This is a genomic window from Flavobacterium aquiphilum (genome assembly GCF_027111335.1).
Taxonomy (GTDB): domain Bacteria; phylum Bacteroidota; class Bacteroidia; order Flavobacteriales; family Flavobacteriaceae; genus Flavobacterium; species Flavobacterium aquiphilum.
In genome coordinates this window covers 2,364,120-2,421,790 of the sequence record NZ_CP114288.1, presented here as the reverse complement: position 1 = coordinate 2,421,790, position 57,671 = coordinate 2,364,120, and the positions used below count along the sequence as shown (strand labels likewise).

General features: G+C 34.8%; 42 protein-coding genes and 1 other RNA gene (2 of these 43 cut by a window edge). 9 read left to right on the top strand and 34 right to left on the bottom strand.

Features of this window, described 5'->3' with window-relative positions; all coding sequences use genetic code 11:
* The 6 genes from OZP12_RS10075 to OZP12_RS10050 all read right to left on the bottom strand — a co-directional run.
* Positions 1–669 carry the 5' portion of an SDR family NAD(P)-dependent oxidoreductase gene (locus OZP12_RS10075; RefSeq protein WP_281228961.1) on the bottom strand. Its footprint begins 102 nt before the window's first position, so 669 of the gene's 771 nt are visible here — the first part of the coding sequence; it begins with the start codon at positions 667–669; its stop codon lies beyond the left edge, outside the window.
* A gap of 18 nt (positions 670–687) precedes the next feature.
* A complete protein-coding gene (locus tag OZP12_RS10070; RefSeq protein ID WP_281228960.1) occupies positions 688–1,131 on the bottom strand; it encodes an L-rhamnose mutarotase in 444 nt (147 codons plus the stop codon).
* A 17-nt stretch (positions 1,132–1,148) separates the two neighbouring features.
* On the bottom strand, positions 1,149–2,801 hold the full coding sequence (locus tag OZP12_RS10065; RefSeq protein WP_281228959.1) for a sodium:solute symporter: 1,653 nt from the start codon (positions 2,799–2,801) through the stop codon (positions 1,149–1,151).
* A gap of 11 nt (positions 2,802–2,812) precedes the next feature.
* Entirely contained in the window at positions 2,813–4,069 is a 1,257-nt protein-coding gene (locus tag OZP12_RS10060; RefSeq protein WP_281228958.1) for an enolase C-terminal domain-like protein, read from the bottom strand.
* A gap of 11 nt (positions 4,070–4,080) precedes the next feature.
* Positions 4,081–4,260 carry a hypothetical protein gene (locus OZP12_RS10055; RefSeq protein WP_281228957.1) on the bottom strand — a complete coding sequence of 60 codons (180 nt, stop codon included), beginning with the start codon at positions 4,258–4,260 and terminating at the stop codon, positions 4,081–4,083.
* Between the two features lie 128 nt (positions 4,261–4,388).
* On the bottom strand, positions 4,389–5,405 hold the full coding sequence (locus tag OZP12_RS10050; protein ID WP_281228956.1) for an alpha-L-fucosidase: 1,017 nt from the start codon (positions 5,403–5,405) through the stop codon (positions 4,389–4,391).
* Positions 5,406–5,860: 455 nt separating this feature from the next.
* Here OZP12_RS10050 and OZP12_RS10045 point away from each other — a divergent pair, with 455 nt between their 5' ends.
* Positions 5,861–6,775, top strand: a complete 915-nt coding sequence (locus tag OZP12_RS10045; protein ID WP_281228955.1) for an AraC family transcriptional regulator — start codon at positions 5,861–5,863, stop codon at positions 6,773–6,775.
* Positions 6,776–6,879: 104 nt separating this feature from the next.
* Here OZP12_RS10045 and OZP12_RS10040 read toward each other — a convergent pair whose 3' ends face one another.
* The 6 genes from OZP12_RS10040 to OZP12_RS10015 form a co-directional block, all read right to left on the bottom strand.
* A complete protein-coding gene (locus OZP12_RS10040) occupies positions 6,880–8,802 on the bottom strand; it encodes a RagB/SusD family nutrient uptake outer membrane protein (RefSeq protein ID WP_281228954.1) in 1,923 nt (640 codons plus the stop codon).
* Positions 8,803–8,822: 20 nt separating this feature from the next.
* The gene (locus OZP12_RS10035) at positions 8,823–12,173 is read right to left on the bottom strand and encodes a SusC/RagA family TonB-linked outer membrane protein (protein WP_281228953.1); all 3,351 of its coding nucleotides are present in this window, start codon (positions 12,171–12,173) and stop codon (positions 8,823–8,825) included.
* A gap of 1,069 nt (positions 12,174–13,242) precedes the next feature.
* Positions 13,243–15,321 carry a beta-N-acetylhexosaminidase gene (locus OZP12_RS10030; RefSeq protein ID WP_281228952.1) on the bottom strand — a complete coding sequence of 693 codons (2,079 nt, stop codon included), beginning with the start codon at positions 15,319–15,321 and terminating at the stop codon, positions 13,243–13,245.
* 120 nt (positions 15,322–15,441) lie between these two features.
* Positions 15,442–17,379, bottom strand: coding sequence for a glucosamine-6-phosphate deaminase (gene nagB / locus OZP12_RS10025; protein WP_281228951.1), 1,938 nt, complete (start codon positions 17,377–17,379; stop codon positions 15,442–15,444).
* Positions 17,380–17,730: 351 nt separating this feature from the next.
* Complete coding sequence (locus OZP12_RS10020) at positions 17,731–19,311, bottom strand: RagB/SusD family nutrient uptake outer membrane protein (protein WP_281228950.1); 1,581 nt, start codon at positions 19,309–19,311, stop codon at positions 17,731–17,733.
* Between the two features lie 12 nt (positions 19,312–19,323).
* Positions 19,324–22,356: a SusC/RagA family TonB-linked outer membrane protein gene (locus tag OZP12_RS10015; protein ID WP_281228949.1), complete on the bottom strand. Its 3,033-nt coding sequence runs from the start codon at positions 22,354–22,356 to the stop codon at positions 19,324–19,326.
* A 275-nt stretch (positions 22,357–22,631) separates the two neighbouring features.
* Here OZP12_RS10015 and OZP12_RS10010 point away from each other — a divergent pair, with 275 nt between their 5' ends.
* The 3 genes from OZP12_RS10010 to OZP12_RS10000 all read left to right on the top strand — a co-directional run bounded on the left by OZP12_RS10010 (position 22,632) and on the right by OZP12_RS10000 (position 26,135).
* Positions 22,632–23,672 carry a sensor histidine kinase gene (locus tag OZP12_RS10010; RefSeq protein WP_281228948.1) on the top strand — a complete coding sequence of 347 codons (1,041 nt, stop codon included), beginning with the start codon at positions 22,632–22,634 and terminating at the stop codon, positions 23,670–23,672.
* On the top strand, positions 23,662–24,363 hold the full coding sequence (locus OZP12_RS10005) for a LytR/AlgR family response regulator transcription factor (RefSeq protein WP_281228947.1): 702 nt from the start codon (positions 23,662–23,664) through the stop codon (positions 24,361–24,363). The genes OZP12_RS10010 and OZP12_RS10005 overlap by 11 nt, the downstream gene beginning before the upstream one ends.
* Positions 24,364–24,695: 332 nt before the next feature.
* Positions 24,696–26,135: an MFS transporter gene (locus tag OZP12_RS10000; RefSeq protein WP_281228946.1), complete on the top strand. Its 1,440-nt coding sequence runs from the start codon at positions 24,696–24,698 to the stop codon at positions 26,133–26,135.
* A gap of 460 nt (positions 26,136–26,595) precedes the next feature.
* On the opposite strand, the gene fsa is transcribed toward OZP12_RS10000, so the two are convergent.
* The 3 genes from fsa to ffs all read right to left on the bottom strand — a co-directional run bounded on the left by fsa (position 26,596) and on the right by ffs (position 28,445).
* Complete coding sequence (gene fsa / locus OZP12_RS09995) at positions 26,596–27,252, bottom strand: fructose-6-phosphate aldolase (protein ID WP_281228945.1); 657 nt, start codon at positions 27,250–27,252, stop codon at positions 26,596–26,598.
* Positions 27,253–27,385: 133 nt separating this feature from the next.
* Positions 27,386–28,189, bottom strand: a complete 804-nt coding sequence (locus OZP12_RS09990; RefSeq protein ID WP_281228944.1) for an SDR family oxidoreductase — start codon at positions 28,187–28,189, stop codon at positions 27,386–27,388.
* Between the two features lie 158 nt (positions 28,190–28,347).
* Positions 28,348–28,445: signal recognition particle sRNA small type (gene ffs / locus OZP12_RS09985), an RNA gene on the bottom strand.
* Positions 28,446–28,533: 88 nt separating this feature from the next.
* On the opposite strand from ffs, the gene OZP12_RS09980 reads away from it, so the two are divergent.
* Entirely contained in the window at positions 28,534–29,586 is a 1,053-nt protein-coding gene (locus OZP12_RS09980; RefSeq protein ID WP_281228943.1) for a glutaminyl-peptide cyclotransferase, read from the top strand.
* Between the two features lie 9 nt (positions 29,587–29,595).
* Positions 29,596–30,834, top strand: coding sequence for an imidazolonepropionase (gene hutI / locus OZP12_RS09975; RefSeq protein ID WP_281228942.1), 1,239 nt, complete (start codon positions 29,596–29,598; stop codon positions 30,832–30,834).
* A 74-nt stretch (positions 30,835–30,908) separates the two neighbouring features.
* Here hutI and OZP12_RS09970 read toward each other — a convergent pair whose 3' ends face one another.
* Positions 30,909–31,784, bottom strand: a complete 876-nt coding sequence (locus OZP12_RS09970) for a DUF8428 domain-containing protein (RefSeq protein ID WP_281228941.1) — start codon at positions 31,782–31,784, stop codon at positions 30,909–30,911.
* An 88-nt stretch (positions 31,785–31,872) separates the two neighbouring features.
* On the opposite strand from OZP12_RS09970, the gene OZP12_RS09965 reads away from it, so the two are divergent.
* From OZP12_RS09965 to OZP12_RS09955, 3 genes are all read left to right on the top strand, one after another.
* Positions 31,873–32,913: a formimidoylglutamase gene (locus OZP12_RS09965; RefSeq protein WP_281228940.1), complete on the top strand. Its 1,041-nt coding sequence runs from the start codon at positions 31,873–31,875 to the stop codon at positions 32,911–32,913.
* Positions 32,914–33,090: 177 nt separating this feature from the next.
* Positions 33,091–34,341 carry a DEAD/DEAH box helicase gene (locus OZP12_RS09960; protein WP_281228939.1) on the top strand — a complete coding sequence of 417 codons (1,251 nt, stop codon included), beginning with the start codon at positions 33,091–33,093 and terminating at the stop codon, positions 34,339–34,341.
* A gap of 174 nt (positions 34,342–34,515) precedes the next feature.
* Entirely contained in the window at positions 34,516–34,980 is a 465-nt protein-coding gene (locus tag OZP12_RS09955) for an Hsp20/alpha crystallin family protein (RefSeq protein WP_281228938.1), read from the top strand.
* 34 nt (positions 34,981–35,014) lie between these two features.
* On the opposite strand, the gene OZP12_RS09950 is transcribed toward OZP12_RS09955, so the two are convergent.
* The 18 genes from OZP12_RS09950 to OZP12_RS09865 form a co-directional block, all read right to left on the bottom strand.
* Complete coding sequence (locus OZP12_RS09950) at positions 35,015–37,213, bottom strand: tetratricopeptide repeat-containing hybrid sensor histidine kinase/response regulator (protein ID WP_281228937.1); 2,199 nt, start codon at positions 37,211–37,213, stop codon at positions 35,015–35,017.
* Positions 37,214–37,394: 181 nt separating this feature from the next.
* Positions 37,395–38,657 carry a dicarboxylate/amino acid:cation symporter gene (locus OZP12_RS09945; RefSeq protein WP_281228936.1) on the bottom strand — a complete coding sequence of 421 codons (1,263 nt, stop codon included), beginning with the start codon at positions 38,655–38,657 and terminating at the stop codon, positions 37,395–37,397.
* A 66-nt stretch (positions 38,658–38,723) separates the two neighbouring features.
* Positions 38,724–39,782: a chorismate synthase gene (gene aroC / locus OZP12_RS09940; RefSeq protein ID WP_281228935.1), complete on the bottom strand. Its 1,059-nt coding sequence runs from the start codon at positions 39,780–39,782 to the stop codon at positions 38,724–38,726.
* A 411-nt stretch (positions 39,783–40,193) separates the two neighbouring features.
* Positions 40,194–41,327: an N-acetyl-alpha-D-glucosaminyl L-malate synthase BshA gene (gene bshA, locus OZP12_RS09935; protein ID WP_281228934.1), complete on the bottom strand. Its 1,134-nt coding sequence runs from the start codon at positions 41,325–41,327 to the stop codon at positions 40,194–40,196.
* Between the two features lie 444 nt (positions 41,328–41,771).
* Positions 41,772–43,022, bottom strand: coding sequence for a hypothetical protein (locus OZP12_RS09930; protein ID WP_281228933.1), 1,251 nt, complete (start codon positions 43,020–43,022; stop codon positions 41,772–41,774).
* 206 nt (positions 43,023–43,228) lie between these two features.
* Positions 43,229–43,705 (bottom strand): DUF3659 domain-containing protein, encoded by a 477-nt coding sequence (locus OZP12_RS09925; protein ID WP_281228932.1) that lies wholly within the window; start codon positions 43,703–43,705, stop codon positions 43,229–43,231.
* Between the two features lie 81 nt (positions 43,706–43,786).
* A complete protein-coding gene (locus OZP12_RS09920) occupies positions 43,787–45,004 on the bottom strand; it encodes an efflux RND transporter periplasmic adaptor subunit (protein ID WP_281228931.1) in 1,218 nt (405 codons plus the stop codon).
* Positions 45,004–46,254 carry a heavy metal-binding domain-containing protein gene (locus OZP12_RS09915; protein WP_281228930.1) on the bottom strand — a complete coding sequence of 417 codons (1,251 nt, stop codon included), beginning with the start codon at positions 46,252–46,254 and terminating at the stop codon, positions 45,004–45,006. The genes OZP12_RS09920 and OZP12_RS09915 overlap by 1 nt, the downstream gene beginning before the upstream one ends.
* The gene (locus OZP12_RS09910; RefSeq protein ID WP_281228929.1) at positions 46,251–47,510 is read right to left on the bottom strand and encodes a TolC family protein; all 1,260 of its coding nucleotides are present in this window, start codon (positions 47,508–47,510) and stop codon (positions 46,251–46,253) included. Before OZP12_RS09910 ends, OZP12_RS09915 begins: the two co-directional genes overlap by 4 nt.
* Positions 47,497–49,434, bottom strand: coding sequence for an efflux RND transporter permease subunit (locus OZP12_RS09905; RefSeq protein WP_281228928.1), 1,938 nt, complete (start codon positions 49,432–49,434; stop codon positions 47,497–47,499). Before OZP12_RS09905 ends, OZP12_RS09910 begins: the two co-directional genes overlap by 14 nt.
* A gap of 13 nt (positions 49,435–49,447) precedes the next feature.
* Entirely contained in the window at positions 49,448–50,725 is a 1,278-nt protein-coding gene (locus OZP12_RS09900) for an efflux RND transporter permease subunit (RefSeq protein ID WP_281228927.1), read from the bottom strand.
* Between the two features lie 5 nt (positions 50,726–50,730).
* Positions 50,731–51,201: a heme-binding domain-containing protein gene (locus OZP12_RS09895; protein WP_281228926.1), complete on the bottom strand. Its 471-nt coding sequence runs from the start codon at positions 51,199–51,201 to the stop codon at positions 50,731–50,733.
* 1 nt (position 51,202) lies between these two features.
* Positions 51,203–51,766 (bottom strand): DUF3347 domain-containing protein, encoded by a 564-nt coding sequence (locus OZP12_RS09890; RefSeq protein WP_281228925.1) that lies wholly within the window; start codon positions 51,764–51,766, stop codon positions 51,203–51,205.
* 223 nt (positions 51,767–51,989) lie between these two features.
* The gene (locus OZP12_RS09885; protein ID WP_281228924.1) at positions 51,990–52,358 is read right to left on the bottom strand and encodes a hypothetical protein; all 369 of its coding nucleotides are present in this window, start codon (positions 52,356–52,358) and stop codon (positions 51,990–51,992) included.
* A 143-nt stretch (positions 52,359–52,501) separates the two neighbouring features.
* The gene (locus OZP12_RS09880) at positions 52,502–53,725 is read right to left on the bottom strand and encodes an efflux RND transporter periplasmic adaptor subunit (protein WP_281228923.1); all 1,224 of its coding nucleotides are present in this window, start codon (positions 53,723–53,725) and stop codon (positions 52,502–52,504) included.
* An 83-nt stretch (positions 53,726–53,808) separates the two neighbouring features.
* Positions 53,809–55,008: a TolC family protein gene (locus OZP12_RS09875; RefSeq protein WP_281228922.1), complete on the bottom strand. Its 1,200-nt coding sequence runs from the start codon at positions 55,006–55,008 to the stop codon at positions 53,809–53,811.
* A 36-nt stretch (positions 55,009–55,044) separates the two neighbouring features.
* A complete protein-coding gene (locus OZP12_RS09870) occupies positions 55,045–55,410 on the bottom strand; it encodes a four helix bundle protein (protein WP_281228921.1) in 366 nt (121 codons plus the stop codon).
* A 29-nt stretch (positions 55,411–55,439) separates the two neighbouring features.
* Positions 55,440–57,671, bottom strand: the 3' portion of a protein-coding gene (locus tag OZP12_RS09865) for an efflux RND transporter permease subunit (RefSeq protein ID WP_281228920.1). 909 nt of this gene lie beyond the right edge of the window; only the last 2,232 of its 3,141 coding nucleotides appear in the window; the start codon falls outside the window, past its right edge — the gene reads right to left on this strand; the stop codon is at positions 55,440–55,442.

Sequence of the window (57,671 nt, the reverse complement as noted above, 5' to 3'; positions counted from 1 at the left end):
GGCGATAACATCTCCTTCAGGACAATAACCCAAAACATGGATATCATCCAAATACTTTTCGATTTTAGCCGAATCCTTTTGCTCTTTCCCCCACTCTCTCAGCATAGGTGTCCATACTCCGGCTGGTGCGACAGCATTGACTCTTATTTTATATTTGGCATAATCCAAAGCCATCGACTTAGTCAATGAATTCAATGCTCCTTTTGTCGCTGAATAAGCAGCGTGATTTTCCTGACCTATTTCTCCAACAATACTACTAGTGTTTAAAATACAACCTTGAGTTTGCTTCAAAGCTTCCAAGCCAAATCGCGTAGTGAAAAATACTCCTTTAAGATTGATATCAAAAAGTTTATCCCATTCGTATTCATCGGTTTCATCCAATGGTTTTGATGGGCATGCAATACCGGCATTATTGTGAATCACATCGATTTTACCATATTGTTTTAAAGTAAATTCAATAGCTTTTTCCACTTCGGATGAATTAGAAATATCACCAAAAAAAGAGCTATGTCCTTCCCCTAATATTTTCATAGATTCAATCAATGAAGGTTCATGATTGGCCATAATCATTACTTTGGCTCCTGCTTCGGCATATTTTTTGGCACATTCCAAACCAATCCCCATTGATCCTCCAGTTAGAAATATAATTTTATTAGCTAGTAGTTGCATAAATATTCTTTTTAACTTTTAATTTGTATGGAAAACTTCTTCCATATCAGTCCATACTTGTTTTTTGCTTGCTGCTTCCGGCAACGGAATTTGGGTGGGATCAGTCTCTTTCCACCAGCGTTGCGTAGTTTTATCCGCAGCCATTTTTTTCATGTCTTTGTCAAAATCAGAGCCGGTATATTCGAAATAACTGAACAAAAAATACTTGTCCTCAATTTTTTGAATGTATATGGAGTAATTTTTAATGTTAACTTCTCTTAATTTCTTTAAAACACCAGGCCAGGCTTTTGCATGCAACTGTTTATAATATTCAATTTTGTCAGGCTTTATTCCGGTAACCATTCCCATTCGGCTAATTTCCTTAGATAGCCCTACTTTCCCTTCATTTGTACAATTATTAAAAAACAGAAAAAAACTTGCCGTTATCATAACAATCACCAAAGCGATTATGATAGAATACATTTTTTTCATATTTTTTTCTATCTAAAAATCCAAAATAGCCCTACCATCAAAAGCAACAATAAGGCCGATAGTGTTTTATAATTTCCGATTCCGTTCCATCCTTTGCTTTGCAATGGTTCCAAAAATGATTTCCAATACAATTTCTCGCTTTGCGCAGTATGTTGAACCGGATACACATAAGAGAAAACAACCTGCATAGCAAAACAGGCCATAAAAAGATAGAAAGCCATCATCATGAACGGAATCTGTGCCAAAGCTGTACCTACATATATTTTATTTACCGTAAACACAATGGCTCCCAATGCCGACCCAATCCAAAGCGTCAATTTAGCCGATTGAGCTGAGGCTTTTTTCCAAAAAACCCCTAAAAGAAAAACACAGGTAATTGGAGGTGCGATGTGTGCAATAATGTCGTTCAATCCGTTGAAAATACTTTCGTATTTATTAAGCAAAGGCAACAACATCAAAGAAAAAACCAAAGCAACTCCAGCCGCTATTTTACCCACACCAACCAATTTTACATCACTTGTATTTGGACGATAGCGTTTGTAAATGTCATATCCAAACATAGTTGAAATAGAATTCAAAGCTCCTGAAACCTGACTCATCAATCCTGATAACAATGCAGCCACCAAAATTCCAACCAATCCGGTAGGCAACAATTGGGTTATCATCAAAGTATAAATTCCTTTACTGTTAACGATTGTTTTTCCGGTTTCGTCAATAGATTGCAAAGCACTGATATCCAATTTGCCTGAGTGAGCCAATGTATAAGCAAATAACCCCGGAAGAATAAAAATAAAAACGGGCAAAATTTTTATAAACCCACAAAACAAAGGCCCTACTCTGGCATGATTTTCATCCTTTGCCCCAAGCACTCGTTGAACAATTGTCTGATCGGCACACCAATACCATATTCCAAGTATCGGGTAACCCAACATAACGGCATACCAAGGCATCCCGCTAGGATCACCATGTGGGCGAAGCATGGAGAGTTTATTCATTCCGTTTGTAGATTGCAATACATCAACCATTGGTTGCCAACCTCCCATTTTGAAATAAGCCGCAAAACTTATGATTGTCGCTCCCGTTATCAATACTACCGTTTGAATAGATTCTGTTATAACAACAGCTTTCAAACCTCCAACAATTGTATATATTGCCGTAATTACAGAGATTACTATAACACTTGTGTAAAGATCTACATTGAACAAAGTCTTTAATACAATCCCACCTGCAAGCATCGAAAACGCAATATGTATAATAATCGCCGATACTATTGAAACAATGACTAACCAGTCACGACTGGAACGGTCATACCTGCGTTCCAAGAAATCAGGTAAAGTGGCAACACCCGATTTAATGTAAAAAGGAGTGAAAAACAAAGCCAGCAATATCAGTGTAAAGGCGGCCATCCATTCAAAATTACCATTGAGCAAACCAGAATCAAAACCACTTTGAGCCAAACTCACCAAATGCACCGTAGAAATATTTGTAGCAAAAAGAGCCAAACCTATAGAAGGCCATTTTAGCGATTTTCCTGCCAAAAAATACTCTCTTGCCGCATTCTCTTTGCTTTTTCTCTTATGATAAATGCCGTATGACAACCCAATAATAAGGATTCCAATAACGTAACAAACGCTGATAATGAGATCTGTGGTTCCAATCATTGGTTAGTTAATTAAATTATGACTTGCGTTTTCTTTTGTGTTGAAAATTCTTTTAAATCACAGCTGCTTCCTGCTTCCATTGGCGTTTTATACACACCACCTTTGATATCCACCGGATTTACAAAATGTTTTTGAAGATGAGGAATATGCTCTAAAAATAAGGCTTCGTGCCCCATCGAAATATGGTTAAACAAAACCAAATGCTGATGCAATTGCCCCATATCACCTACGTGAGGAACTACAGGGATGCCATATTTTTTACATAATAAACTTACTGAAATAAATTCACTTACACCACCAACTCTCACAGCATCTACCTGCATAAATCCTGCACTCTTAGTTTGAAGGTAGTTCTTGAAAATAATTCGGTTAGGAACGTGTTCTCCCAATGCCAGTTTTGTTGGAGCAATCGCATCGGCTAAAGTTTTATGTCCTAACACATCATCAGGATGCGTTGGTTCTTCAATCCAATACGGGTTCATCAACAAGAATTGAGGACAAATTTCCAATGCCTGCGGCAATGTCCATTGCTGATTAGCATCCAGCATAATCGTTGCACTATCTCCTGCAGCTTCCCTTACAATGTGCGAACGACGAATATCACGTTCAAACTCTTTGGAACCTACTTTCAATTTCATGGCTGTAAATCCTTCGGCCATTGCTTTATGAACATTTTCCCTTACTTTCTCGTCGCTGTAATTAAACCAGCCTATCGAAGTATCATATCCCGGATATCCTTTTTCTATAATTTTGGAACGCTCTTCTTTCCCGCTTACATTCGATTGCAATAATTCGATTGCCTGTTCTTGGGTCATTTCATCTTCCAAATAAGAAAGATCCAAAGTGTTTACAATTTCTTCTGGTTTTAAATCAATCAATAATTTCCAAAGTGGTACTCCTCTTTTCTTTGCCCATAAATCATAACAAGCATTGGTTACCGAAGCCAATCCTAAGTGAGCCACACCTTTATGTGGACCCAACCAGCGAAACTGTTGCTCATTAGAAAGTTCATTAAAAACTCTTCCGAAATCAGACATTAATTCTTCTATGTCCCTTCCTTTTAATTGATCGGCAAAAAACTGCGCAGCTTTACAAACCAAATCATTTCCTTCACCTAGTGTAAAGGCAAATCCGGTTCCTGTATGCCCGCTATCGTCATACAAATGGGTAACGGCATAAGAATAAATTGGATTTCTGTGAATGGCATCACTTCCCGCTCCACTTCCTAGAGGATAACGGGCATCAGCTGTTGAAGTCTTGAAAATCATTTAAAATTCGGTTAATTATTTATAATATTTAATTTTTCGGCATTTTTATCCAACTCTAATACAATTACTGAACTTACTGCATCTGGTAAAATCTTTGGCAAATTAATCAGTACTCCAAAATCTTTGCTTTGCGCAAAAGAAACCGCATCACCATTGAAAAAATGAACTTTTTTAATTTTGGCATCAGCCAAAGGCGGAAGGATTAGCTTATCTGCATTTCTCTCAAAAATGTGCAGATAGATTACATTTCCTTTTCTGGTTGTTGCGTAGGTATTGTTCGGTTTATATGGCCCGCCTTTGGTTCCGTAAATAGTTGTTTCTATTTATTTAACCAAATCCCCATCTCTTTCAGTCGTTCTATTTGTCTGGTCTCTATTCGTCCATCCATCATTGGCCCGACATTCAGCAATAAATTTCCGTTTCCACCAGCGGTTTTTACTAAAGTCTGGATGCATTCTTTCAGTGATTTCATTTTATCGTTGGGTTTCCAAGCCCATTGATTGCAAATAGTGATACAACTTTCCCAAGGATTAATCATATTCAACTCCCCAATCTTTTGCTCGGGAGTCAAATAATCACCAACTAAAGCAGATGAAAAAGCAGTATGCTCTCCTTTTCCTAATCTATTATTGACAATTACATCTTTGTCAACACTTTTAATGTATTGGTAAATGGTCGCCCCATATTCTTGCTTCCATTGCTTTTCCCAATTCCCGTCAAACCACAACATATAGGGCTTATATCGTATAATTACCTCTTTCAATTCGTTTTTCATTGTCAAAACAAACTGATCCATATTACCGGGTTTATCTTCAGAATAATTAGGATCATGCCAATCGGCAACAGTAAAATAAATGCAAAAAGCCAAGCCTTGTTTTTTACAAGCCGTCGACAACTCTTGAACAATATCCCTTTTGAAAGGAGAGTTCATTATATTATAATCTGAAAAAGCCGTAGGCCAAAGACAAAATCCGTCATGGTGCTTTGCAGTAATCACAAGGTATTTCATCCCGGCATCTTTGGCTGTTTTTACCCACTCATCGGCATTAAACAAAGCTGGGTTAAATTCTTTGTATAAATTATCATATTCCACTGTCGGCACTTCTTTGCCTCGACTCCAGCCAATTTCGGTTCCCCGAAGACTTACCGGACCAAAATGAATAAACATTCCAAAACGCTTATCCATAAAATCATCAATCACCATTTTTGGTGTGGTGATGCCTGCGCCCAACTGCCTTGTACCCCCCGTACCTGACAGCTGGGCATATACAGACACGCAACCTATCAAAACAAAAAAACTGAGCAAACTAATTTTGTAAAGCAATTCGAAGTCCAATTTGAACCATGTAAAACACCTGATTGATGCTTTTTCTTTAACGTAATGGCGTTTATCATTTTTTCCGAACTTTAATGCTTTACAGAAAACAAATTTATCGGGTTCAATCTTGAAAATAAATAGCGCATTCAACTATTATAATGGACAATCTTATTATTATATATTAAAAAAAGGACTAAATAGCTTGCAGAATTATCTTTAAAGGATATCACTATGAAATACAGTATATTTTTACTGTTTCAATGACAGCTATTTGCAAATAAAAAACAAAAACATCTTTGGCATAATCATTGATTACATTAAAATTAATACTTTAAATTTCAACACATTGTAACTAAAAAAGTTTTAAAAATGACATCCAAAATTCATTTTAGATAATGATTGACAAATCCTTTAAAAATATAGGTTAAAAAAAAATTTAAAATTGTATTTTAGCACTAAATGCTTTTTTATATATGCAAAAGAACATGAAGAGTTTCAAACAACGTGACGGGTTTCAAGGAGAAAAATTAATATCATTGCCAGACAACATTTGGCAGAAAGCAATAAAAGAAAATCCAATCCTAAGTCATTTATACATAACCCATATAGGCTACTTCCCAAAGGCGGCCTATCATTTCAGAAAACGAAAAAACGGATGTGCAGATAATATTTTTATTTATTGCATGCGAGGCAAAGGTTGGTATACCATTAACGACAAACGTTTTGAAGTTAGACCCAATGAGTTCTTTATCATTCCTGCAACCAAAGAGCCGTTGACTTATGGCGCAGATGAAAATGATCCTTGGACAATCTATTGGATTCACTTTAGTGGTAATGATATGGACACTTTCAATAAAAGTTTTGATATCGGCTTATTAGATGGACCTCAACAAATTGCTTACAACGAAAAAGGATTGGATCTTTGGCACTCGATGTACCAAAACCTTGAAATGGGTTATGGTAAAGAAAATATCACCAAAGCAAATCTATGTTTATATCATTTTATCTCCTCTTTTCTATATCCTGATATAAATATTAATGAAAAAAAACAGGTCGAAAAAGACTCTATAACCAACACAATTAACTATATGAGAAGTAAATTGGCCGAAAAACTTACATTGGAAGATTTGGCTCTGATGAATGATTTATCGCCTTCCCATTTCTCGTTACTTTTCAAGAAGAGCACCGGTATGGCTCCATTGGATTACTTTATCCATTTAAAATTACAACAAGCCTGCCTGCAATTACTGACCTCGGAGGTTAAAGTAAAAAATATCGCCGCCGATTTAGGATACGATGACCCATATTATTTTTCACGCTTATTCAAAAAGTACATAAAAATGTCACCTTTACAATATCGTTTCTCACCACCTTCCAAATCGTCGTAAAGATTAAGCACTTTATTTATTTTTATAAACGAAAAACTCCTGTCTGAAACATCACTAAGAATGCTTCAAACAGGAGATTATTTTTATATCAAATCAAAATTAAACTACCACCCCGGGTTTTGTTTAATATTTGGATTAAGTACAATTTGATTGGTTGGAATCCATTCCAAATAGTATTTATCCAACCATCCTTTACCAATTTTGGTAGGATCATCAAAACGTTTTACATATCCTGCCGCTAAGTTAGTTCCAGTAAAATCTCTGTTAACCAATGGAAGAACTGAAGCATTCCATTTAGCACTTTGAGTGGCAAGAACATTACCATTAGCATCTAGATTTCTCCAGTTGGCTCTTGTAACATAAACACCTAAATTAGGTTGGTTGATGTAATAAGGTCCTTTTTTCCAACGACGAACATCTTGGAATCCAAATCCCATACCGATCAACTCAGACATACGTTCACGACGGATTTCCCACAATACAGGGGCAACAGTTTGATCACGGTTAGTATCCCATCCGGCATCAATATTGGCAACTATCATATTGGCAACACCAGCTCTTGGACGCAATTTATTGATGGTAATATCAGCAATTGACTGGGTAAATTGACCTCTTTCAAAACTCGCTTCAGCTAAGTTAAGCAATGTTTCTTCGATCCAGAAAACTGGCTTATCAGAAACATTTCCATTAACATCATCATCCCAAGTATGATAATGTCTCCATAAAGTATAACCGGTCCATGAACCAAATTGAGGTGCTCCAACATCGGCAATATTAGGAGAGTTAAAACTAGTCGATGCTCCACCAAACCAAAGCACAGGAAGATTCTTACTAGTACCCGGGAAAGCATTTTTCACTACATTAGCAAACTCCATATTGTCAGTAACATCAGGATCTCCTGCATAATATCCTACAGAATTGTATACTGTACCATCTGCATAACTTGGATTTGGCGACCCTCCAACAATACTAAGCTTTCTACTATAAGGAGGAACAACAGTCCCTATCAAACGCAAATCACGATTACGGAATTCTTTGAACATTGTTTTATCTCCCTGATAAAGAGGTGAAGTCGAAATTGGTCGACCATCTTTACATAAATAATTTTCTACTGTACATTTTGGCATGTCATAACTCAAAGCAGTAGTTTTTTCATAACGGCTGCTAAAATGCGTAAAAGATCCCACCTCAAATTGCTTGTACAAGATAATCCCCGGGTAAGTTGATAAATCAGCAGAGTTCAACAAAGCATCATAACTGTTGGCAACAGTAGGATATTTGGCTGCTAATAATTTAGACACACGGATACACTCATCTAAATATACATCTGAATCTCCAAGCCCGTGATATTTTCTCCAAGTTCCTTCAAAAAGGAAGAAACGGGACATCAAGGCTTGCACGCAAGCGGTATTGATCGTGTTTGGTCCATCTCCTAATGGTCTGATATGTGTTTCTGCCCATTGCAAATCAGCCAATAAATGATCAGCCACTTCTTTACGAGGGGTGCGTGGACCATAAATAAGATCATCATCACCTTCCTGAATCACTTTATCAATCCAAGGCACATCTCCAAAACGGGAAATTAACTCATAATACGAATACGCTCTCCAAAACAACCCTACCGAACGGTAATGATCTTTGTCGGCTTGAGACATTTTACTCCCATCAATATTTTGAAGCATCAGATTAGCACGCTTAATTTGTACAAAATTCCAACCGTTTCCTGCTGCACCGGCAACTTTCAATTGGGTACGCATCTGGTTACCATCAACCGTTTTATTTTTCCAGGTAAGCCATCCCGCAAGCATATCTCCATTATAAGTATCTTGATTGGCATCCATACCACGGTAAAAATTATTTGTATCGGTAAATACCCCATAATAGCCCCAGGCAAAAGTCTTGAAATTATCTGCCGTTACAAAAGCCGTTTTTTCAGAAAGCGCATCTTTTGGATACTTTTCCAAATAATCATCGTTACAACCTGCCAAAGCAAGTCCTGCAACAATACCTAATATATATTTTTTCATAATCATAGTTTCTTTCATTATTAAAATGCCATGTTCAGACCAAATGATGTTGTTTTGTAAAATGGATAACCCCAGCCTAAGCTTTCTGGATCTCTTCCCTTTTCAAGATGTGACCAAGTGTATGGATTCTCTACAGAACAGAAAAACTTAACTGTTTTAAATCCAATTTTTTTCACTGCTTGAGAAGGCAAAGTGTAACCTAGTGTAATATTTTTCAAACGCAAATAAGCCGCATTCACCAAATACCTGTCTTGTATTCTTGTGTTACTACCAACATTATTATTTTCATTATAAAGACGGGGATAGGCTGGATTAGGATTTACCGGTTGCCAGTTTCCATTAGCCGCGTCTATTGGTTGCCAATAATCCAATTCATGTGAATATACGGTTGAGAAGTTTCTATCAAGAAGTGGGAAATGCAACATATCCGATACCCAAGCATCTCTTTGTCCAACTCCATTCATAATAAAAGAAAAATCAAATCCTGCATAATTTACACCACCATTGATACCGTAAGAATAACGAGCTGCGTTGTTCCCAATTACCTCTCTATCACCAGGTTTAGAAGTTGTAATAGAACCACTAGGAGAATCAATTTGATTTGCGTTTGGAGCTGACCCATTATCTGACAAGTTTTTATACTTCACATCTCCCGGGCGTGGTGAGAATCCAGCTAAAGAAGTTACACCATCTTTCAGTGCCCAAGTTGTTGTATCTTTAAAATCTTCAACTGTATAGTATCCATCATTTCTATACCCCCAAATTTCACCAATTTTTTGACCAACGTAGTAAGTTGTATTATTACCAGATTCATTAATCGACAACAAACCTGCATTATTACTATTATATTTTGTAATCACAGATTGTGAATCATACAAATTGAATCCAACATAATAACCTACTTTTCCAATTTTATCTCTCCAACTTACCGTTGCTTCCCATCCTTTGTTTTCCATGTCAGCTGTATTTTGAAGTGGAGCAGATGCTCCCACAACTGCTGGATAATCCATACCCGGCGCCAACATTCCGCTAGTTTTACGAATATAGTAATCACCTGTCATATTCAAACGTCTGTTGAACATTGAAAAATCAGCACCAAAATCAGTAGTTGCAACTACTTCCCAACCATAATCCTGACGTACCAAAGGAGGCATACCAAGCGTTGTAGGTTGCGTTGTCCCTACAATCCAAGGCGCTCTGCTAGAATCCATTTTTGGAGAATAACCATAAACAACTTCTTCCCATTGCTTTGTAGTTGTGTTATACAGCATAATATTCTGGTTTCCAATTTGTCCCCAAGAAGCACGAAGCTTAAATTCGTCTAACCAGTCTTTGCTCCAACCCATGAAATCTTCTTTAGCAACCTGCCATCCTCCAGAAAATGAAGGAAAGAATCCAAATCTTGTTAATTTTGGAAATTTAGAAGAACCATCATAACGACCATTAGCTTCTAAAAGATATTTGTCCTTATAGTTATAATTTGCTCTGTAAAAAGCACTTCGTATCGTTTTATCAATAAAGGCATCATCAGCAATTGTCTCTCCGGCCGCAGTACTTATAGAAGGCAAATCAGCGTTAATAACTTCTTTACGGTTAACATTCAATGCTTCATAATAATTTCTTTCCTGAGAGAAACCTTGCATGATTTTAAATCGGTGATCCCCACTCGGACTGGTAAAATTATAAGACGCATAGGCATTCAAAGAACGGTATTGAGAATTACTTTTGTTATTGAAATATACCGGCACTTTCTCATCAGTAAATGAAGAAGATGGACTTACAACCATATTGGTTTCTATATAATCAGTGCTTTTTGTGAATTTTTTAGTATCATTAAAAATATCATCCATCGTATATTCAACAATTCCTTCAAATCCTTTGAAAGGCGTTAAAACAGAACGAGAGAAAATCCTAGTCTCTTTTCTAACATAATTATCAGGATTTCCATATTTAATATAATTCTGAGGAGCTGAGAAAATATATCTTGGCCCATTCAAATCAGTAGATTTTGGGACATCAGTATCGACTGGAGTAAAATTAGGTAATTGTCTGTAAATAGGACCTAAAGAAACAAGTGACCTGTTAGATGTATTATATTTAAAATCCAAAGAGGTATTAAACCATTTGGCCAAATCTGCACCCACGTACGAACCTAAGTTGTATCTTTCATATTTATCCTTATCTGTAATCAGTGGTCCATCATTATAAACAGTACCTAGTGACATACGATAGGTAATCGCTTCAGATCCTCCGGAAGCAGTAAAATTATGAGTCTGTTGCAATCCATGATTATCAAATATACCATTTTGAATATTAGTATCTTTCAAATAATAATAACTCGTAGGATCACTTGCTGGCATAAATCTCCCTTCTGCTTGAAATGTACCAGGATTATTCGTCAGGAAATTAATCGGATCTGCATTATAATCCCTGATATATTTTTCCCATAAAAATAAATTTTGCTTAGTAGGTCCTCCTACCGTTGGAGTATTACTCCAATTTCCAAGAGTATGTACGATGTCCGCAATTGGAGCCTGCTCCACTTGATTGATTGGTGTAGTATAAGCAAAGTTATTATTATAGCTAAAAACAGGTTTTTGGTTTTTCTTTGTTTTTTTAGTAGTAACAAGTACCACCCCAAAAGCCGCTCTTGCACCATAAATAGCAGATGAAGCTGCGTCCTTAAGAACCGTAACTGATTCAACATCCTCCGGATTCAACATATTGATATCCCCCTCGGCATTATCAATCAATACAAGGGCATTATTACCATTAGTATTAATAGTTGCCACTCCACGAACATTAAAAGAAGCTGCAACTCCTGGGGTAGCCGAATTAGTGATGTTAAGCCCAGGGATAGCTCCCTGAAGTGCCGATCCTACAGTAGTAACAGGACGGTCTCCTAAAACCTCATCCATTTTTACTTGAGAAACTGCACCTGTCAAGTTAGCTTTCTTTTGGGTACCAAATCCCACTACAACTACCTCATTAAGCGTAGAGGCCGTTTCACGCATAGTCGTATTTATCACTTTTCTGTCAGCTACTTTTGCTATAGCAGTTTCCATCCCCATATATGTAAATTCTAAAGTGGTATTTGAATCTACATTACTTAATGTGTATTTACCGTCAAAATCGGTAGTGGTTCCACCTGTTTTCGTTCCTTGTACACGTACAGTAACCCCAGGAATTGGCAAACCTTTAGCATCCGAAACTTTTCCGGACACTACAATTTTGTCTTGGGCAAAAGAGAATAATGTAAATAAAAACATTACTGCTGTCAAAAGCATTTTTTTACCCAGCTTTGCATATCCACCTGAAAACCTCGATTGGCTTTGAGACGTGCAATAATAATCAGTGCAACTTTTTTTCATACAAATAATAATTAATCTAGTTTTTGGAAATAATATTTAAAAAAATCTTGATTTGCCCGAAACAAATCATTTTACTGTCACTTTTTAATCATAGGCTTCTTTTATTTTAAATCCATTTGACATTGCCTAATTTCCCAAACAACCCTCAAAAAGACTCATATTTAAACTATATCGTTTTAGCAAACTTTATAAAAAAAACTTCATTTACCTTGCAGCTGTTAATGAAATCTTAAACTTATAATAACCTTTAACAAACTTATTTTATGGAGGAGTCAAAAAAAATGGTGTATTTAATTATTATGATGGACTATTTTATTATTTTACTAAAAAAACCATTTTATACAATCAAGTCCAAAAATAGTTAGCGATAATCCGTACAAAAAACTTGTTTTTTGTAAAACAGAAGGACTAATGCATACCTGAATAAATAAAAAAAACAATTAACTATCTAACTTTTAATAGATTTTTAAAACAAAACTAAAGGCAAATAATAATTCAATATGATTATTTCTTCCAATAATCAAATCTTACATATCGTATCTATGAACTTATTATTACAACTTCTCATTCAAAAATATCTATCTTTTTTAGTACCAAATACTTTTTTTATTATTTCACAAGAATTTTACAAAAAATCTTAAAAAAAACTTAATTTTCAAACTCAGAAACAAAAAGTCATAATAGTCACTTTTCTCCAAACAAAACAATAGAAACAACACAAACACCTATATTTCAGCAAATTAAAACCATAATTACAAACTTTGTACCAAAAAAAAACCTGGTGATTTCTCACCAGGTTTTACATATTGCTTTCCCTCTCAAAGCAATACTAATTCAAAATAAATAATCACATAAAATACAAATAACCAAACTCATTTTTAAACGATTATAACTCTAAGAGCCTGTTTAAATTTCATCTAATTATTTTGTTATACTTCTTTTTGGCTACAAATTCGTTAAATTTTTCGAGATAGTTCCCACTATCTCTACAAAATTTGCCTTTTTTCACTCAAAAAATAAACTATAACAATTCTAAAATATAAAACTTAAACAGGCTCTTATTTTTGAATTAAATTTTAGCTTGCACTAACTTTTTCAAGCTATTATACACCGCTAGTTCAACATCGGCGTATTCTTTGGAATCACATTTTTCAAGTAATCCATATAATGCGGAATCATCTAAACCTTGCTTATTGCTTATTTTTAGCAAAAGCTGTTCTGCTATAGCACTCAAACTTTTTGACAATGGCAACAATGGCTGAACCAAAGGAGCATTATTACTTAATGCCGTTAAATCTTTGTGTATAGTAACCCACTTATTCAAATAATTAGCAACTGCAGCTTGATTTTCATCTGTCTTATTAGCTAAATAATTAGTTATAGCACTATCAAAACCTATCGCATCGGAAGCATCCGGAGTACAAGCATCGGCAAATAAGGTTAAAGGAGAATACATTTGGTATTCGGTACCTCCTTTATTTCTTGAATATAGTTTAAGTGGTTCGCAAACATTAGACAAATCAAGCAATGCCTCACTCTTTTGATTATTGCTAATATTTCTCAGCAAGCCTTCTTTACTTTTTAAATGTGTCAATCCCAATTCTTCCAATCGGAAAGAAATCACATCCAGCCTTTTACGCATATTATTGATATCGGTAACATTTTCGTTCGACCATAAACGCTCTGCAATTGCTGCTGTTCTTGGCCAAATTCTGGAATCGATAGTCGCTGGAGATACTAATTCGGACCACATAGTAGCCTCACCACCCAAAATCCTTGCTTTTTCTTCATCAGTCAATGTATTATTTTTTGGCATTGGATCTACCAAATAATGTTCTGCAACACCAAGCATCAAATCAATATAATATCCATTAGACAATACGGTTTTATAACCTCCTTTTGCAGCATCTACAAGAGATTTACCCGCTGGCATTCCCTCATTGCTTCCTTTCCAGGAATGAATGATCGCATCTTTGGACATATTTTTGGTCATAATTTCTTCCCACCCCATCAATACTTTATTGTGCTTTTTGAGCATCGGGATTAATTGCATGGTAAAATACGTTTGCAATTCGTGGTTCGTTGCCAATTTATTTTTCTTTTTGAATTCCTGTATCTTAGGATTGGAGTCCCAATCTTTCCCCTCATTTTCATCTCCTCCTATGTGAAAATATTTTCCCGGAAAAAGCGGACAGATTTCATCAAAAAATTCACCCAGCAATTGATACGTTTTAGGGTTTGATGGATCCAAAGTAGGAGCAAAAACCCCAGCATTTCTTTCTACGCTATACGATTGTACTTGTGTGAATTGTTGCCCTTTTTCACCATTATTTACATTCAGCTTAACGACCTTGCTTCCAATTTCGGGATATGCGGTCAATATAGCTGACGCATGCCCCGGTACATCTAATTCCGGAACTACCAAAATACCTCTGTCTGATGCATATCTTACAACATCTTTTATTTCTTCCTGAGTGTAATAATTCCCATCCGATGCCATTTGAATCAATTTCGGATGCTTTTTCATTTCAATCCTCCAACCCTGATCATCAACCAAATGCCAATGAAAAACATTCATTTTTACCGCTGCCATTCCATCCAGATTGCGCTTAATCACATCAATTGGCATAAAATGTCTTGCTCCATCAATCATCAAACCTCTCCAGGTAAATCTTGGAAAATCGGAAATTTTTGAAGTTGGGAAATAAAACGAATTGCTATTATTTTGCAAAAGTTGCAACAAAGTTTCCAATGCGTGCAAAGCCCCAACATCAGTAGTCGCGTTTATCGTAATTTTATTAGTTGTTACTTCCAATAAATAACTTTCATCCTCGTACAAATCGATTTTTGCAGCCCGAACACAATTAATCTGTAATTGTGCATCGGGAACTTCATTTAAACCCATTACAAATCCTTGCTGAAAAAATTGACCTGTTCTCCCGTCCAAGCGTCTCAAAAAATTGGTAGCACCTATAAATATTCTTTCATTTGGCGCTCCGGTAATATTTACTTTAAAGTTTTTGGTCAAAAGGAAACTGCCCTCTGTCAAAGTTATATTTTGTGGCCAAGGCATAATATTCAGTTGCTCCTTGGTAATTTGAGCCGAAGAAACGATAGAGGCGAATAAAAAAATTACAATGTATTTCATTTTATAGAAAAAAATTAGAAAAATGTTGTTCAAAAAAAGGACTAACCCCAAAATAAATAGTTTGCCAAAAAATTGGGGTCAGTACCTTGGTAAACAAACATGTAAAAAAACTAACTACTACTAATATTCAAATCGTTTAAAAGCTTCAATCGCTTCATATTCGGCCAAACCTAATTTATCATATAATCTTGCCGTATTTTTATTTCTGTCCTCTGCCCTAACCCAGAATTCCCTGGAATCATTCCCTTGGAACATTACCCTGTCTTTTTGAGATTGATGATACAAAATAGCCTGTCTTTTCAGCATTACTTCATCTGGGCTCAAAGGAACGGCCATATCGATTTCATGAATATCCCACTCATGCCAAGCTCCTCTATACAACCACAACCAGCAATCGTTCATGAAAGGTTCTGGTTTTAATGCTTTCAAAGCTGCAAAAATGGCGTTCAAACATACTTCATGCGTACCGTGCGGATCGGCCAAATCGCCTGCTGCAAATATTTGATGCGGTTGTATTCGCTCAATAATTTCCTTTACAACAGCAATATCTTCCGTCCCCAATGGTTTCTTTTGAACCATCCCCGTTTCATAGAAAGGCATATCCAGGAAATGAGTGTTTTCGTCCTTCAAACCGATATATCTTGTCGCAGCATAAGATTCTCTTCTTCTAATTAATCCTTTTAATTTCCTAACTTCGGCAGAATCACTTTGATCTATCGTTTTGGAATTAATAGAATCAATTACCGATTGAAAATTGATTCCCGAATCACCTCCTTCAACAAAATCATTACACACTTCGGCAAACTTTAATGCTTCATCATCAGTAACTGCAATGTTTCCGGAAGTTTGATAAACAACGTGTACATCATGCCCTTGTTTAATCAATTTGGCAAATGTTCCTCCCATCGAAATAACATCATCATCAGGATGCGGACTGAAAAGAATAACTCTTTTCTTCGCAGGATTAGCTCTTTCAGGTCGGTTGGAATCATCAGTATTGGGTTTACCACCTGGCCATCCAGTAATAGTGTGTTGCAATACATTAAACATATTGATATTCAAATCATACGAAGAACTTCCCGCTGCCAACAAATCAGACATTCCATTGTTATTGTAATCTCTGTCGGTCAATTTAAGAATCGATTGATTCGTTTGTTGGCAAAGCCAAACAATTGCCTTGTTTTTCAATTGTTCAGTCCAAATACATTCCCCTACCAGCCAAGGTGTTTCCAATCTCGTCAATTCTGAAGCGGCACCTTCATCCAAAACAAATGTGGTATTGTTATGGTTTTGCAAAAAAGTAGCTGGAACTTCTGAGCTAATATCTCCCTGAATTGTTCTTTTTATAATGGAAGCTTTATTTTGCCCCCAAGCCATCAAAACTATTCTTTTGGATCGGAGAATAGTAGAAACTCCCATTGTAACTGCTTTTTTAGGAACATTTACTATTCCGTTAAAATCCCCCGAAGCATCTACTTTGGTAATATGATCTAAGGTAATAATCCTTGTTCCCGAATTGATATGAGAACCCGGTTCATTAAAACCGACGTGACCGGTACGACCAATTCCTAACAACTGAAAATCAAGGCCTCCGGCGTTTTTAATATTCATTTCATAATCAACGCAAAACTGGTTTAAGTCTTCCAATGCAACCGTTCCGTCGGGAATATTGATATTTTCAGGCCTAATATCAACATGGTCAAAAAGATGCAAATGCATAAAGTAATGATAACTATGATTGCTTTCCTTCGGCATTGGGTAGTATTCATCCAAGTTAAAAGTCACAACATTATCAAAACTCAACCCTTCCTCTCTGTGCATACGAACCAATTCCTGATACACTTTTATTGGAGAAGAACCGGTAGCCAGCCCTAATACACACTTCTTGTTTTTTTCTTGTTTGGAACGAATTAAATCGGCAATCTCTCTGGCAACGATTATTGAAGCATCCGCCGAGTTTTTAAAAATTACATTATGGATTTTTTCAAAACGGGTATCTTCAAACTGACCAGCTTTTTTAAAGCTTATGTCGTTGACTATTGTTGATGTAGTTCTCATGTTTTTTGTTACATTTTAATTATTAAAAAGCTGAATATTAAACATTTAAAGTATTAAAAAACAACTTATTAATTGTTTGTTTTGATATTGAATTTAATTCTTTTTTTTGAAACAAGACCTCAGATTTCCTGTTTATATATAAATTTTATTTTCTAAAAAATAAAAGTAATTTCTATGACAATAAGCCCTTAAAACAAAGGAAACATCCTTTACAAATCGGAGCAGTTGGTTATATAACCTTTAAAAATCAATTAAAATAAATCTTGCAGCAACATTCTAATTCTTCATTTTTTTATATCCAGACAGGCTTTCACCTGCCTGGAATAAAAAATTAACTATTATAAAATATTTCTAGAAATTAGCTCCGGTAGTATCCCACCAAAGTCTAGTTCCTCCATTATCAGGTCCGCCTAATTTGCTCAGTCCTGTTGCAACACCACCAGGATTTCCGTCTTTTTCAGACTGTACAAAGTTTACTCTGCGTGGACCAAATTCAGTTGTAATCGTTCCGCCACTTGTATTATGTATTATTCTAAACAATTTAGGATATCCGGTTCTTCTATATTCAGACCAAGCTTCTTGCCCTTCAGGGAAGTTGGCAATCCATTTTTGAGTGATGATTTTTTGCAATTTCACTTCATTGGAAGCAGCTGCATCCCAAGCGATAGTAACTTTATTCACTGCCACTGTATTATTGGCAGCATCTTTCACGTCAACGAAATCTTTAGCCATTTTTGCATTATCTGCAATATAAGCAGCCGCTCCCGAAACACCGTGTTGAGCAAATGAAGCCGTGATACCTGCCTCATATAGAGCTTGAGCAGTTCCTCCCATATTCCATCCTCTCAAAGCACCTTCGGCTCTCAAGAAATATACTTCGGCTGTAGTCATGAATACTTTTTCATTTGATCCAACAATTGAACCAATTTCAGACATACCTGTACGATCAGATTTGGCAATCATGTTAATACCGGTACGAACTCCTCTATATTGACCAGGAAAATCAGCTGAAGTATTAAAATATTTAGCTAGTCTAGGATCTGCATAACCATTCATTATAGATTCCATATCAGCAGACATTCTAATATCTCCCCAAGCTGAAGAAATTGTCAAAATTGGATCGATGAAATTAGGGATAATTACTTTGCAGATATCAGCATTCGTAGTCATTACACCAAAAGTTTGGCTAATTGCTTTTTCAGCTTCAGTTTTAGCCAAAGCAGGTTTGATTTTCACCAATCGCATAGCCAAACGCAAACGCAATGAATTCGCATATTTAACCCATTGTTTGTAATCACCTGCATAAGCTGTCATATCTGTACTCACAAAAGTGGATGCCTCACCTGCATTTACTCTTTTTGTCAATTCAGCAACAGCAAAATCAAGTTCTGAAAACATTTTAGTGTAAACTTCTTCCTGTGAATCATAAGGAATCGTAGTATTTGTAGTTCCAAATTGAGAATATACAATTGGTCCGAACACATCAGTAACTCTGTGCATTGCTTCCACTTTCAAAATAAGTGAAATAGCATAAAACTGATCGTATTTTCCTTTAGTTCTTTGCTCAATTTTTAGCGTATTTGCCATTACATCTGTATAAGGCAAACTCCAGATAAAACCATTCCAACCATCAACATAGTTATAGTTTGAATTATCTCCCGCAGCTCCTTTAAAAGGGGTTGGAGTAGCCATATAACCTGACCATATATCAGCATTAAGGTTTTGCTGCAATTGGTATTTCCAATGGGTAGTGTTAAAAATACCTGTGAAAACAGTAGAAAAAGGTACTTTTACATGGTTAAAATCCTGTTCAAGTTCTTTGGCAGTAATCCCCGTAGGATTGGTGTTGATTTCATTAAAATCACTGGTACAACTTACTGCTGCCAATAATGAAGCGCATATAGCAGTTGTTTTTATTTTATTTAGTATCATGATGATAGATTTTTAGAAAGTTACATTTAAATTAAGACCGATACTTCTAGTAGATGGTGCTGCATAAACATCAATCCCCTGTAAACCATTTCCTGTACTCAAAGAAATATTTGGATCAAATGGCGCATCTTTGTAGAAGAAAAATAAATTTCTACCTACTAATGATAAGTTAGCCGATTTAAGAAACTTAACATTTTTAAGATCAAATGTATATCCAAAAGCTAATTCTCTCATACTTACATTTGTAGCATTATAAACATATTCTCCAGAAATACCTGCTCTACCACCAACTTGGCTATAGTAACTCTCTGCAGGATATTTTCCGGCATAAGCTGTTCCATCAGGATAAACCGCATTAACAACTACCCCACCAGCAGCTCTGGCATCACCAGTTGCTTTAGAAACACCAAACTGATCATTTACAGCCTCGGTCAAACTCATTACATCCCCGCCAAAACGACCATCAATTGTAAAATTCAAGAAGAAGTTATGGTATTTGAAAGAGTTAGAAAAACCTAACATAAAATCTGGATTTGCATTACCCACTTCTTCAAAATCTGTTTTTTGGAACGATCCGTCAGCATTCAATAAAATTCTGCCTTGTGCATCTTTCTTAAAATTAATTCCTTCAATAACTCCAAACGGACGACCATTGATCAATGAATATCTATAACTGTTTACGCCAGGCTGTGTCAAAATAACTGTTCCTCCCAACTCTTCTGGTAATCCAGAAACCTCATTGTTATTTTTCGAATAGTTCACAGTTGCATCCCATTTGAACTTATCATTATCGATAATTTTTGCATTCAACAATACTTCAATACCACTATTTTTGATTACCCCGCCATTGTATGCGTAATTTTGGTATCCCTCAGCATTTGTCGCTGGAGCAGGAATAGTAAGTAATTCATCTTTTGTTTTATTATTGTAGTAAGTCAATTCAATTCCGAATTTGTTGTTCACAAATCTCCATTCAGTACCCAACTCATAAGAATCCTGACTTTCCGGTTTCAAATTTGTACCTGGTCTTGGACCAACTGTTGGGTTGATATTTTGTGGATTTGCAGCCGTATAATTTGAAGTTGGTGAAGTATAAAATGCAGGAACATCATTACCAACCTGAGCAAAAGAAGCACGAACTTTACCAAACGAAATTGATTCCGGCATTGTGATCATTTCACTCAAAAGAGCAGTAAGTCCGGCAGAAGGATAGAAAAACGACAGATTACCTGTGTTTGCCAATGTAGAAGACCAGTCATTACGTCCGGTAATATCTAAATAAAGCATGTTTTTGTAACCAAAAGTTGTCGCTGCAAAAACAGATTGTTGCTCTCTTCTATAACCGTAATTTTGATAATTACCAGTATTAGAATTAAAATTGTGAAGTGTGAACCAGTTTGCAATTCCCAATCCTGATGGATCTGAGTCTAAAACAGTCTCATCATTAATTGATGTTTTTGTGAAACTAGTACCTACGTTTGCAAAAAACGTAATATCAGGATTGATATTTGTATTAATTGTAGCGATTAAATCGGCATAATTTTGAGAGCTTACATCTGTAATATTGATGTATCTACCATTTGGATGAGACAAAGTTCCTTGAGTAGTTGCGTAAATTTCTTTATTAAATTCTGAAGTCACTCTATCATAATTATACCTAGAACCAATAGACAACCAGTTATTTACTTTGTAATTCAATCCAGCTGATCCGTTAAAGAATTGATTACCATCTTTAGATTCATTACGTTTCAATCCCCAATATGGATTTTGCTCAATATCTCTGTCTGTCATCCAGTTTTGAACCATCATGTTTCTGGCAGGATCAAATTTTTCGAAATTATTTTTATAATATTCAAAATCGTTTCCTCTTGGCATTAAATAAAGACCTGTAAGTGGGTTAAAATACAATCCACTGGTGGGTCTGTTTGTTACATATTGAGAAGTATAGCTTACATTGGCATTAACTGTCAATTTATCACCAAAAAATTTCCCCATTTGTCTAACATTGAAGTTGTTTTTGCTCAAACTGTTTGTTGGCAACACTCCATTTGCAGAAGTGTTAGCATACGACACATTTGTAGCCGAATTTGTTGAACCTGTAGAAAAACCGAAAGAAGAAATTTGTGTTACTCCTGTTTCAAAGAAATCTCTTGTATGATCGTGAGTTGCCTGAGCCGCTCCCCATGACTCATCTGCTCCTGGTTTAGCAATATAAGACGTTTGGAATTTTGGCAAATAGGCAGCTGTCTCAACAGTTGTATTTGAAGACACTCTGAAAGAAGAAACTCCTTCTTTAGCTTTTTTGGAAGTCAACAAAACTACCCCTCTGGCTCCTTGACTACCATACAAAGCTGTTGCAGATGCTCCTTTAAGAACTGTCATTCCTTCATAATCATCAGGATTTAACAAACCAACAACATCTCCTCCATCACGGTTTCCTCCTTGTGTAGAACCGAATGAATCGTTTGGCTGAATCGATGAAATGTTCAACATTGGCACCCCGTCAACAACATATAAAGGATTGTTGTTTGTAGTAGATGAATTTCCTCGAATTGTAACTTTTGTTGATCCTCCAGAACCACCGGCACTTTTAGTAACAGCAACTCCGGCAATTTTTCCGGCAACTGTGTTCATTAAGTTAGGATCTTTTGCTCTAACAAGCTCTTCCGATTTTAACTCTTGAGCCGAATAAGTCAGAGACTTTTTAGATTTTTTAATACCCAATGAAGTTACAACAACCTCAGACAAAGCTGTAGAACCCGATTCTGTCAGCTGTACATTAATAGTAGCCGATTCTCCCACGACAACACTTTTTGTTTCATACCCTAAATAAGAAATCACCAAAGTTGCCCCAGTTTTAGCTTCGATACTAAAACCACCATCAAAATTTGTCGACGTCCCATTCGACTCCCCTTTTACCACAACATTTGCTGCAGGCAAAGGCATACCTTTTGAATCAGTAACCAAACCCTTGATTGTCTTTACCTGCGCAAGGGTTAGTTGCGCAGTAAAAACAACCATAACGATTAATAGAATTTTTTTCATTTTAAATAATTTTTTGTTAGTTATGGGATAAAATTAGAGGGATGGTATTTCCTAAAAAAAAAAATTAAACCAACAGCATTGTTTTTTAAACCAACGACATCTTTTAATCAATAATGTGTTTTTCGAAAACGTTTTCTATAATATTTTTTAAGCTATTCTTCATATATCACAACATTTTTTTTATTAAAATGCTTTTTTTAATAACAAAATGATTATTGTTGCATAACCAAAACGGCATTGGTTTGATTTTATATTCAAATGCCTGAAATAGTATTATGAAAAAAGTAAACTTCGAAATCAAACTCATAAACCACGTATGGTTTTGGGTAATCTGGTTTTTTCTTAACTTTTTGCGTTGGGGAGCTTATTTTAACGATTATAAGTACTCATTCAAATCAAACTTATTGGAATATGCACTCCACATCCCTATTGTGTATTTCAATATATTGGTATTGATCCCAATGTTTGTATTAAAATCCAAATACATCAAATACGCGTTTTCACTTTTAGCCAGCCTTGCTGTCTTTTATTTGTTAAAAACCGGACTCTACTATTACATAATCTCTAAGAATATTTGGCCCGAAGCCAACAAGGATTACACCCCTTTTGAACTTAACCACATTGTTGCCGTTACTATTGGGGAAATTTATGTGCTTGCAATTGCATCTTCTTTTTATTTAATGTTAACATGGCTAAGGGAAAGAGACCGTAACAAAGCGATATTGGAGAATCAAAACAAAATCAAGTTGAAATATTTAAAAAATCAGATTCAGCCGCATTTCTTCTTTAACACTTTGAATAATTTATATGCTTTGTCGCTGGAATCATCAAACAAAGTGCCCAATGTAATTATTAAGCTTTCCAATTTGATGGAATATGTATTGTATGACATTGAAGATAGCCAATTTGTTCCTTTAATAAAAGAAATCGATTATATCCAAAGTTATATTGAGATTGAAAAGCTCCGGTTTCAAAATGTGGAAGTCAGTATTAATATTGAATCAGATCTGGATAATATAAAAATCCCTCCATTATTGTTCATTTCACTGATAGAAAATGCTTTTAAACACGGAGGGGCAAATAATAAAAACCTCAAAATAAAAATCAACTTCAGAGTTGTAAATTCCAAGCTCGAATTTGAAATAATAAATAATTTTGTAATTTCACCACCTTTAAAATCTAAAAAAGGAATTGGTTTATCCAACACCAAAAAGAGGCTAAAACTAATTTTTAAGAACAATTTCGTCATTCAACAAATGATAAAATTCAATTTTTATATTATCAAAATACAAATCCCTTTACACAATGAAGATTAAATGCGTATTAATTGATGATGAACCATTAGCCATAAAAGTATTACTCAATTATTTTGAGAATTTTTCGGACTTTGAGGTTATTGCTACTTTCAATAATTCATTGGAGGGACTCGACTTTATTAATTCAAATAATGTCGATGCTGTGTTTCTGGACATCGACATGCCAATGATGACCGGATTTGAATTAATTCGTTTGCTTGAAAACAAAACCCGAATCATTATTACGACAGCTTTCAGGGAATTTGCTGCCGAAAGTTATGATTTGGAGGTATTAGATTATTTGGTTAAACCAATCCCCTTGCCTCGATTTATAAAATGTATCCACAAAATCGAAGCCGAACATAATTTAAAAAACAATATCAAAATTGATAACCATCGCGTTGAACCACACATTTTTATAAAAGTGGATAAAAAGATGGTCAAAATCAATATTGATGAGATTCTTTTTATAGAAGGAATGAAAGAATACATAAAAGTAGTCACTCCCGAGAAAACTTATATCACCCACAAATCGTTAAGTTCCCTAACCGAAGAGTTACCCGCAGACAGGTTCATGCGTATCCATAAATCCTATACTATCGCCTTAAATAAAGTAAAATCCATAGAAGGAAACAGAATACAAATTTTAACGCACAACATCCCTATAGGTCGAAATTACAACAAAGAAGTTAAAAGTAAAATTTTAGACTAAAATCCCTCTAAAAAACTACACTTTGTTACAACACTTACAAAGACTAAACTATAGAAAACAATCACTACACTTCAAGTTTTTAATGTATTTTTTACACTTATTAAGCTATTAAAAACGACTTATTTTTTATACTCAAAGCTCAGTCCTACATCGATTTTTCTTTAATAAAAAGGTAATAAAAGAGTCATTTGTTGACGAAATAATGTCGTTTATATAAAAGTAAAAAACTTTATAACGGAAAATTTTTTTTTAAAATCGGTAAGAAATATATTTACAGTCTTGCAGCATCAAAATAATTAATAATAACCAAAAAAATTAAATTTTAAAAAATTATGAGTACAGAAAATTCAAAAACCAACTGGGGACAGTTCATCCCCTTAGCTAGCGTTTTCTTCTTTTGGGGATTTGTGGCTGCAAGTAATGACATTTTAATTCCCGTTTTCAAAAAAGCATTCGATTTAACACAAGGAGAAAGTCAATTAGTGGCTTTTGCTTTCTATATCGCTTATACCGTTGGTTCGCTTATTTACATGGGGATTTCAGTTGTAATAAAAGAAGACTTAGTAAACAAAATAGGTTACAAAAACGGATTATCAGTAGGATTATTTATTTCTGCTTTAGGAACGCTTTTATTTTATCCCGCTGCCAATACAGGGTCTTTCCCATTAATGTTGGCAGGTCTTTTTATAGTAGGATTAGGGTTTTCATTGCAACAAACGGTAGCCAATCCATTGGCGATTGCCTTAGGACCAATTAAAACAGGCTCTCAACGTTTGACATTGGCAGGTGGTATCAATAATTTCGGTACTACAATTGGACCATTAATTGTAAGTTTTGCCATTTTTGGTTCTAATGCAAATGAAAATACTACCGCAAGTATTGAAAGCGTTAAAATTCCTTACCTAATCTTAGGACTTGCTTTTTTAATAGTTGGAATTTTATTGAAATTCTCATCATTACCAGAAAGACCAGAATTAGTTGAAGAAGATGATTCTCATGACAAAATATCCATAAAAAAATCAGCTTTACAGTACCCACAATTGGTTATGGGGATGATTGCTATCTTTTTATATGTAGGAGTTGAAGTATCTACAGCAAGTAATTTACCTGCTTATATGGAATCAAAATTAGGATTCTTGACCAAAGATGTTGCTCCTTACATCTCTTTATACTGGGCTAGTTTAATGATTGGCCGTTGGACTGGAGCTGTCGAAGCTTTTACTGAAGACATGAGCCTGTTAAAAATATTACGTTTTGTTGCGCCTTATTTGGCTTTTGGGGTGTTTTTGGCGGTAAACGCTATTGCAAACCACGATTTGACTCCTTTTTACATCTATGCATTAGTTATTTTAGTATTAATTGGTGCAGATATGGCGAGTAAAGGAAATCCAGCCAGAATGCTACTAATTTTCTCTTTCTGTGGTATTGCTGCAACAGCTATCGGTATTACAACTTCAGGAATGGTAAGTGTTTATGCTTTTACAAGTGTTGGTTTATTCTGTAGCACTCTTTGGCCTTGTATCTTTACATTGGCTGTAAGCGGATTAGGAAAACACACTAGCCAAGGAAGTAGCTTCCTTATCATGATGATTATGGGAGGTGGTTTTGTGAGCGTTTTCCAAGGGAAAATTGCCGAAATTATCGGAATACAATCTAGTTATGTTGTAGGTGTCATTTGCTTCGCTTATCTAGCATTCTATGCTTGGAAAGTAAGCCAAATCTTAAGAGCTCACGGTATTGATTTTGACAAAAAAGTAGCTGGAGGACATTAAGATTTTAGATTTCAGATTTTTGAATTTAGATTTCTAAATCATAAAAAAAATCCCATTTTGCTAAAAAATAGTAAAATGGGATTTTTTTATTTTAGACTCGACAAGTTTTTAAAACATAAGTGTTCGAAGAGTCGAGTAAGACAATATTTAGCCGATTTTTACTCAATATTGTCATTCCGAGGAAGGAGGAATCTCCGCAAGTAATTCCGCAATCAAAATCTCTAATCTTTGTCGAGCTTCTAACGGAGATTCCTCCTTCCTCGGAATGACAAACTTTATGGGTAATATGTTGTCGAAATAGATGGCTTTTGCAGTCTTCCGAACACTTGTGTTTTAAAAACCTGTCGGGTATGACTTCTAATAGAACTTAATCATAAAAAAAAGCCCCATTTCGTACTGAAATGGGACTTTTTTTTATCGTTTCAATCTGAATTCTAAAATCTGAATTCTGCGATCTGAATTACTTATTTCCTTTTTCGAAATCAGCAATAAATTGAGCCAAACCGATATCTGTCAATGGGTGTTTTAATAATCCGGTGATAGCAGATAATGGACCTGTCATAACATCGGCACCAATTTTAGCACAGTTTACAATGTGCATTGTGTGACGAACTGAAGCAGCCAAAATTTGAGTTTCATAACCGTAGTTATCATAGATTTCTCTGATTTCTTCAATCAAAGCTAAACCGTCAGTTGAAATATCATCCAAACGACCAATGAATGGAGAAACATAAGTAGCACCAGCTTTGGCAGCCAATAACGCTTGACCTGCAGAGAATACTAACGTAACATTCGTTTTAATTCCTTTATCAGAGAAATATTTAGCAGCCATCACCCCTTCTTTTGTCATTGGTAATTTAACTACGATTTGATCGTGTAAATCAGCCAATTCTTCACCTTCTTTAATCATTCCGTCGTAATCAACCGCATTTACTTCAGCACTTACATCACCATCAACCAAATTACAGATATCAACATAATGTTTCAAAATGTTGTTTTTCCCTGTAATTCCTTCTTTAGCCATCAAAGATGGGTTTGTAGTAACTCCATCCAAAACACCTAATGCCTGTGCTTCTTTAATTTGAGTTAAATTAGCTGTATCAATAAAAAATTTCATAATATACTTCTATTTAATTGTGTGTTAAAAAAATTAGGTGCAAAATTACGAAATCAATTTCAATTGCAGTTACAATTACAAAAATCAATTTCAATTACAATTTCGAAAAAATCTAACTTCTATTTTCTAACTTCTAAAGCTTATAATGATTCATCAGCATTTTTTCATATACTTTATCAGGAAGAATCCGTTTTAAAACAATAGAAAACTTTTGCATAAAAGCTCCCACTTTGTAGTGAATTTTAGGGTTTGAATTTTGGATTACAGCATAAACCGCTTCTGCCATTTCATTTGGATTACTTCCGCTGTCCACATGCTCATTCATGGTTTTCAAATTGTTCCCATAAGAAACCTCATAAGCAGAACCCCTCATTACCGGAGCATGAAAACGACCTGCCGCGATATTAGTAGCAAAATCACCCGGAGCAATGTTAGTAATTTGGATTCCAAATGATTTTACCTCCATACGCAAAGCTTCGGTTATTAACTCCAAAGCTCCTTTTGAAGCCGAATAAACACTGCGATAAGGTAATCCCATATATCCGGCAATTGATGTTATATTGATAATTAGTCCGGATTTTTGTGAACGCATTTGTGGCAAAACCGATTTCATCACTTCGATTGGACCAAAAAAATTGGTTTCAAAGTTGTTTTTGATTTCTTCCATTGGAATTTCCTCCAAAGGGCCCGTAATACCAACTCCTGCATTATTAATCACAACATCAAGCTTTCCCGAGGATGCAATTACTTTGGCGACAGCCGAATGAATGGAATCAGTATTTCTTACATCCAAAGCAATCAAAGGAAAAACCGAATTTAGAACACGCTCCGGATTTCGGCTCGTTCCATACACCACAAATCCTTTATGATGCAAAAATTCCCCAATAGATTTCCCAATTCCTGACGATGCTCCTGTAATTAATACTACTTTATCCATTATTTTGAATTATGAGTTATAAGTTTTCCAATTGCCTTTTGAAATTTGCTTTTTGCAATTGCTATGGGGTAAAAATAAAAAAATCCTCCCGAAGGAAGACCACATTTGAATAAATCTTAAAAAGAATCTGAAATAAATTCAGATTAAAAAAAAAGAAAAAATGGCAAGCGATCTACATCGCACCGCTCAACCACGTACCCTTGCTATGTTCCCATCCTGGGGGAGTCTGCAGGAGCTGGTCGTGTAGGACTTGCCGGTGCAAATATACAACCTTTTTATATTTTCGCAAGTCCTTTGCCTCTTAAAATTATCGTTGTATATTGGCTTTTTAAAAATCAAAAAACATGAAAAACTATAACTTCCTATTTTTCATTTTATTAGGAATCTCTTTAACGAATTGTGGAAACACAAAAAAAGGTGAAAATTCTATATTTACCTTCGATAATTCCAATTACAAACAACATTATGTAGCTGGAGACGCACTTTCATTAGGTATTTTAAACCCAAATTCTAAAGAAATCGACAGCATAATCTATTATGTAAACGACAAAAAAGTGGGTACCAAAAAAGGAAATGCAAAATTAGACTTCAAGTTGAATAATCTAAAATTGGGTTACCAATACCTAAAAGCTTTGGTTTATTTTGGTGGTGACAACTCTGAAGCGACCGCTAGAATAGAAATCGTTTCGAATGTGACCCCAAAATTATTAAACTACAAAATCATAAACACTTTTCCTCATGATACTGCGTCTTTCACAGAAGGATTTGAGTTTCATAATGATACTTTATGCGAAAGCACTGGACTAAAAGGAAAGTCCTATTTTAGAAAATACGATTACAAAACAGGGAAAATCTTTAAACAGATTAATTTAGACTCAATGTATTTTGGAGAAGGAATCACTTTTATAAACGGCAAATTGTTTCAATTGACCTGGCAGGAAAAAACAGGTTTTATATATGATGCCAAAACCATGAAACTAGAGAAAAAATTCACCTATGACAAGGATATTGAAGGTTGGGGAATGACAAACGATGGAAAATACATTTACCAAACTGATAAAACAGAAAAAATTTGGAAAATGGATCCTGAAACACAAAAAATGATAGACTACATCAATGTATATTCAGGAGATTCTAAAATAAAAGCCATTAATGAATTGGAATGGATCAATGGAAAAATCTATACTAACGTTTGGACTAAAGATGCGATTGCTGTTGTAAACCCAACCACAGGAGCTGTTGAAGGAATATTAAATATGTCTGGTCTTCGCAAATTTATGAAAGATATAACCCAAGATGATGTTTTAAATGGAATTGCTTACAATCCTAAAACCAAAACTATTTTTGTAACTGGTAAAAACTGGAGTAAAATGTTCGAAATTACCGTTTCTGAATAATCCGAGTAAATGACAACATTAATCGTTAACATCAAAGAGCTTTTACAAGTTCGGGAAAATTCCATTTTAAAAGTTTCAGGAGTCGAAATGGCTGTTTTACCAACAATCAAAAACGCCTTTTTGCTTTTAACAGACGATATCATTATTGATTTTGGTTCGATGGATGATTTACCTAAAATTACCGTTGATACAACAATTGACGCTGCCGGAAAAATGGTATTGCCCTCTTGGTGTGACAGTCACACACATATTGTGTATGCAGGAAATCGCGAACAAGAATTTGTTGACCGAATTAACGGAATGACCTATGAGGAAATCGCCAATCGAGGAGGCGGAATCCTAAATTCGGCAAAAAAACTGAACGAAACATCAGAAGAAGACCTTTACAACCAATCCAAAGAACGCCTTGAAGAAATAATGCTGTTAGGAACTGGGGCAGTCGAAATAAAATCAGGTTACGGACTCACGGTTGAAGGAGAACTAAAAATGCTTCGTGTCATTCAACAATTATCAAAAAACTATCCGATAACCATAAAAGCTACTTTTCTGGGAGCTCACGCCTTCCCTACTGTTTTCAAAGAAAATAAAAAAGGATATCTTGATTTAATCATTAACGAAATGCTTCCTGAAATTGCCAAAAACAAATTGGCCGATTTTGTTGATGCATTCTGCGAAACAGGCTATTTTTCGGTCGAAGAAACCGAACAAATCATGGAAGCAGGGATTCGATTTGGCTTAAAGCCAAAAATTCATGTCAATCAGTTTAATTCTATCGGCGGAATTCAGGCTGGGGTTAAATTTAACGCACTTTCTGTGGATCATCTCGAAATTATGAACCCAGAAGATATTGAAGTTTTAAAAGGAACAGAAACAATGCCTGTAGCCTTACCTTCTTGTTCTTATTTTTTAAGTATCCCTTACACACCGGCACGTGAAATGATTTCGGCAGGACTTCCTCTCGCACTTGCTACCGATTTTAATCCGGGTTCTACTCCATCGGGAAATATGAATCTTGTGGTTGCCACAGCCTGTATCAAAATGAAAATGACTCCTGAAGAAGCCATAAATGCTGCAACTATAAACGGTGCTTATGCAATGGGGATTTCTCAAACACACGGAAGCATAACCAAAGGCAAAAAAGCCAATTTAATAATTACAAAGCCTATTCCTTCTTATTATCAACTCCCTTATGCTTTTGGCAGCAATTTAATAGACAGCGTAATTCTGAATGGAAAAGTTTTAAATTAATACTTTAATCCAAAACAAAAAGAGCGACATTCTTCTGAATATCGCTCTTTTTGTTTGTGTAGTTCTAACTTCTATTATTTCAAAGTAAAATTAGTCGAAGACACCATTTGATCTTTATCAAATACATTTACAGAATATACTCCTTTTTCAAAATTTTTCCCAGGCAAATCTTGAGAAACTTGAACTGTTTTATTTTCATATTTTACGCTGGAAATAAAACTATAAGACAATTCTTTTGATCCAAAATTAACTGTTTTAGCTTCTCCTAATACGTTGTTTTTACTATCAATTACCTGCACATAATAATCTTTATCTCCTGATTTAGCAATTGAATTTTCAGCAATTGTAAAGCTAATTTTTAAAATATCAGCTCTACTAGCTTTATCTGTGGCAATTTCTTTTCCAGAGCTTCTTAATTTATAAGCAGCTGTTTGCAGGTTTAAAATTGATAATTTAGCTCCTTTTTCAACTGTTTTTGATAATTCTTCGTTTTGTCCAACTAAAACCTCATTGAATTTCTTCTGCTCACCCAAAACAGTAACAGTGCTGTCACGTTGTGTAGTCAAAGTTACATTCTGGTTTCTCAAACTTTCATTTTCTTTCATCAATTCACTCATGTGTTTTTGCATGGTTTTAACTTGACTTTTATATTTTGACAAATCACCATTTGATTTTTTTAGGTCCTCCATCAAGTTAACCACTTTGTCTCTTTCCTGAATTAATTCCTCAGACATTGATGTGTTTTCTGCGATAGCTGCGTCATAAGTTGCTTTAAGATCCTGCAAATCTTTCATAACAGATTCTTTTTCAGACCCAACTTTTACAACTTCTGCTTGTACAGTTTCAACATCAGAAGACATTTTGAAAATATAAACTAAACTACCTACTAATAAAATAGCCAAAACTGCAATTACAGCTTTAAGACTTTGATTGTTTTTTTGATTTTCCATGTTAAAATATTTTGCTTTTTTTACAAATTTAATAATATCAATAACGCAACTTCATACAATTATATTATTTTTGGGAAATATTTTTTTTATGGAAAAAATTATCACACTTACAGTAAACGATCTAGCCAAAATAACCAATCACAGAAGTGGCGAAATTAAATTTGGCGAAAAAATACTCACAATTCCAAAGAACACTGATCCTCTTGATTTTATGAAATCGAGCGAAGTCAAATTTGTCTTATTTGGCATCCCGGAAGACATTGGTATAAGGGCAAATTACGGCAGACCCGGAGCAGCATCGGCTTGGGAAAGTGCCATTCAAAGCATAGCCAATATTCAACACAATAGGTTTTCAAAAGGCAGTCAAATCATTGTTTTGGGTAAACTCAACGTAATGCAAGAAATGAAAGAAGTCGAAAATCTTGACTTCAATGATATTGATGACCGCTCCAAATTAAGTCGATTGGTGGAAAAAATCGACAAAGAAGTTTCCCATATCATCTTCAAAATCATACAATGCGGTAAAATTCCAATCGTTGTTGGCGGAGGACACAACAACGCATACGGAAACATAAAAGGTGCTGCGCTTGCCAAAGGAAAGGCCATAAATGCCGTTAATTTTGATGCGCATTCTGATTTCAGGATTCTGGAAGGACGCCACAGTGGAAACGGTTTTTCATACGCCTTTGAAGAAGGTTTCTTGAAAAAGTACTTCATTTTTGGCCTTCATGAAAATTATACTTCCAAAAGTGTTTTAGACATTATTAAGAAAATTGAAGACAGAGTTCGATACAATACTTACGACAGTGTCAATATTCGAAAAGAGAAAGACTTTACTCAGGAAATGGTAAATGCTCATGATTTTATTAAAAATGATCCTTACGGAATCGAAATTGATCTGGATGCCATTCCTAATATAGCCAGTAGTGCAATGACTTTAAGTGGATTTTCGATTGAAGAGTTACGTCAGTTCGTTTATTATTTCGGAAAAAATAAAAATGCCGCCTATTTACATATTGCTGAAGGAGCTCCAGCACTAGGTGAAGATAAAAATAACCATTTGATTGGAAAACTCATAGGTTACTTGGTTACCGATTTTATGAAAGCGCAAAATTCAATTACAGTTTAAAAACAAAGGGCAAAAGGCAAAAGGCAAAAAACAAACTTTAAATAATTAAGCCCCTAAACATTTAAACAATTAAACAATAAACCTTAAGAGCTTAGCTAAAAACTTAGAAACTCAAAAATAACACTATCTTTGCTGGCTTATCTATGTACTTAATACAAGATATTTAATATCAAAAATATGTTATTCGAAGATTTATCACTTTCAAAAAGTATACAAAGAGCCGTATTTGAAGAAGGCTACACAGAAGCAACACCTATTCAGGAACAATCCATACCTATTGTATTAGCAGGAAAAGATTTAATAGGTTGCGCTCAAACCGGAACAGGAAAAACAGCCGCTTTTGCCATACCAATTATACATCAATTACACCGTATTGTAGGATCATCCAAAAAAAAGAAAGTAATTCGTGCGCTTGTTATTACCCCTACAAGAGAATTGGCCGTTCAAATTGGGCAAAGTTTCGACACTTACGGTAAATATACCAATCTGACACAACTGACCATCTTTGGAGGTGTTTCCCAAAATCCACAAGTAGATGTTTTAAAAGAAGGTATCGATATATTGATTGCAACTCCGGGGCGTTTATTAGATTTACACAAGCAAGGTTTCATCGATTTGAACCATTTGCATACTCTAGTTCTTGATGAAGCCGATCAAATGCTGGATATGGGCTTTGTAAATGATGTCAAAAAAATTGTAAAACTTACACAAAAAAACAGACAAACCCTTTTCTTTTCTGCTACAATGCCAATAGCCATCAGAGAATTGGCAGAAATGTTTCTTACAGATCCTGAAACTGTTACGGTAACGCCTGTTTCGTCAACTGCCGAAACAGTAGAACAACGCATTTATTTTGTTGAAAAGGGAGAAAAACGAAACTTACTATACCATTTGATAAAAAATGAAAATTTATCAGATGTCCTTGTTTTCGCTAGAACAAAACATGGCGCAGACAACGTGGTAAAAGCCCTTAGAAAGAGAGAGATTCCCGCCGAAGCCATTCACGGAGATAAATCTCAAAACACCAGACAACGAGTTCTTGACGCTTTTAAGAACAAAGAAGTTGGTGTTCTTGTAGCTACAGATATTGCTGCCCGTGGTATCGATATTGACCAATTACCTTATGTAATTAACTTTGATTTACCTAATATTCCAGAAACCTACGTACACCGTATTGGAAGAACCGGCCGAGCAGGAAATGGAGGAATTGCCATTTCTTTTTGCAGTAAAGATGAAAAAGACTATTGGAAAGACATTCAAAGATTAATAAAAGTCGATGTTAAAACCATCAATGACCATCCTTATCCTTGGCATTCTGGAAGTCCGACCGATAATTCAACACCACAGAAGAATTCAAATCGAAGTGGAAGTAAAAATAAATCAAGAAAATCTGCAACATCAAAACAGAACAAAAAACGTTGGTATTAAACGTTCTTCATTTGATTCTGCAATTGTAAAAAAACACATTTTAACGTAAAGTTAAAATGTGTTTTTTTCTATCTAATATGATAAATATCAGTATTATAACTCCATATTTTAAGTAAATTTGATATAGATTTTTTTTTAACTAAAAATGTAAAAAATCATAAAAAAATTCAAATCATGGGAACCTTAATTAAAAGAGATGGATCATTTCCATCTGTTGTAAGCAAGTTGGTAAATCCTCTATTTGAAGATTTTTTCACAAGAGATATTACTGATTGGGCAGACAGAAATATCTCAGCAATTGGAGTGAATTTACCATCAGTCAATTTAAAAGAAACTGACTTAAAACTTGAAATTGAACTTGCTGCTCCAGGTTTAAAAAAAGAAGACTTTAAAATTGAAGTCGATCACAGAACCCTAATCATTTCTGCTGAAAAAGAAGAAAAAAAAGAATCCAACAAAAAAGATGATTATGTTCGAAAAGAATTTAATTACCAATCTTTCTACAGATCTTTCAGCCTTCCAGATAATGCAGATGAAAACAAAATAGAAGCCTCCTACAAAGATGGTATCCTGAATGTTACTATTGACAAAAAAAACAATGGTAAAAAGAAAGAACTAAAATCTATTACTGTCAAATAGACAATAAAATCTCAAATTAAAAAAAGCGTTGCTATCAAACAACGCTTTTTGTTTTTAAAATAAGACAATTAATGATTTTGAACAGCTGAATCGCTTCAAAAGGTTTTATAATAATATCGTTTATCCCTGATCGGATTGCTTCTTCGGAAATTTCGTTTTTATCAAAGGCTGTCAATGCAATTATTGGAGTTTCCATACCTTTTTCCCTTATTCTTCTGGAAGTTTCAAATCCATTCATCAAAGGCATATTAATATCCATCAAAATGACGTCAAATTCTTCTTTTTCCAAAATTTCCAAAGCCTTAAAACCATCATCAACCACAACACAGGAATAGTTATTCTTCTCTATAATTTTCTTAGTTATCAGCTGATTAATGCGATTGTCCTCAACAATAAGCACATTGAATACTTGGCTGGATGTCAAATCGATTTGAATATTATTAATGATTTCGATAGTTCTCACCTCATTACACTCAAAATTGATGCAAAAAGTAAAAGTCGTCCCTTTACCTATTTGACTTTCAACAGTTATCTCACTACCAAATAGTTCTAACAACCTTTTTACTATCGGTAATCCAAGACCTGTCCCCTGATAATCGACTTCTTTTCTACCTACCTGAACAAATTTGTCAAATATTTTTTCCTGATCTAAAGGCGCAATACCTATTCCGGTATCAGCAACCTTAATTTCTATGGAATGCATCTTGCCTTGTACTTCAAGCTGTTTAGCAACAATGTATACTTCCCCATTCTTGGTAAACTTCAATGCATTACTTACTAAATTCATAAGGATTTGAGCAAAGCGAAGCTTATCACCAATCAAGCTTTCCGGAATTGAAGGATCTACTTTAATATGGACATCATTGTTATTTTTTTGAGAAATAAAAGACAATGAATTCTTTATCATATAAAATTCATCAGCCAAATTAAAAGTAAAATTTTCAAGGATAATTTTATTTTCTTCAATCTTATTGATTTGTAAAATATCATTAACCAAAGACAATAAATAACGCGCTGAAAATTTTAAAGAATTTAAATGTGGACTCGAAGCAAGCTCTTTGTGCTCCTCCAGTAACAGATCAGCAATCCCGACGACTCCATACAAAGGCGTCCTTAATTCGTGACTTATAGTAGAAACAAACTGGGTTTTCAGAATAGAAGATTCCTCAGCTTTTTGATTGGCTATTATTAATTCTTTATTGGCAGCCATGAGATCGGCATTAGCTTTCAATCTAAACTTATTATTTTTTATCAGGGAATTCAGGAAAAGTAACAAAACAAAAATGGCTATTATGAAAAGTAGCACAATAATCCTTGATTTTTTTAAACTTTGATATTGCAGGACCTTTTCATTTTCAATTTTATCGATTGTCCTTTTATATTCATCCAATTCAAGATTGATTCCTTGTACATTTGCTTTTTCCAATTTCTCTTCGGCATAAATTTCATCATTGAGCTTCGTGTACAATTCTAAGTTTTCATAAGCCTTTTTATATTCTTTTCGCTTCAATAAAAACTTTGAATACTCTAAATGTGAAAAGGATAAATCTGACTTTTCATTTAGCTTTTTCCCCAATCGGATTGCTTCTTCAAAATACAATTTGGCTTGCTCGTCCTGATTCTTAAAATTGTAATACATCCCATTAAGCATGTTAAGTATCACAATAATCAAATCATTGTGATGCTTCTGATAATAGGAATTAATCATTTTTAAACTCTTTTCTCCCTCATTAAATCTTCCAATATCAAAAAAGGCCCAAGTTATATTTAAATTGGTAAAGGCCATTTGGGCAGAATCCTTTATTTTCTCACTGTATTGGAGTGCTTTTCTATAATATTGAATTCCTTTTTCGTATCTCTTTTTTTCAAAACAATAGACATTTCCAAGATTATTATTAACCCTTTGTTTTATGGTATCGTTTTGAGTAAAATTAGCGTAATTTAAAGCTTTATTGTAGTAGAAAATTGCCTTGTCAAATTCGACTAAGTCATTATAGTTAGCCGCAACATTATTATAGTTTTCAGCAATGAGGGCATTATCACGAATAGCGATCGATTTCCGTAAAGCCAATCTTGAAACCAGTAAAGATTTTTCAAAATCACCAGATTGTCGCAGTTTGGTTGCTCGTGAAGTTAATTTATGTATTTCATCCTTTATAGGCAATTTCGTTTGGCCGATTATTGTACAGCCAAAAAAATTAAACCATAAAAGAATAAATAAAACTACTCTCATTTGGGACATAAATAGTAATTACATTTCCCAAATATACATTATAATCTATTGATATATCACATTAAAACTGAGAATATTTAAAAAAATTCACACAGATATGATAAAAAAAAGCAGTTACATTAAAATTATAACTGCTTTTACCATTATAATCAAAAAAGAGCTTAAATTTCTTTTATTTATTTCATTTTTCCTTATTGTCTTCCCACTTACCAACTACCGAAGTTGCCAAAGCATTTCCTAAAACATTTGTGGCACTTCTAAACATATCACAAAAATGATCAATTGGCAATATCAAGGCAATACCTTCGATCGGTATTTTAAACATTCCACAAGTAGCGGCAACAACTACCAAACTAGCTCTCGGTACTCCAGCAATACCTTTACTGGTAAGCATTAATACAAAAAGCATTGTAAATTGAGTAGGATAATCCAAATGTATTCCGTATGCCTGTGCGATAAAAATACCCGCAAAAGTCATATACATCATACTTCCATCCAAATTAAAAGAATATCCCAACGGCAGCATAAAAGAAACGATTTTATCTTTTACTCCAAATCGTTCCAATTCTTCAGTTAATTTCGGAAAAACTGCCTCAGAACTTGTCGTACTGAAAGCAATTATTAATGGACCAACAATACGTTTCATTAATTCTTTTATTCTTTTTCCAAGGAAAAGTACTCCGACAACAAACAATACCGCCCAAAGTGTGCCAATACCAATCAAGAATGAACCGAAAAATTTGAAATAAGTAATGGCCAATTCCTGAAAATCGCGAACAGCAAAAACTCCCGCAATCGCACCAAAAACACCAATTGGAGCAAACTTCATCACATAATTAACCATTCTCAAAACAACATGTGAAGTTCTATCCAAAAAATCTGTTATTGGTTTTGCATAATCTCCAACTGAAGCGACCGATAATCCAAAGAAAATAGAAAAAATTACAATTTGTAAAATTTCATTGGTTGCCATTGCCTCAAAAAGACTTTTAGGAACAATATGCTCTATAAAATTTTCAAAAGACAAACTTTGAGTTTTTCCCGTAACATCTGAAACAGCAGACATATCAACACTTGGCAGATTCAAGCCAACTCCAGGTTGCAATAAATTCACATAAAACATCCCGATCAACAATGAAATAAATGAAGCAGTAAAAAACCACGCCAAAGCTTTCCCTCCTATTCGCCCAACTGTTTTCACATCTCCAAGCTTAGCAATTCCAACAACCAAAGTTGTAAAAACCAATGGAGCTATAATCATTTGAACCAATCTAATAAAAATAGTGGCCAACATTTTAATTTTATTGCTGAATTCCTGTGCACTTTCAGCTTCAACAGAATTGTGAACGATAACACCCAAAATGGCGCCAAAAAGCATTGCCAATAAAATCTGTCCTGTAAGACCTTTTAAAAACGATGCTTTTTCAGTGGTTTTTGTATTCATTTAATAGATTTCAAGGTTAAATCTCAGTATTTAGCTCGTTAAAATACTGAGCGGGTTTTGCAATTATTAATAGGTTTTATTCAAAAGATAAAAATCGGCCAAAACAATAGCAGCCATGGCTTCAACGATAGGCACTGCACGAGGGACAACACATGGATCGTGACGTCCTTTTCCTGTCATTTCGGTGATATTTCCTTGATTATCTAATGATTCTTGTTTTTGCATTAATGTTGCAACCGGCTTGAAAGCCACACGGAAATAAATATCCATTCCATTACTGATTCCTCCTTGAATTCCTCCTGAACGATTGGTTTGTGTAGTTCCGTCAGGATTATATAAATCATTATGTTCGCTTCCTTTCATCTTTACACCTTCAAACCCGCTTCCAAATTCAAATCCTTTTACAGCATTGATTGACAGCATTGCTTTACCTAATTCGGCGTGTAATTTATCAAATACCGGCTCTCCCAGACCAATTGGCACATTTTGGATAACACAGTTAACCGTTCCTCCAACAGTATCCCCTTCTTTACGGATTTGGCGAATATATTCTTCCATTTCTGCTGCAGCTACTTCATCAGGACAACGAACAGGATTACTTTCGATTTTAGAAAAATCCAATTCTTCGTATGGTTTATCGAGAAAAATTGGTCCTACCGAAGAAACGTATGCATTGATTTTTATTTCAGGAAGCATTTGCTTGGCAATTGCACCTGCCACTACTCTACTCGCTGTTTCACGCGCCGAACTACGACCTCCTCCTCTATAATCGCGGACTCCGTATTTTTTTTCATATACGTAATCGGCATGACTTGGTCTGTAATTGTCTTTGATATGGGAATAATCGTCTGATTTTTGATTGGTATTTGGAATGATGAATCCGATTGGTGTTCCTGTAGTTTTTCCTTCAAAAATCCCCGATAAAAACTGAACATCGTCCGGTTCTTTTCTTTGGGTAACTATCGCAGATTGACCAGGCTTTCTTCTTGACATTTCCAATTGAATTGCATCAAAATCAAGTTGGATTCCTGCAGGACAACCATCAATGATTCCGCCTAGTGCTTCACCGTGTGATTCTCCAAAAGTTGTTATTCTATATAGTGTTCCGTAACTATTTCCTGCCATTGTTTTAAAGTTTTCCGCAAATGTAAGTTTTATGAATTAAACTAAAAATTATAAACTGGTAATATTTCACAATAATTCACTTGAAAATCGATACAAATCGTATTTTTATTCACTTAAAACAGAACAATTAAAACAAAAAATCCATCTTTTGCAAATGCTTAAAAGATGGATTTTTGATAATTACTTCCAACGGTTGAAACCGTTGACTATGATTGAAACTAATTTAAAATTGATTCCAAAAAATCACAATTGCTTGCCATTAGCCCCGGTTGAAGTGGAAATCTCCCGATTTAGAAAAACAAGGCATTTTTGTCGTAGTTTTTCTTGATCGGGAATTGAAACGAAAAACGGGACCCATATTTACAAAAATTCCTTATGTTTCTGCTCCAAAAATCAGCAATCGAATTGCTACTATTTGTATTTATTAATCGCCTTGAGGTATAAATCTTCGTATAAAGGCAGAATATTTTTGATATCGAAATTTTCGGCTACATGCAAGGCATTCTTTTTAAATTTGGCAAGAACCTCATCTTCTTTTAAGATTTTCAGAGCATTCTCAGCCATTTCCTCAACTTCACCTACATCACTCAGATAACCGGAAACTCCATCAAGATTAACCTCAGGCAAACCTCCCGAATTACTTGAAATTACCGGAACTCCACAGGCCATTGCCTCAAGTGCCGCCAACCCAAAACTCTCTGTCTCCGACGGCAAAAGAAATAAATCGGTAAGGCATAAAATTCGGTCAATTTCATTACTGTTTCCAAAAAATATCACTTTATCCTGGATACCAAATTTACGGCACATTTTTTCAGCCTTTTCCTTTTCGGGGCCATCACCTACCATCATTAATTTGGCTGGAATTTTTTTCTGAATTTTATAGAATATTTTAATGATATCCGGAATACGCTTTACTTTTCTAAAATTACTGATGTGCGTAATTATTCTCTCCTCTTTATTAGCCATAACCGAACGTTGACAGGGAACCGTAGGTTCATAATCGCTTTTGTCCAATTCAATGAAATTAGGAATCACCTGAATCTCATTTTTTATGTTAAATAATTTCAGCGTATCATCTTTCAGACTTTGGGAAACCGAAGTCACATAATCTGATTTATTGATGCTAAAAGTTACGGCAGGTTTATAAAAAGGATGATTTCCAACCAACGTGATATCAGTTCCGTGAAGCGTTGTTACCATCGGGATATCGATTCCTTCGTCTTTAAGCATTTGCTTGGCCATATAACCCGCATAGGCATGAGGAATGGCATAATGCACGTGCAAAAGCTCAATTTTATGCAATTTGACCATATCGACCAATTTGCTGGAAAGTGCCAATTCATAAGGCTGAAAATGAAATAAAGGATATTCGGGAACGATTACTTCGTGGTAGTGCACATTTGGATTTAACAATGCTAAGCGTACAGGCTGACTGTAAGTTATAAAATGGATTTCGTGTCCTCTTCTTGCTAATTCGAGACCTAATTCTGTAGCAACTACACCACTTCCGCCGAATGTAGGATAACAAACAATTGCTATTTTCATATATGGGAAAAATATTTATTATAGGTCATATATGTAATCTCCTTTTTATTTAAAGATGTTTGCATTCGCAAACTTCTTCTTATTGTCGATTTCATGTATGATTTTTAAGAGGAACGAAATTAAGGAGATTCGGTATGGATTACTACAAAAAAAAGTTAAAATTTAACTTTTTAAAACCCGTTGGATGAAATTCAAATTAAATAAAAAAATGAAACACATAGACACATAGATTTGTAACTAATCACTAAAGAATAGATAGAAAATAACACTATTTTTTCACATAGATTAACTATATGAAAAGTAAAACGCCTATCAAACTCTTTTTAATCATAAAAAATCTATGCTTCTATGTGGTTAAAAATAATCCTTCTCAACAGGTTATTTAAACCACATCCAAAATTTGGGACACTCTCGGTTTTTTAGTACCAAAATTAATTTAACAAATTATTGAAAGGTTGTCTTTGCTATTTTTTCCATTATCGAATGGTCAGATCCAAATTTGCAAATGGCATCACAATTGGCTCTTAATTCTGAAAACAAAATGTACTTAATAATCATTTTTGAATTTTTAATCGCAGGTCTGTTTAGTTGCTGAATGACATCTTTTTCCCGACTATCAGGAATGATAATATAAAAGACTTCATCGCCATCAGAGATACTAAAATACAAATCCGAAAGACGTAAAATACCTGAATAAATACTGGTACTTTTCTCTACTTCAAATGCGCCAATAATATTATTTGTCCCTTTTTCAAACCAAAGCACATCAATAAGTTTAATGGTATTTTGTGTTTCTTTATCACAGGGCAATTCGGGAAATTTATTCAATGAAATAAACGAAAAGCTTTGACCATTAAAGGATTTCTTTTTATCATTGCTTGCCGGTGTAACGTCAAAACCTAAAGAAGCTCCAATTTTTAATAAATGGTATTGCATTTCACTATGCAAGTTTTCTTCCTGCTTTTCTTCCTGAATTTCTTTTTGACGTTTTACGATATTTTTTTCAAACTTATTACGTTCATTTTCACTTAAATATTCATCATTGCCAATTAACATTTTTTGTGTCCCAATTTCAAAACAAAGTCCTGCAATAGCTCCTAAATCATTAGACAATTCGGTTTTATATGTACCGTTTGTTTCGATAAGCGTTGCACGGATTTTTAAATACTCTGTCCAACTTCCCAATTTCTTTTTGTCTTTGAACAAAAAATTAAATCCGTTTAGGATGGCGGTATTAAAAGGAGGAAACCAAGTGGGATGAATAAAATATAAAATACTTGCCACTGCTGGACCAAGTCCTTTTATTTTCAGCATATCAAGTTTTACAATCTCTTTTACAACTTGTTCTTCCGTTTTTGCATTGATACAATTTTCAAGAAATTGGCCAAAAGCAATTTTATTGTTTAAGTTTTCGTAAATATCCGGAATACGCAATTTGGGTTTCCAATAAAAAGGATGTGCTACACCAACAAAAACCTGTTTCTGTTCTGCAATACAATTCAATACAAACTCCAAACTGCTATCTTTAAAATCGTTTGGAAAGTTTTTATTTTTTATGTCTTCAATAACCTGCAAAACACCCCGTCGTATAGTACGGAATGCTTTTAATCTTTGATCATTATCAACAAACCAAGTATTGTAAACACTCTCTTTATCATTTTTATATTGCTTTATAATTTGAGTAAAATTATCCATTTAAATTTATGTTGTTGTTTAAAATTGATTTCCATAAATATAGCTTTATTTCTGCCATCGGATTGTTTTCTTTTCGAATTTATATTCGCGTTTTTGCTATAAATAATCCTTTTGATAAACGGAACTTTAGCTTTGCTGTCCTATTGAAAATCCAAGCATATCATAAAAACAAATGGTTCGCTTTACACGAACCATTTGTTAAATAATTATTTTTTTGACTTTTCCATATTGTTCTTTTGTTCCAACATTAAGCAATGGGCCGCACAGGCATGGAGTTTATAATTTTGATGTACATTACCCATATTATGGCCTTTCGGATCAAGTATTTCGCACTTTTCTCCTTCAGTTTTTCCAACATTAAGTACGTTTTCGCCTTTAATATTGTAATACGAACCATTCTTTTTAGCCTTACCCAACTTGTTCCCTTTAGAATCAATAACATTACCGTTTGTGTCAATAAAATAAACAGTCTTTCCTTCATTATTTTTCACAATATCTTCTTTGGTAATAAATCCTATTTTATTCCAACCGTGATCGAAAATTTCACCCTTTTTATTGATATAAATTTTTTCATCAGGGGTGGAATTTGATTTAGTTTGTGCATTAACACTTAACGAAATTACCATCAAAAACATAGTCAATAGTAATCCTTTTTTTGCCGAAATTAATCTTTGAATTCTCATAATAAAAATATTAAATTATCAGACAGTTCCGCTGTTGACCGGTCTTCAGTATCGCTGTTGCTCGATTTTTATATTCTAAAATTACATTTTCATTCCCGCCATTGGGTCACTTCCTTTTCGGAATTTATACTCACTGTCAACAGCATAAGCTCCCGTCACTACAACTTTCTTTGAACTATCCAAATCCGATTTGATTTCGATCAAACCATTTATTTCCGCCCCTGTTTCTACCATCACGTTTTCAAACACGCCCGGAGTTTTTTCTACCCAAATATAAGAAGCTTTTTCTTCCCTTATTACTGCGTCAATCGGGATAAAAAGTCCTTTTAGGTTGGATTGGGTTAATTTTGCAAAAGCCTGCATTCCGGGTTTTAACTGTAAACCCTGATTTGGAATTTCTAATCGAATTAGAAGTAATCTGGTATCTGGATTGATTTCAGGATTAATAAAAGAAACGGTTGCATTAATCGTTTTATCCGGAAAATCAGGAAAAGTAATTTTGGCATTTTGCCCAAGATGCACATTTTTGGCATAATTAACGTTTACCTGAGTTTCGAGCCAAAGAGTATTCAAATTAGCTAATTTAATCACTGCCGAACCTTCCATCATATAACTGCCTTCGGTTGCGATTATTTCAGAAATATAGCCACTGGATGTGCTGTAAAAAATGGTATATGGAGAAACCTCAGCTTTGGTTTTGATACTTTCAATCTGAGCATTGGTCAAACCAAAAAACAATAATTTTTGCTTGGCGGCTTTGAGCATATTTTGGGCATTTTTACCAAAATCACCCGGCATAGCCAATTGTTTATAAGCGGTGAAATAATCCTGTTTGGCAATGGCTATGTCTTCGCTGTACAAAGAATATACGGGTTGATTTTTGTTGACATATTCCCCAATGGTTTTAAAATACAGCTTTTCAATCCTTCCCATCGCTCTTGCCGAAAGTGTATTGACTTTGTCCTGATTGATAGTCAGTACTCCGGTGTAATTTTGTTCTAAACTGTTTCGGGTTTCTGAAATTGCCTGAGTAGTGATATTCCCCAATCGAATTTGCTGTTTGCTCAGTTTTATTTCGTTAAGACTCTCATCACTTTTTTTGACTGGCACTAACGTCATATGGCAAATGGGGCATTTTCCTGGTTTGTCCTGCTTTATTTCGGGATCCATAGAACAGCTATAAAAAATTGCTTCGGCAGTCATTTTATGTCCACTATGATTTTCCTTATTTTTGGAATTACAGCCTATAAGTGCCAAAATTACTATCAGCACCATACAATAGTTTTGTATCTTTTTCATCATTGTTCGGTTTTAATGAAGCTTTCGCTGTCAATTAGATATTGTGCATTTTGAGCAATGGTATCGCCAACAGAAATACCCCTAATAATTTGGACAAAATCATCCATTTCAGTCCCTGTCTGTACCGCCTTTGTTTTGAAACCATTATTCATTTTTACAAAAACTACTTTTTTCTCACCAATAGTAACCAAAGACTGCTTTCTTAACCAAATTGCCTTTGTGGAATTTAATTGTACAGCACCTTGCAACCTTGAACCAATAGGTAATTTTAGATTTGCATTATTCAAATACACTCTAATTTTATTGGTTTTATCGGTTGGGTTTAATTGTGTTTCCACAAAATTTACTTTGGCATAAATACTATTCTTTTCGTCCAATTCTGAAGAAATATCAATAGACTGATTGATTTTAATGAGACCATTGTATCCTTGCAAAATATTGAAAACACCCCAAACCTTATCGGTATTCATTAGCTTGAATACGACTTCCCCTTTTTTGATATAATTACCTTCTTTTATTTCCAAAGCTTCTGTAGTACTGCCTGCATTTGACATTGAAGGAGTTTCGGGAGCAGTCATTTTTTCAGTTCCGATAATGATTCCGTCAGCAGGACTGTAAATGGCAATTATTGGGTTTACTTTTTTGGCGGAAGCAAATGCATTTATCTGATTATTGGTCATTCCATAGAGCAACAATTTTTCTTTTGCCGAATTAATAATCGATGTGTTTTGATTGTCATTGGAAACCAAATAAATAAAATTTTGCTGTTCAGTCAATAATTCCGGGCTGTACAATTCAAATATTTTTTGTCCTTTCAGTACTTTTTGGTACTTATAATTGACATACATTTTTTCGATTCTACCGCTTATTCTCGCAGCTATATTCACCGCCGAATTGGGATCGTAAGCCACAATTCCGGGCAAACTGATTTCGCTGTTTATAACCGTGTCCCTTACAATTGCAGTTTTATAATTCCCAACAACAAAATTATCTGTGGGTTTCAAAAGATTATCTATAGAATCGGTTATTTCAGAATGGTCTTCGGTTATTTTTTTCACCAAAGTCATTCCGCAAATAGGGCAATTCCCCGGTTTGTCTTTTATAATTTGGGGATGCATCGAACAAGTGTAAACCTCCTTTTGATGCTCCATTTTCGAATGATTATTCGATTTTATGGTAAAGAAATAAGTTCCAATTCCAATAGAAACAACCACCAAAAATAATATTGCAAATTTTAAATATCGGTTCATAATTTTTCGGTTTCAAGTTGTTTTTCGATTTCTACCTGCGTCGTTAAAATCGATTTTAATTTATCCAAAGCATCGATTTGAGACATATTCAAAGCTTCCCAAGCTTCTAGCGCGACAAATAAATCTCCGGTATTGTTTTGCCAAGCCAAAATTGCCGTATCGTAATTTCGTTTTAAGGCCGGGATAATATTGTCCTGTGAAATTTGATATTGCTTTTTCAAGTTCAGAAATTCAGCATTCATCCCTTTTATCATTCCGCTTGCTTCGTTGGCGATCATTTGCTTTTGCCAATCCAAACTTTCGTTTTTAATGCGGTAACTTTCCATATTGGCCTTATTCATTTTGGTTGACCAAAACATCGGGATGGTAACCATTCCCATTAACGAAAATTGCTGTGGCTGATTTCCGAAAGCAAACATATGGTCATATTTTACACCAAATTCCGGTCTAGTTCCCGCCTTTTCCACCTCGATTTTCAAGGAATTGATGTCTTTGGTTTTCTCGATAGCCTTAATGTCACTGCGGTTATTTATATACGAAGACAAATCGGCTTCCAAAAGATTAAAATCCTTAATTTCATAATTGGAATCTATTTCAAAATCCTGTTTTTTATCACGAGCCATTAAAGTATTCAGCATATATTTTCGCTGTGTGGCATCATTTTCCAACATAACAATCATTCCCTGTAAAGAAGCGTATTGCGATTTGGCTTTATAATAAGACGGCAATTTGTCCATATTATACTGATAGCGTATTTCCATACTTTTTATCATATAATCGAGAAGCAAAAGATTGTCTTTGGCTATTTTTATTTTTTTATTGATGATAATCCCTTCGTAATAATAGGTTTTGGCCAAGGCATTTAATTGGTTCAGAGTGAAATTTTTATTTTCACTTTCGACCGATGACATCGCTTTCATCAAATTTTCATTTGCATTCAATTTTGAAGCGTTGGGTATCATTTGGGTAACCCCGACCATATAATTACCCATTCCGGGTGCCATTTCGTTGGCTTTCCAAAGTTTTGAATCATAAGGTGTCATAAAAAAACCCGTTTCTACTTGTGGCGCCATCCAACTTCGGGCACCTTTTGCCTGAGCATCCATACTTTGAATATCGGCTTCATACATTTTGAGTTGCGGATTATTTGTTTTGATGATACCCAAAACATTATCCAAAGTCAGCGTTTGAGCTTTACTTCCGTAAAAACTGAATATCAAACAACTTATCGCTATGTAAATTTTACTCTTTAACATCTATAAGACTTATTTTTCCTTTTGTTTTTAATTCGTGAAGTTTTACCATCTCAAAAACAACCGGGGTTACTAATAATACATAAATCGTTGAAGTGATAGTCCCTCCAATGAGAGGAACGGTGATTGGCAACATAACATCCGATCCGGTTCCTGTAGCCCAAAGAATAGGAATCAAACCAAACAATGAAACCGAAACAGTCATCAGTTTTGGCCTTAGCCTTTTAACCGAACCATCAATAATGTATTCCCTTACTATTTCTTCTGTCAATGTTTCTTTGCTGTTACCGTATTTGGCAACCATTTTGTTCATTGCCTCATTCAGATAAATTGTGATTAACATAGCCGTTTCGACTGCCAAACCAAACAAAGCAATAAACCCGACAGCTACAGCCACCGACAAATTAATTCCATAAAAACAGACCATAAAAACACCGCCAATCAATGCAAACGGAACCGTTATCATTGTTATCAACGCCTCTTTCATCGAATGATAGGTGAAGTACAAAATGAGGAAAATAATCACAACAACAATTGGCAGAATCAAACTCAGCGTTTTATTGGCTCTCACCTGATTTTCCCATTGACCGCTCCACTCCACATAATAACCTTTGGGCATCTTGGTCATCATTTCATTCAATTTTGTCTGTGCTTCTTTTACCGTGCTTCCTAAATCACGGTCACGGACATTAAACAAAACACTCCCTCGAAGCATTGCATTTTCACTGTTTATCATAGGCGGGCCTTCGCTTATTTTTACATCGGCAACCGTTTCTAATGGAATGGGACCAAATTGCATTGTTTGTACTTGCAGTTTTTTCAAGGCATCAATACTGTTTCGGTATTCTTGTGCATAACGTGCATTTACGGAAAAACGCTGTCTCCCTTCGATGGTTGTACTGAGTTTCATTCCTCCAATAGAGGCTTCAACAACCGTATTAATATCATCGATCGAAAGTCCATATCTGCCAATCACTTCCCTTTTGGGAATAATATCTATGTATTTTCCTCCCGTAATAGGTTCCGCATATAAATCTTTAACCCCTGAAGTACCTTCCAATGCCATTTTAATTTTTTGTGCCAATGCATTAATCGTGTCTAGGCTTTCCCCATAAATTTTTATACCCACATCAGTTCTGATTCCGGTAGAAAGCATATTGATACGATTGATAATCGGTTGGGTAAAACCATTGGTCACTCCCGGTATTTGCAGTTTGTTATTTATTTCATTCACAATATCCGCTTTTGTTCTGCCATCTCTCCATTCTTGGCGGGGCTTTAGCAAAACAATGGTTTCAATCATACTCACGGGGCTATTATCGGTTGCTGTATTTGCCCTTCCCGCTTTTCCCAAAACATTTGCCACTTCGGGAATTGATTTGATTAATCGATCTTGTACCTGCAGGATCCTTTTCACTTCAGAATTGGACACATCCGGCAATGTCACCGGCATAAACAAAATGGAACCTTCGTCGAGCGGAGGCATAAATTCGGAACCCAAGCGAGTAAACATTAATCCACCAATTAACAGTGCTACCACATTGACAGCCAAAACAGCTTTCCTCCATTTTAAACAAAAAGTTAAAATAGGTGTGTAAATATTTTCCAACTTTCTATTTATTGGATTTTTGTTTTCTGTCCGTAATTTTCCTTTTAACAAAAAACTAATCAGTACAGGCGTAAGTGTTATGGCAAAAAAAGCATCAACAATCAGTATAAATGATTTCGTCCAAGCCAATGGGCTAAATAATTTCCCTTCCATTCCGGTAAGCAGGAACACAGGCAAAAATGACGTGATTACAATTACTGTCGAATAAAACACTCCCGGTCCAACTAGCTTGGAAGAAGCTTCAATCAGCTTTAATTTTTCTTCAGAAGACAACGGGTCGCTTCCTTTTCTGAATATATTTTTTAATTTATCATTCATTTTAAGTGACTTGTTAGTTATTATCCATTTCTTCTTGTTTCTCAGAAATTGTCCTGTAGGCATTCTCTACCATTACAATTCCGTCATCAACCAAAACACCAATTGCCAAAGCAATTCCGGTAAGCGACATAATATTTGAAGATATCCCAAAAGCCTGCAGAAAAATAAAAGCAACTGCGACCGAAATTGGTATTTGAATCAGAATAATCAATGCGCTTCGCCAATGAAAAAGAAATACCAATACCACTATTGAAACGGCAATCATTTCTTCCATTAACGTCCCTTTGACCGATTCGATAGCTTTCTCAATCAATTCACTTCTATCATAAGAGGTTTTAAAAGTAACGCCATCAGGCAATCCTTTCTGCACTTCTTTCATTTTTGCTTTTACTGCTTTTATGACTTTATCGGCATTTTCTCCATACCGCATTACCACTATACCGCCAACTACTTCTCCTGTACCATTTTCGTCAAAAATTCCCAAACGCAAGTCTCCGCCCATTTGCATCGAACCAATATCCTTTATCCGCACCGGAATAGAATTGTAGTTTTTTATGGCAATATCTTCTATGTCCTTGCTGTTTTTAATATACCCCAAGCCTCTTATGATGTATGCCATATTACTCATTTCGAATTTTCGTCCCCCGACATCATTGTTATTAGCCTTTACTGCGTTCATCACCTCCATTATGCTTACATTGTAATGTTGCATTTTCAAAGGATCTAAAACGAGTTGGTATTGTTTTTCGAAACCCCCAAAAGAAGCTACTTCGGCAACACCGGGAACAGTTTGCAATGCAAATTTCACATACCAATCCTGCAAGGCTCTTTGCTCTCCCAAATCCATTCCATTGGCTTCAAAATGATACCAAAAAACATGACCAACACCTGTACCATCAGGTCCAAGGGTTGGAACCACATTTTGAGGTAGTAACCGTTGTGCATAATTCAGCCTTTCCAAAACCCGGGTTCTTGCCCAATAAACATCGACATTATCCTCAAAAACGATATATACGAAGCTCATTCCAAACATAGAAGCGCCTCGAATATTCTTCACTTTTGGGATTCCCTGCAGATTGGACACCAAAGGATAAGTTACTTGTGATTCGATAACCTGAGGGCTTCTTCCCATCCATTCCGTAAACACAATTACTTGATTTTCGGACAAATCCGGAATGGCATCTATTGGATTTTGCTGAACGCTATACACTCCCCAAGCAAATAAACTGACCGAGATGAGTAAAACAACAAATCTGTTTTTTAATGAAAATGATATTAATTTTTCTACCATAATATTTAGTATTTTGAAGAAAGACTGTCTTTGGCTTTCTTAATCCAAGTCAGTACTTCCTGCTTTTGAGCATTAGAAAGAATTGCATTTTTATGGATCAACGTATAAGAAGCAAGAGGCATTTCATTCTGTTTTATTTCTTTACTTATAGCTTCTAGTTTGCTATTTTGTCTGCGTTTCGAATAATTCCCATATTCATTAAAATTCAAATCCTCTTTTCCTTCATTTATATGGTTTTCCATAAAAAGACCAACAGGCTGAATATTGGAATACCAAGGATAATTAGTGTTATTACTATGACAATCATAACAGGAAGTCCTCAATATCACAGCTATATTTTTAGGAACATTGTAAACTTTTATGAAATCGGCAGTCACATCCTGCCCGAATGTTATGTTACGGGCAGGCCGATAGAACTGCATCAGCAAAAAAATAATTAATCCGATAATAAATACCTTTTTGAATATTTTTTTCATCCTAGAATTCTTTTCTCACAGAACCACAAGTAAGCATTTCCGAACCAAAATATGGGTTTTTGATTTCCTTAACTTCGCTTATCCAAATTGCCCCTTTTCCTTCATCGGCCATTGGGCAAAAATCCTGATACAGTTTTTGATCTGTCCCGAATATTTTTATCAAATCGTTGATATCTTTACTCAATAAAACAAAATGTTCTCTTTGGTGGGCAATATTTCCGGCGTTATCACCAATGTGTGTAGCATGTTCTTTAACATCATCGGCAATATCCATATAACTTTTCATCTGCTCTCCTGACAATTTTTTCATGTCAAATTTTCCCAAAGTTTCCACCATTGCTTTACCGGCATCGGCAGTTGCATTGGAATTGTCTTTGGTCAAAGCATTTTTTAAAGACAAATAATCCGTTACAATTTCATTAATCGAAAAAGAATTTGGATTGACTTTTACGGTCACTTTTTCTGGTGTTTTTGTGGTTGTATTAATCGTTTCTTCTTGCTTTTTTTGGTTGCAAGAAACCAATATGAACGACATTATTACAGCTGACAGAATAAGATTTTTCATGTTTTTTTAATTTTTATAAACAACAAATTGACTTCCCCAAAATATTCGATTTAGGGAATTGCTGTTTTGTTTTAAGTTTAAATAATTTTGAATTGAACAAGTCATAGAATAATAAAACAATAGCAAAAGCTATAATTCCATAATTTTGAATAACTTATAAGATAATGATTTTAAAGCTAGAACAGCTTTCAATTTGACACACCTATGGCTGTCAAAATTTAATTTAGCTTATTTTGGGTATAAGCCACAAAGAAGTAAAACCTGTAGAAATTGAGGTTTCAGAATTATAAAAATTTTGTTTGGCAGAAGAAAAATTAAAACGATTGGTATCAATATTCCATTCAACAACTGAAATAGAAGTATTGCAAGAAGAAACACAACCGCATTTAGAATGATTGCATTTACCACTGCAACCATCTTGATTTTTGTTTTTGGAATGACTTTCCTTTTTACAGCAATCGTCATTACACATTTTGGAAGACATTTCTTTTGTAAAAGAATGTTTATCAGAACTTTTTTCACACGCAATAACTGCACTTGGCATCAGTAAGAAGCCAAATAATACGATTATTAAAATGTGAAATTTATTCATTTCTGTTTTTCTTATTTCAGTTCAAATTTAACCAATTTATAATTATTGATTGTAAATAACCTGTTAAAATGTAATACAAAGAAATCAAAAGGATGTTTATCAGTTACAAACATCCTTTTATTTTTCTTAAAAATGCATTTTATTTATTCTTCTCCACTTCCTTTTGTCAATTCTGATAATAAATAATAAGCGCCTTTTATTACCACTTTGGCATCAGCCGGAACTTTGTCAATTGCTTTAACTTCGGTAAAACCTAAATCTGATGTACCTGTACTTACCTTTATTTCTTTAAACTTATTTTTTCCTATTAAAATAAAAATAAAATGCTCACTTCCATTGCTGACAATAGCTTCAGTGGGCAATGCGTTTGTATTAAAGTCATCAATTCTCACACGAGCTTCCACATACATTCCGGGCAAAAGCGTTTCGGTTATCTCGTTCATTTTCGCATGAACTATCACCGCTTGTTCATTCGGTTCGAATGCTTTATTAATCGCATAGATTTTAGCGGGATGTGTGTGCGAAACATCATTTGCGTCACTAAATGTAATAGACTGCCCAATTTGTATTTTGTGAATGTCTTTTTCAAACACTTTCAAATCCAAATGCAAAAATCGGTTATCGATAATTTCGAACAATACAGCATTAGCATCGGCATATTTTCCCATACTCAAATTGATATGCTGAATAGAACCGCTTATTGGGGCAGAAATAACGATACTTGTTGCAATATTCTTTGACGATAATCTATTTACATTAATTCCTAATTGATTCAATTTAGAACTTAATGTCACTTTCTTGGCCTGCGCAATTTGCAATTCCCTCTGCGCCTGTTGATAGGTTTTGCCGGCATTAATATTATCATCTCGCAACTCTTTTTGGCGTTCGTACTCTTTTTCCAAATAAATAAGATTGGCATTATTTTCCAAATAATCCTGTTGCAATTGAATCACCTCCGTATTTACAATGGTTGCCAAAGGTTTTCCCGCCGTTACAAATTCACCTTCCTGAACCAAAATGTTTTTCACGACACCTCCACTCAAAATACTTACCTGTGCTTGATATTGTGGTGGCAACGATAATTTTCCGTTTATTTTTAATGTCGTAGTTAGGTTTTTCTTTTCAAAAGTCCCCAATTCCAAACCAATCGCTTTTATTTGTTCGTCCGAAAAAGTCACAATTGATTTTCCTGTGGATTCCCTTGGTTCATTAGCGGTAGCCTCTTCTGCTGAATTATTTTTACAAGATGAAGCTAAAATGCAAATAGCAAATGCCAAAGGGCAAATAGCAAAATGCAAAATGCAAATGAAAACCGATGTCGAAGTCGATTTTAAATATGTTTTAAAGTTTGTGTTTTTATAATTCATTTTAAACTATTTATTGTTTTAAAATTTAGGCATTTACATTAATAGACAATTTGCATTTTGCTATTTGCTATTTGCCTTTTAGTTTATTTGTTTAATAAATATTGAATATTGATTATCGTTTGATTGTAATTGTTCATTACGGTCAAATAATCGTTTTTGATTTTGCTGGCATCTTTCAGGTTTTGGGTATATTCGATATAGCCAATATCTCCCGATTTATATAGCCTTTGTGCCGAGTTGACAATTGTTTCCGCCATAGGGATTCCTTCCGTTTTATAGTAATTAAGTTGTTTTAAATACTGTTTTTGAAGCTGATATTGCTGCAAATAAATGGTTGTCAATTCCTGTTGGGATTTCTCCAATTCTTTTTTTGCGATTTCGGTTTCTAATTTGGCAGCTTGCGTTTTCGCTTCAATTCCGTTTCTGAATAATGGAATATTAATACCTACACTACCAAAATAAAACGGATTTTCTTTGTCCAAACTTTGTGCATTTACTCCCAAGTTGACCGATGGAATAGCCTTTGCTTTTTCTGATTTTATCGCTAATTCTTTTGCAATAATCTGCTGCTGCAAAAGCTGTAAGATTGGATGGTTTTTAACCAATGTACTATCATTCAAATTAATTTCGGGCAATGCTTCATACTTAGCCGGAGCTTGAAAATCATTGTTGTTTCTTGTCCATTTTTGCAATTCTGCCAAATAAAAAGTTACTTGGGTATTAGCCTCCGCCAATTGCATTTTTAAATCTTTATGCTGCAAAGCAGCGTTAATTTTCTCTAGTTTAGTGCTTTCGCCAACGTTAAATTTTTTGTTTGCATACTTTTCATACTCAACAAAAACAGTGTCCATTTCGAGTAACAGATTATACTGCTGAACGTTGTAAATCCATTGAAAATAAACACTTGAAACATTTTTAATCAGTTCGCTTTTGGTAACCGCTTCATAGGATTTGGCCACATTTACATTTTGATTCAAAAGATTTCTATCTGCTTTATTGGACAGTCTAAAACCTTGAGCCACCCCAACATTGTAATCAAACACTTTACTATTCATTTGTCCCAAATTACTATTGATATTAAATGGATCCAAAATTGTAGCCGTTTTTGTTAACGTCTGCTGTTGCTCCGTTTGCAAAGTTGCCTGTTGCATTGTTGGGTAGTTTTTAGTAGCTAAATCTAATGCATTTTGTAAAGACAACGTTTGTGCATTCAATAAAGGGCAAAAGGCAAAAAGCAAAAGGCAAAGGACAAATTGCAAAAGGCAAATTTTACTGTTTGCCATTTGCTTTTTGTTTTTTTTATTTAAGTTTTCCATTCTTTAATATTTGTCAGGATTATTAATCATATGATTAAGCAACTTCCCTATTTCCTCATTTTTTGCTCTTAATGAGTTTAGAATTTGCTCATCGATGTAACCACATTCAAAAGCAAAATCAATCCAAACTCCTGTTTCTGAATTTTCGGAATCACAATCTGTCAATTTTGAAATAAAGTGTGCAGGGTATCTTTTCTTTCTGTATGCTTCGGCTAAATTTGCACAAACACTTCTTGACGAACGCCTTACTTGATCAGTAAGTGAATATTTTTCTTCACTTGGAAATAATTTACTTATCTTAAATATTTCCATCGCTAAAGAGAATGCTTTTTTATATACCGTTAATTCTTTAAAATTAAAATTGTTCATTATATAAGTTTAACTTTTTAATTATTTATTTATAACTTTCGATTTTGCCTTTTGCTATTTGCCTTTTGACCTTTCACTGACATTACTAAATAATATAAAACGGGTAAAACAAATAAAGTCAATAATGTAGAAGTTAATAAACCCCCAATTACGACAGTTGCCAAAGGTTTTTGAACCTCGGAACCTGCGCTTGTGCTCAAAGCCATTGGTAAGAAACCTAATGAAGCCACAGTTGCTGTCGCCAAAATAGGTCGCAATCTGGCAGCGCTTCCTTTGTAAATACGCTGCAATAAATCATCTTCCCCCTCATCTCTTAGTTGATTATAATAACTAATCAGCACGATACCATTAAGTACTGCAACTCCAAAAAGCGCAATAAAACCGACTCCTGCCGAAATACTAAAATTCATTCCACGTGTCCATAAAGCGAAAATCCCGCCGATTGAAGCCAAAGGAATTGCTGAAAAAATTATCGTTGCTTCTTTGAGAGAGTTGAAAGACAAAAAGAGTAAAAAGAAAATAAGCAAAAGTGCCACCGGAACAGCCAATAACAATCGCCCTTTGGCTTCTTGGAGATTTTGAAATTGCCCTCCATATTTTATATAATAACCCTCAGGTAATTTTAATTTGGCATCCAATTTCTTTTGAATTTCAAAAACAACACTTTCTACATCCCGTCCGCGAACATTAGCCTCAATAACAATTCTTCGTTGGGCGTCTTCACGACTTATTTGGGACGGAGCGGTTTTAAATGAAATTTCAGCGACTTCATTCAACGGAATCTGGTTTCCTTGTGGTGTTGGAATCAACAATGATTTTAAAGCATCAATATCGGTATTGCTGTCTTTTGGAATACGGACAACCAAATCAAATTTGCGCTCCCCTTCATACACAACACCGGTTACACCTCCGGCATAAGCTGTATTCAAAATTCGGTTGACTTCGGCAATATTTAAACCGTATCGTGCTATTTTGTTACGGTTGTACTTCACCACCAATTGAGGCATCCCAATAACTTGCTCAACTTTTATATCCGTCAAACCTTCAATTCCCTTAATAATTGGTACAGCTTTATTGGCTTCCAAGTATAATTTATCCAAGTTATCACCAAATATCTTAATTGCAACATCCGATTTTACCCCTGCAATCAATTCGTTGAAACGCATTTGAATAGGATGCTCAAACGATAAATTGCATCCTGGAATCTGCTTAATTTTTTCATTCATTTTCTCAGCCAATTCTTCTTTATCATCGGCCGTTTTCCATTCTTTTTTGTCTTTCATCACCACGATGACATCGCCATTATGAACAGGCATTGGATCTGTTGGTATTTCGCTACTTCCTATTTTACTGACTACTTCAATTGTTTCCGGAAATTCTTTTAATATTTTTTCAATCAAACCGAACGTTTCCACCGTTTGCGGAAGCGAAGTCCCTTGCCTTAAAGTCGTTTCAATTGCAAAATCGCCTTCATCCAATTCCGGAATAAATTCACCTCCCAAGGAGTTAAAAATAAATATCGAAACAATAAATAGAAAAACAGCTGCACCAATAACTTGAGTTCTTTTTTTCAAGGCGATTGCCAAAACTGGCTGATACCAATTGTTCAATTTGGTAATAAATCTTTCAGTGAAATCGGGTCCATCACTGACTTTTTTGCTTAAAAAGATACTGCTAGCCCAAGGAACATAAGTAATTGAAAGCAATAATGCCCCAAGAATTGCAAAACTTACCGTTTGCGCCATTGGCATGAACATTTTACCTTCAATACCACTTAAAGCAAACAGTGGAATATAAACAATCAGGATTATTATTTGCCCAAAAATGGCGCTACTCATAATCTTTGAGGTGCTTTTTACCACTTCATGATCCATCTTATTTTGAGAAAGGACATTGCTTTTATAATGTTTGGAAAAAATATGCAAAGTAGCTTCGACAACAATTACGGCTCCATCGACTATCAATCCAAAATCCAAAGCCCCCATGCTCATCAAATTGGCACTCAACCCAAAAAGATTCATAATGATTATGGCAAAAAGCATTGCCAAAGGAATAACCGAGGCCACAATTAAACCGGCACGTAAACTACCTAAAAACAGTACTAAAACCAAAATCACAATTAGCGCTCCTTCCATTAAATTGGTCGAAACTGTACTGACTGTTTTCTTAATAAGTTTGGTTCTGTCAACAAAAACATCAATTCTTACGCCTTTCGGCAAAGACTTTTCAATAGATTGCATTCGCTCTTTTACGCGTTCAAT

Excerpts from the sequence above, each read along its gene's own strand:
- OZP12_RS10070 (WP_281228960.1), bottom strand. The coding sequence starts at position 1,131 with ATGTATTCTATCATAATCGCTTTGGTGATTGTTATGATAACGGCAAGT.
- OZP12_RS10065 (WP_281228959.1), bottom strand. The coding sequence starts at position 2,801 with ATGATTGGAACCACAGATCTCATTATCAGCGTTTGTTACGTTATTGGA.
- OZP12_RS10060 (WP_281228958.1), bottom strand. The coding sequence starts at position 4,069 with ATGATTTTCAAGACTTCAACAGCTGATGCCCGTTATCCTCTAGGAAGT.
- OZP12_RS10045 (WP_281228955.1), top strand. The coding sequence starts at position 5,861 with ATGCAAAAGAACATGAAGAGTTTCAAACAACGTGACGGGTTTCAAGGA.
- OZP12_RS10040 (WP_281228954.1), bottom strand. The coding sequence starts at position 8,802 with ATGAAAAAATATATATTAGGTATTGTTGCAGGACTTGCTTTGGCAGGT.
- OZP12_RS10035 (WP_281228953.1), bottom strand. The coding sequence starts at position 12,173 with ATGAAAAAAAGTTGCACTGATTATTATTGCACGTCTCAAAGCCAATCG.
- OZP12_RS10030 (WP_281228952.1), bottom strand. The coding sequence starts at position 15,321 with ATGAAATACATTGTAATTTTTTTATTCGCCTCTATCGTTTCTTCGGCT.
- nagB (WP_281228951.1), bottom strand. The coding sequence starts at position 17,379 with ATGAGAACTACATCAACAATAGTCAACGACATAAGCTTTAAAAAAGCT.
- OZP12_RS10020 (WP_281228950.1), bottom strand. The coding sequence starts at position 19,311 with ATGATACTAAATAAAATAAAAACAACTGCTATATGCGCTTCATTATTG.
- OZP12_RS10015 (WP_281228949.1), bottom strand. The coding sequence starts at position 22,356 with ATGAAAAAAATTCTATTAATCGTTATGGTTGTTTTTACTGCGCAACTA.
- OZP12_RS10010 (WP_281228948.1), top strand. The coding sequence starts at position 22,632 with ATGAAAAAAGTAAACTTCGAAATCAAACTCATAAACCACGTATGGTTT.
- OZP12_RS10005 (WP_281228947.1), top strand. The coding sequence starts at position 23,662 with ATGAAGATTAAATGCGTATTAATTGATGATGAACCATTAGCCATAAAA.
- OZP12_RS10000 (WP_281228946.1), top strand. The coding sequence starts at position 24,696 with ATGAGTACAGAAAATTCAAAAACCAACTGGGGACAGTTCATCCCCTTA.
- fsa (WP_281228945.1), bottom strand. The coding sequence starts at position 27,252 with ATGAAATTTTTTATTGATACAGCTAATTTAACTCAAATTAAAGAAGCA.
- OZP12_RS09990 (WP_281228944.1), bottom strand. The coding sequence starts at position 28,189 with ATGGATAAAGTAGTATTAATTACAGGAGCATCGTCAGGAATTGGGAAA.
- OZP12_RS09980 (WP_281228943.1), top strand. The coding sequence starts at position 28,534 with ATGAAAAACTATAACTTCCTATTTTTCATTTTATTAGGAATCTCTTTA.
- hutI (WP_281228942.1), top strand. The coding sequence starts at position 29,596 with ATGACAACATTAATCGTTAACATCAAAGAGCTTTTACAAGTTCGGGAA.
- OZP12_RS09970 (WP_281228941.1), bottom strand. The coding sequence starts at position 31,784 with ATGGAAAATCAAAAAAACAATCAAAGTCTTAAAGCTGTAATTGCAGTT.
- OZP12_RS09965 (WP_281228940.1), top strand. The coding sequence starts at position 31,873 with ATGGAAAAAATTATCACACTTACAGTAAACGATCTAGCCAAAATAACC.
- OZP12_RS09960 (WP_281228939.1), top strand. The coding sequence starts at position 33,091 with ATGTTATTCGAAGATTTATCACTTTCAAAAAGTATACAAAGAGCCGTA.
- OZP12_RS09955 (WP_281228938.1), top strand. The coding sequence starts at position 34,516 with ATGGGAACCTTAATTAAAAGAGATGGATCATTTCCATCTGTTGTAAGC.
- OZP12_RS09950 (WP_281228937.1), bottom strand. The coding sequence starts at position 37,213 with ATGAGAGTAGTTTTATTTATTCTTTTATGGTTTAATTTTTTTGGCTGT.
- OZP12_RS09945 (WP_281228936.1), bottom strand. The coding sequence starts at position 38,657 with ATGAATACAAAAACCACTGAAAAAGCATCGTTTTTAAAAGGTCTTACA.
- aroC (WP_281228935.1), bottom strand. The coding sequence starts at position 39,782 with ATGGCAGGAAATAGTTACGGAACACTATATAGAATAACAACTTTTGGA.
- bshA (WP_281228934.1), bottom strand. The coding sequence starts at position 41,327 with ATGAAAATAGCAATTGTTTGTTATCCTACATTCGGCGGAAGTGGTGTA.
- OZP12_RS09930 (WP_281228933.1), bottom strand. The coding sequence starts at position 43,022 with ATGGATAATTTTACTCAAATTATAAAGCAATATAAAAATGATAAAGAG.
- OZP12_RS09925 (WP_281228932.1), bottom strand. The coding sequence starts at position 43,705 with ATGAGAATTCAAAGATTAATTTCGGCAAAAAAAGGATTACTATTGACT.
- OZP12_RS09920 (WP_281228931.1), bottom strand. The coding sequence starts at position 45,004 with ATGAAAAAGATACAAAACTATTGTATGGTGCTGATAGTAATTTTGGCA.
- OZP12_RS09915 (WP_281228930.1), bottom strand. The coding sequence starts at position 46,254 with ATGAACCGATATTTAAAATTTGCAATATTATTTTTGGTGGTTGTTTCT.
- OZP12_RS09910 (WP_281228929.1), bottom strand. The coding sequence starts at position 47,510 with ATGTTAAAGAGTAAAATTTACATAGCGATAAGTTGTTTGATATTCAGT.
- OZP12_RS09905 (WP_281228928.1), bottom strand. The coding sequence starts at position 49,434 with ATGAATGATAAATTAAAAAATATATTCAGAAAAGGAAGCGACCCGTTG.
- OZP12_RS09900 (WP_281228927.1), bottom strand. The coding sequence starts at position 50,725 with ATGGTAGAAAAATTAATATCATTTTCATTAAAAAACAGATTTGTTGTT.
- OZP12_RS09895 (WP_281228926.1), bottom strand. The coding sequence starts at position 51,201 with ATGAAAAAAATATTCAAAAAGGTATTTATTATCGGATTAATTATTTTT.
- OZP12_RS09890 (WP_281228925.1), bottom strand. The coding sequence starts at position 51,766 with ATGAAAAATCTTATTCTGTCAGCTGTAATAATGTCGTTCATATTGGTT.
- OZP12_RS09885 (WP_281228924.1), bottom strand. The coding sequence starts at position 52,358 with ATGAATAAATTTCACATTTTAATAATCGTATTATTTGGCTTCTTACTG.
- OZP12_RS09880 (WP_281228923.1), bottom strand. The coding sequence starts at position 53,725 with ATGAATTATAAAAACACAAACTTTAAAACATATTTAAAATCGACTTCG.
- OZP12_RS09875 (WP_281228922.1), bottom strand. The coding sequence starts at position 55,008 with ATGGCAAACAGTAAAATTTGCCTTTTGCAATTTGTCCTTTGCCTTTTG.
- OZP12_RS09870 (WP_281228921.1), bottom strand. The coding sequence starts at position 55,410 with ATGAACAATTTTAATTTTAAAGAATTAACGGTATATAAAAAAGCATTC.